This is a genomic window from Candidatus Dedyshia acidiphila (assembly GCF_051025295.1).
GTDB lineage: Bacteria > Acidobacteriota > Terriglobia > Terriglobales > Acidobacteriaceae > KBS-83.
In genome coordinates this window covers 1-49,561 of the sequence record NZ_JBMGJV010000035.1, presented here as the reverse complement: position 1 = coordinate 49,561, position 49,561 = coordinate 1, and the positions used below count along the sequence as shown (strand labels likewise).

Sequence of the window (49,561 nt, the reverse complement as noted above, 5' to 3'; positions counted from 1 at the left end):
AAAAAAAGAAGACCTTCATTCACGATTCGGAGCGCAACCTCGACCTGATCATGCGCCTGTCCGCCTACTCCGGCCTGGACCGGTTGCCGGACTATCAGAATGTGACCGCCTCCCACACTCGATTCGTTCGAGGCACGGGAGGCCTGGCTTACTCGAATCTGCAGAAGTCGCTCGGCGCCATTGAAGACGAAAGCGGCACGGAATGGGGTGTGAACGGGCAGGTGAATGACACGTTTCCCGCCGTCTTTCCGCGCCTGTGGGGCGAATACAACCGCGGCTTCCTGTTGCCGCTCAGGAACTCTTCACTGTGGGTCCGCTCGTCCGCCGGAAGAGCGTTCGGCGATGCGAACGATCCGTTCGCAAACTTCTACTTCGGCGCGTTCGGGAACAACTGGGTGGACAAGGGCAACTTCAGCCGCTATCGCGAGTACGACAGCTTTCCCGGCGTGCACATCGATCAGATCGGCGCGAAGAGCTTCGTGAAATCGCAGGCCGAGTGGGATGTCACCCCGATACACTTCCGCGATCTGGGAAACACAAAGCTCTATTGCAACTGGGCAAGGCTCGCGTTGTTCGCTGGTGGACTAGGCACGAATCCGGCTGGCGATCAGCGCACAGGCTATGGGGACGCAGGCGCGCAGATCGATGTACGGATGGTGCTGTTCTCGCAGGTGAAGTCGACCTTCTCCACCGGATTTGCCGCAGCGCACGACCGCCCCGGGCATACCGGCACCGAGTTCATGGTTTCGCTGAAAATCTACTGAACACCTCACACGCTTCAGTTGCCGAAGGCCGCAGCCCCGGCTCGCGGTCGAGCATGCGCAGGATCAGCGCATCGATCTCCGCCGGCACGCCAACGCGCAGAGTCGACGGTGCGGGCACCACGCGGCATTCGATCGCTTCGAAGACTTCGAGCGGTGTCTCACCCGCAAACGGATGCCGCCCTGCCCACAGCTCATAGAGCAACAAGCCCATCGAATACACGTCCGAGGCGCTGCTCGCCCGTTCGCCACGGAAGATCTCCGGCGACATATACAGCAGCGTGCCGGAGAGTGTGCCCGAGATGGTGCCGGAGGCGCCGATGGCATCGGGCTCAATGCGCGCCGGCCCGGCGAGCCGCGCCAGTCCGAAGTCGAGAATCTTCAGCACGCCATCGCTGCCGAGCATGATGTTTTCCGGCTTGATATCGCGGTGAAGAATGCCGGCCTCATGCGCCGCAGCGAGCGCGCCCGTGGCCTGTCTTCCCCAATCCATCCAATCCGCGCTCCCGACCGCGCGGGTGCTCATCAACTCGCGAAAGGTCGGGCCGTCCACCCACTCCATCGCGATGAACAACCCAGCCGGCGAGTCTCCGGATTCGCACACGGCAATCATGTTCGGATGATGCAACGCTGACGCGGCGCGCGCCTCTGTTTCGAACCGATCGACAGCCTGCGGGCTCAGCACGAGGTGGCGGCGAAGAATCTTCAGCGCAATCGGCAGCCCGGAAGGATCACGCGCCAGGTAGACCTCGCCCATGCCGCCGGTCGTGACCAGCGACTCCACCTTGTACTTGCCCACGTGCTGACCAGCGGTGAGCGCAGCGGGCTGATGATCCAGCAGATCAGCCGCGAGATGTGCCGGCGGCGCTGCGAAGACGCCCTCGTCTTCCGTGGTGAGAAGCGATTCGACCTCCGCCCGAATGGGCGCGCTAGCCGCGGCGAGCAGGGCGCGACGTTCCTCCGCGGGGAGATCGACAGTGGTGTGGAACAGCCGCTCGATCTCTTTCCACTCGGCCTGCGAGTTCATGCGTCGCTGCCGTTCATCTCGCGCATCAGCCAGGTGCGCGCCAGCCGGAAATCGCGGTTGACCGTCACGATCGAGACGCCCAGCGCCTCGGCAGTCTCCTCGATGCTGAGGCCGCCGAAGTAGCGCATCTCGATCACGCGGCTCTTGCGTGCATCGACGACCTGCAATCGTTCGAGCGCTTCGTGCAGCGCGACGACCTCTGCGGCCTCCTGGTGCACAGCGAGCTGGACATCATCGATCGACAGCTTGATCTTTCCGCTGCCGCGTTTTTCGGTCAGCCGGCTCATCGCGTGGTTGACCAGGATCTGCCGCATAGCCGTGCAGGCGACGGCGAAGAAGTGGCAGCGATTCTGGTAGGAGGCGTTCTCTGCGCCGGCCAGCCGCAGGTAGGCCTCGTTGATCAGCGCCGTGGGCTGCAGCGTGTTGCCCGGCTGCTGCCCGCTCCATGCGCGCCGCGCCATGCGATGCAGTTCCTTATAAACGAGTGGCATCAGCTCGTGCAGCGCCGTCTGGTCGCCTTTGCCCCAGGCAGCCAGCAGGCTCGTGACTTCGCCTTGAGTGTTCATCGTCCTGACCCCGCAACCGATGATTCGCCGCTGTCTTACGACTTAGCGGAGCCCCTGGCCCAGGCGATGCATCTCCCACAGATCGCGCGGCGTCTGCGAGAGCAGTGGACGGATGGCCAGCATACCCGTGGCCCCGATACTTTTCTCCAAATACTTCAACTCCGTGAACAGGCTCTCCAGATCGGGATCCGGCTCCACGTCCAGGCCCGCCTCACGCAGCAGCAGATCGCTCTTGGCGCGCATGCTCAACTCCGTCGTCAACTGCAGAAGCGACAGCATGTCACCCCGCAGCGCCGGCGGAAACGCCTCCTGCAGCGACAGGAGATAGGCACCGATGCGCGTGTGCTGAAACTCGTCAGACTCGATCATGCCGAGCATATCGATGTCCTGGTCCAGCTTGCCGCCCATCCAGCGCCGCAGGGACTGTTCGCTGAAGTAGAACACCAGGACAAGGATGAGCGGCACACCCAGCAACGCCATCACCATGGAGAGGACCGGCGATCCGAGGCTCTGATTGAAGGATGCGTGCAGCAGGATCGCGGCAAGCACGCCGGGCGCGAACAGGCGCACTCCGCGCCACTGTCCACTCTCCAGCAGATAGGCGGAGAGCGTTGCGCCGAGCGCCGCGACGCCGCCATGCATCACCGCCGTGCCGAAGCCGCGCAGGATCCAGAGCGCGGGTCCTCTGCCGGCCAGCAGGTGCATGTAGGAGAGATTTTCTACCAGCGCGAAGCCTGCCCCTATGGAGAAGCCGCAGATCGCCGAGTCGGCCATGAACGCGGCCCGCGCCGTCGCGATCAGGAAGATCCAGGGGACAGCCTTGGCGCACTCTTCCACGGCCGGCGCGCCGAACCAGGCGTACTGATCCTGAAATGCCGGGAAGTGCTGAAAGAAGAACGTATTGATCGGGAAGCAAAGCAGCGCTGCCAGTCCGCCCGCGCCCAGCGTGACAAGCACCGTGCGCCACGAAACCAGCTTGTAGCTATCCAGCGCGCGCAGTGCGATCAGGAAGAGCAGCACCGGCGCCAGAGCCAACGCAAGCCGCAGCACATCACCGCTCTGCGCCGACGCGTGCATCACGGCTTCGCCGAAATGCCGAAGCTGAGGCGATTGGCGTCGTGCTCGCGCCGATAACTCAGCGAGCTCGCAAATTTTCGCAACAGGAAGATGCCCAGCCCACCCACGGGCCGGTGCGCCAGGTCGAGCGTGAGGTCAGGCGGGCTGGCCGCCAGCGGATCGAACGCCACGCCCTGATCGCTGAACTCCATCACCAGCTCTCCTGGCCCGCGGACAAGGTAGCTGACCGTGACCTCGCCCGGTGCGCCCGCTGGGTACGCATGACGCGCGACGTTCATCAGAACCTCTTCAACGAGCAGGTCCAGTTGGCGCGCCTGTGTCTCGGGCAGTTGCGCTTCGCCGGCACCTTCGCGGGCGAACGCCGTGACGGGGCCCAGTGATTCAGCCCTCGCCGGGATGGTCATCGTGTTCGAGAGGCTTGGCAAGGCTCAGCCTTCCAGGAGCGCCGATTCGAGTGTGTCGTGCACGGGGAAGACCTGGTTCAGGCGGGTGATTTCGAACAATTGCCGCACCAGGCCAGTCAGACGGCAGACGCGGAGATCGCCGCCTTTGCCACGCAGCTTCTTCGCGATCTTGACGAGAGAGCCGAGCCCCATGCTGCTTACGTAGGTGACATCGCCCAGGTCGATGACGAGGCGGTGGAACCCCTCGGCGATGCAGGCATCGCACTGCTCTTCAAAGCGCGCTGCACTTTCCGCATCCATGCGACCAGTTACACGGAGGACTACCTTCTCGCCGGCCTGGATGCGTTCGATGATCACGATGAGTTAGGGTGCCCTACGCGGCGGGGCGCGTCAATCGTTGTCCTGCAGATGAATGAAGTGGAGTGAGCGCAGGCGTCCGGTCCGAGCGCGGATAATAGCCTCAGCCACCCATGACGGAGAGCTCGACGAAGGACCGGGAAAGCTGTGACGTGCTGGTGCTCGGCGCGGGCGCCGCGGGTCTGATGGCCGCCTTCACGGCGGGGCAGCGCGGCCTCCGTGTCATTGTTCTCGACCACGCGGACCGCGTCGGGCGCAAGATCTTGATCTCCGGCGGCGGCCGCTGCAACTTCACCAACCTGCACTGCACGGCGGAAAACTTCCTCTCCGCCAATCCGCACTTCGCCCGCTCTGCGCTGGCGCGCTACACCCCGCGCGACTTCATTGCGCTGGTAGAGCGGCACTGCATTCCGTACCACGAGAAGACGCTGGGCCAGTTGTTCTGCGACCGCTCCGCGCGCGACATCGTCGCGCTGCTCGAAGCCGAGTGCCGCGATGGCCATGTTCGCATCCTGCTCGAGCAGCGGATCGCCAGCGTCGCCCGCGGCGATCGGTTCGTGGTGCAGACGGAGAGTGCAGCCTACGCGGCCCGCACGTTGATCGTCGCCACCGGCGGACTCTCGATCCCGAAGATCGGCGCGACCGAGCTGGCCTACCGCATCGCGCGGCAGTTCGACATCGCCATCGAGCCCTGCCGTCCTGCCCTCGTGCCGCTCACCTGGGACGCGGAGGACAGCGCGCGCTACGCAGACCTGACCGGACTCTCTACCGAAGTGGTCGTCTCGCGCGGACGAACGCACTTCCGCGAGAAGCTCCTGTTCACGCATCGCGGTCTCAGCGGGCCCGCCGTGCTGCAGATCTCTTCGTATTGGCAGCCAGGAGAGTCGGTGGCGATCGACCTGGCGCCGGGCCACGACTGTACGGCGCCGCTGCGCGCGCGGCCTGCCGGTCGCGACGTGGCTGCATTGCGCACTGCGCTGAAGGCGGCACTGCCGCAGCGGCTGGCAGACCGCTGGGCCGACCTGCATACGCCCGCGGGATGGAGCAACAGCGCGCTTGCCGAGGCCGAAACCGCGCTGCATGCCTGGCACGTGACGCCCGGCGGCACGGAAGGCTACGCTAAGGCGGAGGTGACGGCGGGCGGCATCGCTACGAAAGAGCTGAGTGCGCAGACGCTGGAGAGCCGGCGCGTGCCCGGGCTGTTCTTCGTCGGGGAAGCGGTCGACGTAACAGGCCACCTCGGCGGTCACAATTTCCAGTGGGCCTGGGCTTCGGGCGTTGCCGCAGGCCAAGCGGTTTAAAGAACACTAGCTCGGGTTGAGCCAGCCGCCATCTTTCTCTGTCATCGCGTCGGCCTCGGCCGGTCCCCAGCTGCCGGGCTTGTACGGATGCACCGGCGGCATGTTCTTCAGCAGCGGATCGAGAATGCGCCACGCGTCTTCCACGTAGTCCACACGCGCGAAGCGCTGCTGATTGCCCATGATTGCGTCTGCAAGCAGCTCTTCGTACGGCAGAATGTCTTCCGGGCTGGCATGCTGTGTTGCCAGCATTTCTACCGGCGCGCCACGCGGCACCTCGCCCGGCTGGCGCACGAAGACGCCAAGCCCGATCGCGAGATCCGGGCTCACGCGGAAGCGCACGTAGTTCGGCGGGGGCGTGCCGAAGTTGAAGATCGCCGGCGGCTGGCGCAAGCGCGCCACGACCTCGGTCGCTGTGACGGGCAGTGACTTGCCGGTCCGGATGTAGAACGGCACATCCTTCCATCGCCAGCTGTTGATGCACACCTTAAGCGCGACGTACGTCTCCACGCGCGAGTTGGGCTTTACGCCCGGTTCATCGAGGTAGCCCTCCACCTGCCCGAGCACCACTTCCTTCGGCTCCAGGCACTGCACACCGCGCAGCACCTTGCTGCGCTCATCGCGGATCGCCTCAGCTCCGGTGCCGACTGGCGGCTCCATCGCAACGTTGCTCAGCAACTGCATCAGGTGATTCTGCAGCACGTCGCGGATTGCACCCGTCTCGTCGTAGAACCCGCCGCGCCCCTGGATCCCGAAGCTCTCCGACATCGTGATCTGCACGCTCTCGACATACTGACGATTCCAGATCGGCTCGATGAACGCGTTGGTGAAGCGGAAGAAGATCAGGTTCTGCACGGCATTCTTGCCGAGATAGTGATCGATGCGGAAGACGTCCTTCTCGTCGAACACCTGGTGCACCACGCGGTTCAGTTCCACCGCCGAGTCGAGGTCGTGACCGAACGGCTTCTCAATCACCACGCGCGCGCCATCGGCGCAGCCTGACTGCTTCAACTGCTCGAGCACGCGGGCGAAGAGACTCGGCGGGATCGCAAGGTAATGGATCGGATGCTTTGCCCCGTCCAGTTGCTTGCGCACCTGCTGAAACGTCGCGATGTCGGCGTAGTCGCCGTCCACGTAGCGCAGCAGTCCCATCAGCTTCTCGAAGCCTACAGGGTCGATGCCGCCATGCGTCTCCAGGCTCTTGCGGGCGCGCGCCTTCAGGTCATCGAGCGTCCAGCCGGACTTGGCCACGCCGATCACCGGCCCCTTCAACTTGTCGCGCTTGGCCAGCCGCTGCAGCGAAGGAAAGATCTGCTTATAGGCCAGATCCCCCGTCGCACCAAAAAACACCAGGGCATCGGACATTGGTTGCGCCACGTTCTCTCCTCATCCCGCTCGTTCAATGGGCAGGTTTCGTGCGAGCCTGCCGCTTACCATAATGCCATCGGCGGATCGATGCTCCGATGAACGCGAAGTGCCACGCCGGCAGCCGCGGGTCCAATCCCCGGGTACAATCGTGGGAGCCTCCGCACCGTTTCCACTCATCACACCCCTTCGATGCGCATCCTGCATGTCATCTCTTCGCTGCGCGCCGCTCTCGGCGGTCCCACAGAGGTGGTGCGCACCCTGTCCGCCGTGCTCCTGCGTGACGGACATTCGGTAGAGGCCGTCACCCTCGACGCGCCCACCGATGAAGAGATCCACCGCTTCCCCATCCCTGTGCATGCACTCGGTCCGGCGCGCGGCAGCTATGGCTACACGCCGGCGTTGCTGCCGTGGCTACAGCGTGAGCGCGGCCGCTTCGATGCGGTGCTGGTCCATGGGCTATGGCAATACTCCGGGTTCGCTGCGTGGCGGGCCTTCGCGGGCACCTCGACGCCGTACTACGTCTATCCGCACGGCATGCTGGACCCGTGGTTCAAACGGCGCTTTCCGCTGAAGCACCTGAAGAAATGGCTCTACTGGCCGTGGGGCGAGTACCGCGTGCTGCGCGATGCGCGCGCCGTGCTCTTCACCTGCCAGGAGGAGGCGCGCCTCGCCCCGGAGTCGTTCGCGCTCTATCGCGCACACAGCGTGATCACCGGGCTGGGCACCACCATGCCGCCATCGGGCGATGCGGAAGCCTTCTTCGCGCAGTTCCCCTCGTTGCGCGGACACCGCCTCATGCTCTTCATGGGCCGACTGCACCCGAAGAAGGGCTGCGACCTGCTGCTCGATGCGTATGCGTCCGTGCTGGGCGGCAACCCGGATTGGCGGCTGGTCTTTGCCGGGCCCGACGAAGTCGGCTTTCAGCGCGAGTTGATGGACACGGCGACAGCCCGCGGCATCGCCGATCGTGTGGTCTACACCGGGCTGCTGCGCGACGCGGCAAAGTGGGGCGCCTTTGCGGCAGCCGAAGTCTTTGCGCTGCCCTCGCACCAGGAGAACTTCGGCATCGCTGTCGCGGAGTCGCTGGCCTGTGGCGTGCCGGTGCTGATCTCGAATGCAGTGAATATCTGGCGCGAGGTGGACGCCGCGCACGCCGGCCTCGTCGAGCCTGACACGCGCGAAGGCACCGCACGGCTGCTGCAACGCTGGCTCGCCCTCACGCCGGAAGAGCAGGCCGCCATGCGGCACAATGCGCGCGCCTGCTTCGAAGAGCAGTTCAACATCGAACAGAGCGTGCGCCGGCTGCTTGCCCTGCTCGAAACACCGGCTGCCGTACTCACGACCAGCTAGGCTCCCTCTGCCCTAGCGCAGGCCCGTCTCGTTCCACAGAAACGAAAGAATGTCGGTCTCATCCTGAATCTGCTGCGTTGCAGAGACACCCGCGCTGTGACCACCGATGGTGCTGTAGTGCAGTACGACCGGTCGATCACTGCCCGTGGCCTCCTGCATGCGCGCGGTCATCTTGCGTGCGTGCAGCGGATCGACGCGTGTGTCGCTGTCGCCGGTGAAGAACAGAATGGCGGGGTACTTCGTGCCCGCCTTCACGTTCTGGTACGGCGAGTAGGCACGGATGTACGAGTAGTCCTTCTCGTTCTCCGCCGAGCCGTACTCCGTGGTCCACAGGCGCCCGAACAGGAAGTTCTGGTAGCGCAGCATGTCGAGCAGCGGATACGCGCACACAATCGCGCCGTAGAGTTCCGGATGCTGCGTCATGGCCGCGCCCATCAGCAGGCCACCGTTCGACGCGCCCTCAATTGCGAAGTGCGCCGGGTCGGTATACTTCTGATCGATCAGGTAGTGTGTCGCGGCAAAGAAGTCGTCGAACACGTTCTGCTTGTGCTCGAACATGCCGGCCTTGTGCCAGTCCTCGCCGTACTCGCCGCCGCCGCGCAGATTGGGAACCGCGACCCAGCCGCCCTGCTCGATCCACCACGCGTACACCGGGTTCCATGCAGGCGTGATGGAGACATTGAAGCCGCCGTACGCCGTCATCAGCAGCGGCGTCTTGCCACTGTGCGCCATGCCCCGCTTGCCCGTGATGAACATCGGGACGCGCGTGCCGTCCTTCGACGTGAAGAAGACCTGCGTCACCTCGTAGCGCTCCGGATGGAAGGGCATCTTCGGCTGCGCGAACACGGTGGTGCTGTTCGTGTCCGCCATGTAGCGATAGACCGTTGGCGGCACATTGTAGGACTGGAAGCTATAGAAGCCCTCGTTGTCGAGCGGCCGGCCGTACGGCAGACTGGCGCTGCCAATGCCCGGCAGCCGCACCTCGCCCAGCGGGTGGCCATCGAGCGAATAGTAGCGAATCTGGGTCTTTACATCGGCCAGGCGCTCAACAAACAAGCGGCTGCCAAGCACCGTCGCATTCTGGATCGGCGCCTTGTCTTCCGGAACGACCGTCTGCCACTCCTTCGGAGACGTTTTCGTATCAGCGCGAAGAATGCGTCCGCGCGGCGCATCCATGTCGGTCCGCACCAGGAAGTCGTCCGTGCCCGTGTCGATCAGGCTGAAGCGGTTGTCGATCCCGTAGACCAGCGGCTCCACCGCCGTCTCTGGGCGGCGCAGATCCATCAGCAGGATGTCTTCCCGGCGCGCCGGTACGCCGCGCGAGATGCTGACCATGAGCCAGTGCTGGTTGTCCGAGATCCCCACATCGATCAGGTCGAGTTCACCGAGCTGCTCGCCCTTGTACTGCCTGCCGAAGATCACCTTGTCCGCCGACTGCGGCGTGCCGAACGCGTGATACTCGAGCAGCGTGCCTTCGTGCTGGAAGACCGTGTAGTACAGCCCCTTTTTATCCGGGCTGATCTGCGTGCTCATGTAACGCGCACTGCTCAGCACATCGGGCAGATCGTGCCGTGCGGACACGTCGAGCACGTGAATCGCCTGCTCGTCCGCGCCACCCTGCCGGACCCCGTAGACCAGCAGGCTGCCGTCCTGGCTGATGTCCACGATGTTGACCGACGTATTCGCATCCCCCAGCCGAGCCGCATCCACCAGCCGCTCATCGGCGCCGTTCACGCCCTTGCGCATGTAAAGCGAAGCCTGATTCTCGGCTGCGCCGCGCTTGTGGAAGAAGTACAGATCGCCGCGCTTCGTCGGCGCACCGTAAGTCTCCACCTTGACCAGCTTGGCGAGCTCATCCTGAATCTGAGGACGAACCGTCACCTGGCGCAGGTAGGCGTCGGTGTACTGATTCTGCGAGTCGATCCAGGCGCGCGTCTCTGGAGCCCGCTGCTTTTCGAGCCAGCGGTAGTCATCCGTCACGCTCTCGCCATGCAGAGTCTCCATCACCGGATGCTTCGGCGTATCGGGTGGTGGCGGCAGGTTCACGCCGTTGCCGCCATGCACAGTCGCGGCCGGCGAGTGCTCACCCGGCAGCGGGACGATGTTGTTCGTGCTGTTTCCCACGCCCTGGTTGGCCTCCTCACCGCCGTGACGATTCGCGACCGTACCCAGGTGCGATGGCGTCTGTTGCTGCTGTTGTGGCTGTGGCTGCGGCGACTGCGCGCACGCAACGCCCACGATCCCGGCACAGCACATCCAACCCGCCACACGAGCTCTCCGGCCATACCCCATCGTTGACCCTCCCTCACAGCCACTGTCTCGAACCGAACAGTGGTTATACCTGAAAGTGCGCGCTGTGCAAGCGTGGATGCGTCGAAGCGAACGGGAGGCCTGTCACGCAGCGCGCTGCGACCAGAGTTGCCAGACGATCCGCAGCACCAGCATCGCCCGCGCGGACCATGCCGCGGTGCGGATCCAGTTGGTCGCGACTAGGCGGCGCACGGCTGCAGGGTCATAGCCGGCCTGCAGTTGCTGATGCAGCGGCACCTGGACAAGGAACGTCGACAGCCAAATCACCGCGAGCAGCGCAACACCCCACGCCGCTTCGCCGCGCGTGATGCCCACGGGCCGCAGCCGCGTGCTCAGCAGCAGCACAGCAGTCCCCAGTTCCACGCACATCAGCGGGCCCACGATCCACCCTGTGCGATTCGCATGCTGCGCCTCGTACGCAGCGAAGCCATCCTGCCCCACGGCTGCGAACAGCGGATAGTGCACGACCTGCACGAACCAGATAATGCCCGCCATCGCGAGCGTGGTGGCCACCTGCAGCAACAGGTTGAACGCGGCCGCGGACGGCGTCACGACGGTAAGGCCGAGCTCAGAGGCGAGTGTCTTCATCGAGCGAGACCGGCTCAGCGAAACGCGTCGAGTGGTTCCGTCGCCGCGCGCCGCCAGTACGCCACTGTCTCATCCGCAATGCTGTGCCGGCCAGCGGCGCTTTCCGTCTCGTGAAGTCTGCGGAGCGCCGCCCACAGTGCCTGCGCCTCGGCCTCGCAGCCCAGCACGCGGAGCGAGCGCAGCATGCGCGTCAGCCGCAGATGGTTGTGATCGCCCGGCGTGAGCCAGCGGCTCGCGGTAGTTTGAAACTCCGGCCCGGGCACGACTTCTTCGCCGTCCAGCACGAGGCCGTAGAACGCCAGCATGCGCCGCCACGCAGCATGCAGCCGGGCCTGTGCCTCGGGTGAAGCCCGCAGAGCCGCAATACTCGCCGGCGTCAGCACCGGCGCCCAGGGGTTGGCGCCGCTCCGCTCCGGCAGCGGAAAGAGCCACTGAATGTAATCGTGCACCGCTTCAAGTTGCGCATCGGGCCAGCAAACAATCCCGTCAAGCGTGCGGCCCGCGTCATCCGGCTCCCCAGCGAAGAAGCGCACAAGCTTGTCTCGCGTCGGTTCAGTCACAGCCATAGCCAGCTAGAAGCCTCGCAACGCAGAACCGTTGCCGCGACCCTGCCTCTGCACTCCCGCGCACCCACGCCTGGCCGATAAGCTGAGACGAGCCCATGCCCCCACCCTCTACCCCCGAGAGCGCGCCCGCCCCGAACGCTCCAGCACCGAACATGCCAGCCCCACCGCCGGCGCAACACGGCCGCGCCGCAGCGCTTGCCGTCGCGACCGGCATCCTGCTCTCGAAGCTGATCGGTCTGATCCGCGAGCGCATCTTCGCGCACTACTTCGGCAACTCGATGGCTGCCGACGCGTTCAAGGCAGCCTTCCGCATTCCGAACATGCTGCAGAACCTGTTCGGCGAGGGCGTGCTCTCCGCATCGTTCATCCCGGTGTACGCGCGGCTCGATGCCGAGGGCCGTCACGACGAGGCGACCCGCACCGCGACGGCCATCCTCGGACTGCTCATGCTGGTCGGCTCCGTGCTGGTGCTGGGTGGTGTGCTGCTGGCGCCGCTGCTGATCGACATCATCGTTCCCGGCTTTCACGGCGCGACGCGCCTGCTCGCCATCCAGCTCGTCCGCATCCTGTTTCCCGGTGCCGCGCTGCTGGTGCTCTCCGCGTGGTGCCTGGGCATTCTCAACAGCCATCGCCGCTTCTTCCTCTCCTACGCCGCGCCGGTGATCTGGAACGTCGCGATGATCGCGACGCTCGTCGGCCAGGGACATCGCCTGCTGGCGCGCGGCATCACGGACACGGCGATCGCCGAGCCGCGGCTCGCCATCGCGCTCGGCATCGGTTCGGTGATCGGCTCCGCGCTGCAGTTCCTCATCCAGGTGCCGACGGTGTGGCGCTTGCTGCGACCGGTACGCCTCGCGGCCACCTTCCGCTCCGAACATGTGCGCACCATTGTCCGCAATTTCTTCCCCGTCTTCATCAGCCGTGGCGTGGTGCAGTTGAGCGCGTTCGTCGACCAGATGCTCGCCAGCCTGCTGCCCGTGGGTGCGGTGTCCGCGCTCAGCTACGCGCAGACGATCAATCAGCTTCCCGTGTCGCTGTTCGGCATGGCCGTCTCCGCGGCAGAGCTGCCCGCCATGTCTGCCGCGCTCGGCTCCGCGGAGGAGATCGCGGCCAAGCTGCGCGCGCGGCTGACAGCCGGACTCGCGCAGATCGCGTGGTTCGTCGTGCCCTCGGCTGTGGCATTCGTCATTCTCGGCGACGTGGTCGTTGCGGCCATCTACCGCTCCGGCCACTTCCACGCGAACGACGTTGTGTACGTGTGGAGCGCGCTCGCCGGCTCCGGCATCGGCCTGCTCGCCGGCACGTCGGGCCGGCTTTACTCGTCCACCTTCTACGCCCTGCGCGACACGCGCACACCGCTGCGCTTCGCCGTGATCCGCGTCGCGCTGACGTTGGCGCTCGGCTACCTGTTCTCGTTGCCGCTGCCACGGCTGCTGCATCTCGATCCACGCTGGGGCGTCGCCGGGCTGACGCTCTCCGCAGGCATGGCCGCCTGGGTCGAGTACGCGCTGCTGCGCCGCAGTCTGCATGGGCGCATCGGTGCCGTCGCGTCCAAGGGCAGCCGCGTCCTGCGCCTCTGGCTGGGAGCCATCGCCGCCGCCGCGCTCTGCTGGCTGCTGCACCGCCACCTGCATCTGCACAGCGCTATCCTGACGGCGGCGCTGGTCCTGCTGCCCTACCTGGCGCTCTACGTCGCGTTCACCGTGCTGCTGCGCGTGCCGATCCCCGGCAGCCTGATGCGCCGTCTGCGTCGCGGCTGAGGACGCTCCCGAAGGACACGCGACAAACAGAAGGCCCCGCACCGAGATGCGGGGCCTTTCTGTGTCCTTGACTCGAACTAGACCGTGACTGGCTTCGCGGCCTCGGCGGACTGCTTGTCCTGGCTACCGGGCTTGCGGATGTCGATGCCGCCCTTGAAGAAGGCGCCGTCTTCGATCGAGATGCGCTGCGCGATCACGTCACCGGTCAGCGAACCTTCGCTGCGGATGTCCACGCGGTCGCTTGCGTTGATGTTGCCGCGCACCTTGCCGAGCACCACAACCTCACGGGCGGAGATGTTCGCCGCCACCTGGCCGTTGCGGCCCACGGTGACGCGGTTGCCGGGCAGGTTGATTGCACCTTCCACCTTGCCGTCGATGTAGAGGGACTCGGAACCAGTGACTTCACCCTTCACCACCAGGCTCTTGCCGATGGTCGCCTGGTCGGCCGCAGCCGCCTGGGCAGAGGGTGCAGCAGGGCGCGCCGCCGCGGGCTCAAATCCGCCAGCTGCAGGCGTGGCCGGACGGTTCGGCTCATTGTTGGGGGACTGGGGCGTGCTGCCGGGCTGATTGGGTTTCCACATCGCTTCGGTGTTTCCTTTCAAAAAGACTGCGAAATATGCTGTGCCTGTTGGCCCCGCGGGAGTCTGGCGCCCGCCTCGTGTACTGGCCATCTCCAATTAAGACCGAATGACAGTGTCCGATCACGTACCGGACCGGCTGCGCTCCCCGCGGGAGACGCGAACACCCCGTCCTTCATTGGCCTTTGACTGCATCTTACTCACCTCTCCAGCAAAATTGCATCCCCAGTCAACAAAGATTTCCCGCGTTCTTGCACCTTAGTGGTACCCGCAAGCCCGCTTCGGCAAAGGCTCAACACGTCGCGCGATACCATCGAATCATCATGGTTTCGGACCGCGATCTGCTCGCCCGCATCGGCCGTTCCGCCGGCGGACGAGCCGGGTACAAGCAACTGGTCCACGAGCTCGGCATGGGCGGCGGGCGCGAGCGGCGTTTGCTGTTGGAACAACTAGCCCGCCTGACCGCACGCGGCGCGCTGGTGAAGGCCGACCGCGACCACTGGTCCCTACCCGGCGCGGCAGCCACGCGCAGCAACCTCATCGCCGGCCGGCTCGACCTCCACCGCGATGGCTTCGGCTTCGTCCGCCCGCAGGGTGTCACCTCGAAGGACGACGACATCTTCATCCCGCCGGGCGAGATCGGCAGCGCCATGCAGGGCGATCTCGTCCTCGTCGAACTGCTGCCGCCGCGCACCTTCGGCCCGAACGCAGGCAAGCGCGCCGGCCGCATCGTGCAGATTGCGCACCGCCGCAACCCAACCGTGGTCGGCCGCTTCGAGCGCGCCCGCAGCGATCGCGCCCAGGGCAACTACGTCGTGCCCTTCGACGAGCGCATGACCCAGCCGATCCTGATCCCCTTCGGCGACGAGGTGCCGCTGCTCGACGCGGAAGAGACGCCGCACCGCGTGCTCGGCGACGAAGCACGCAGCGTGCACTCGGTCGAGGACCTCGACGGCCTGGTCGTCGATGTCGAAATCACCGAGTGGCCCACGCTCAACAAGCCGGCGCGCGGCCGCATCCTCGAAGTGCTCGGCGATCCGGATGACTTCGGCGTCGATGTCGAGATCATCATCCGCAAGCACCACATCCCGCACCTCTTTCCCGAGGCGGTGCTCGAGAATGCGCGCGCAGTCGCCCACCTTGAGCCGGCGATCGTTCGTGAGCGGCGCGATTTCCGCGATCTGCCCATCGTCACCATCGACGGCGAGACCGCCCGCGACTTCGACGATGCCGTGCTGGTCAAAGAGCACGCCGACGGCTACGAACTGCAGGTCCACATCGCAGACGTGGCCCAGTACGTCACCCCGGGCTCTCCGCTCGACCTCGAAGCCCGGCTGCGCGGCACCTCCGTCTACTTTCCCGACCGCGCCGTCCCCATGCTGCCTCAGGAGCTCTCGACCGACATCTGCAGCCTGCGCCCCCACGAGGAGCGGCTGGTCCTCTCCTGCATCATGCAGCTTGACCGCAAAGGTGCCGTGCTCAGCTACGAAGTCTGCGAGGGCGTCATCCGCTCCGCCCGGCGCATGACCTACACGCAGGTGCACCAGGTGCTCTCCGGCGATGAGGCCGTCCGCGCAGAGTTTGCGCCGCTCGTGCCGGAGTTCGAGCGCATGCTCACGCTGGCGAAGATCCTGAACCAGAAGCGCGACGAACGCGGCTCCATCGACTTCGACCTGCCCGAGCCCATCATCGACTTCAACGACCAGGGCGAGATGCAGGGCATCCTGCGCTCGGATCGCAACTGGGCGCATCGCCTGATCGAAGAGTTCATGCTCTCGGCTAACGAGTGTGTCGCCGACTGGCACACCCGCGTCACGCCTTCCATCTATCGCATCCACGAGAAGCCAGAAGCGCGCCGCGTCATCGACTTCGAAGAGACCGCCGCGCACTTCGGCTACTCGCTCGGGCTGGGCGCGCTGCCGGTCAAGAAGGTGCAGTTCAAGAGCGAGCGGCGCGAGTTCCGCGCGCAGAACGCGCGCAACCGTGGTCACCAGCAGCACGCGCCAAAGCAGCACGAGGTCGCGCAGGAGATACCGGTCACGCCCAGGATGTACCAGCGGCTGGCACAAAAGATCGCCGGCAAGCCGGAGGAGCGCATCCTGGCGCACCTGATGCTGCGCTCGCTCAAGCAGGCCCGCTACTCGGAGAAGAACGAGGGCCATTTTGCGCTCGCGACGTCGCATTACACGCACTTCACGTCGCCAATCCGGCGCTACCCGGACCTGATCGTGCACCGCATCTCGAAGGCGCTGCTCGCGGCCGGCGTCTCGGGCGACGTTGACCTGACAGCGAAGACGCAGGTCACCGCTCCGGTGGTCTCGCCACCGCTCGCGGAGGACGATCTAGCTGCAATCGCACGCGAATCGAGCGACAACGAGCGCCGCGCCGCCGAGGCCGAACGCGAGCTGGTCGAGTGGAAGAAGGTCAAGTTCATGCAGCACCGCATCGGCGAAGACTTCGACGCGATGGTGATGAACGCGGCCAAGTACGGACTCTTCATCGAGCTGACCAACCTGTTCATCGACGGGCTGGTGCCGATCGACAGCCTGCACGACGACCTCTACACCTATCGCGAGAACACGCGGCAGGTGATCGGCAGCCGCAGCGGGCGGCGCTTCTCGATCGGCGACCGCCTGCGCGTGATCCTCGACCGGGTGGACGAGGTCGAGCGGCGGCTGCAGTTCTCTGTCCTCGAAGCAGCTGATTCGGGGTCCGGACGTCCTGCCCGGAAGGCCAAGCGCAAGCCCGAACCGGCGCGCAACGCCGCAGCGGCGGCAAAGGCAACCAGCCGGAAGGTGCGCGGCAAGAAGCAGGGCCGCAAGGGCAAGCGCCGCTAGCGGTCGCTACGAACTAGCCGCGGGCCCCGTCAGGGGCATTGTCCGGCGCCTGGCGCAGGTTGCCGATCAGCCAGACGATGCTACCCCACGCCAGCACGTTGATCGCGATGATGACCAGCGGAATCAGCAGCTTGTACTCGAAGTTGCGCGCTTCCAGGCCGCCCGTCAGCCAGTGCATCACCTGCCAGCCGGGAAACAGCAGGACCTGCGAGAGCGTGCGCGCCGCCTCGACGTGATAGAGCGGGGGCACCCGCGCGATCAGCTCATAAATCAGGCAGGGCACGCCGAGCCATGCGGCATAGCGGCAGCCCTGTTTGTAGGTCATGGCTGCGGCGTGCTGCCGTTCGTGCGCTCGACCGGGGCGGACTCGCCGCTCTCGGTGGCCTCATCGTCCAGCCCCAGCCGGGTCTCGATCCGGACCGGACCCTTGCCGCGCTCGGCATTGCGACGCTGCTGCCGCATGTTGGCGAAGAACAACGCCGCACGCAGCAGCAGGATGCCGAGCAGGACGGCGACCATCCCCCAGCTACTGCGGCCGCCCCGCGCCAGCAGCCAGAAAACAAACCCCAGCACGACCACGACAAAGAGGCCGAACGTAACGCTGCTGCCCCTGCTTCCCATGCCCAACACTCTAGTCGCCCGGCGACCCCTTTCGCCACCCGGCCCAATCTGACCCAAACGATCACCGCAGCGGTCCATCCAGTCTTTGGCCGGCAGACGGATCCGCGGTATAACGAGGGAATTCTTTCCCGCCGCAGCCCCCGCCGGCCAATTGCTGCACGCCGCTCCACAGCGAGGTCCCCGTTGCGCGTCCGTCGTCTGGGTCTGCTTCTTCTGCTGCCTTTTTTTGTCGCTGCATGCTCCTCCGCTCACGGGGTGACCTGGCAGCAGCCCACCGCGGAAGAGTTGACGATGACCGCTGACTCCTTTGCGCCCAACGCGGATGCGATCTACCTCTACGTCGAGGAGAAGACAGACGCCTCCATGAAGACGCGCTCCGTCTATGTGCGGCTCAAAGTCCTGCGCGAGGCGGGCAAGCGTTACGGCGATGTCGAGCTCGGCACCTTCGGCGAGGACTTCCAGTTCAAGGACGTGCACGGACGCACCATCCATCCGGACGGCACGGTCATCGACTTCAAAGGCAAGCCGTACAAAAAGACGATCATCAAAGCCGGCCGGCTGAAGTATCGGACCATGGTCTTCTCGCTGCCCGATGTCGAGGTCGGCAGCATCCTCGAGTACAGCTACAAGATCTACTCCGAGTTCGATCTCGAGCTTGTGCCGAAGTGGACAGCGCAGGGCCGCGAGTTCATCCGGAGAGAACACTTCGGCTTCCACCCAAGCGACGATCACGACGCCAAATCCCTCGCCTCAACGCAGCGCCTTCCGCCCGGCGCGAAGGTCGAACTGCGGCACGGCTGGTACGAGCTCGACCTGGCGAATGTGCCGGCCATCCCCCGCGAAGATTTCGAACCGCCCCTGGAGTCCCTCGCCTACCTGGTGCGCTTCTACTACAGCTTCAACGCCAACCCGCAGGTCTACTGGGAGGCCTACGGCAAGAGCTGGTCAACGGCGGTCGATGGCTATGTCGCGTCGACGCCTTCGATCGTTGCCACGACCAGTGAATGGACCGGCAGCGCGAAAACCGACCGGCAGAAAGCTGAAGCGCTCTACGCGGCCGTCATGAAGCTGGACAACACCAGCCTTAGCCGGGAGCACTCGGAGAAAGAGAATAAGGCGGAGGGCGTCAAGGAGGTCAGGAACGCGAACGATGTGCTGGCGCTCAGGCGCGGCACTCCGGGGCAGCTCGCCCTGCTCTATCTGGCCCTGCTGCGTGCCGCCGGACTGAAGGCATACGCGATGAGAGTCGTCAGTCGCGACCGGGCCATGTTTCAGCCTGCCTACCCCAGCGCCAGTCAGCTCGACGACACGATTGTCATCCTCTCGCTCGATGGTAAAGACATCTTCAGCGACCCGGGGGAGCGCTACGCCACCTTCGGCCACCTGCACTGGAAGCACGCCGATGTCGGGGGCATCCGTCAGCAGGACGGCGGCACGGCGATCGCGCACACCCCCGCCCAGAACTACCCGGAAAATCTGGCGCAGCGTGCGGCCAGCCTGACCCTGGCGGCAGATGGCTCCGTGACCGGCAGCGTCACCGTTGCGCTGACCGGGACAGAGGCGATGGAGATGCGGCAGAGGGCCATCGAGACCGATGAGCAGGCTCTCAAGAGGGAATGGGATGAGGAGATCAAGCCGGCCCTGCCGTCCGGTCTGATGATGCACACCGACCACTTCGTCGGGCTGGCCGATCCGGGGAGCACGCTGGTGGTCCAGATGGTGGTCGGCGGCTCGCTCGGCACGGCGACCGGCAAGCGCCTGCTGGTGCCGCTCTCCGTGTTCTCCGCCGGCGTTCACAACCCATTCACAAGCTCGCACCGCGAGAGCATCGTCGATCTGCGCTATCCGTACTACGAGAAGGACGAGGTCGAACTGCACCTGCCGGCCGGCATGTCCGTCGAGACATTGCCCGGCCCGGTCGACCTCAAGTTGACCGGGATGGCCGCTTACGTCACGAAGACCACGCAGGAGACCGGGACGATCACCTACCGGCGCGATCTCGCGATGTCCAAGGTGATCTACCGCGCGGCGGAGTACCCGCAGCTGAAGGGCTTCTTCGACGACCTGAGCAACCGGGACCGGGCGGAAGCGGTGCTGCGCACGACGGCAAAGTGACGGCGGCTCTCCCGATCTGACCTAAACGTCACCGCAGCGGTCCAACAAACCGATTGTTCGGGCTCGCAAATAGCGGTATAACGACCAAACTCCCCTTTCAGCCGCGGCCCCGGCCCGGCGAAATGCTGCACGCTGCTCCACAGCGAGGTCCCCGTTGCGCGCCCGTCTCTCTGCTCTGCTCCTGCTGGTCCCTGCCCTGGTCCCGTTCTCCAGCCCGCTCCGGGCTGCCACCTGGCAGCAGCCGACGCCCGACGAGCTGAAGATGACGGCAGACCCGGCCTCGCCCAATGCTCCGGCCATCTACCTGGACCGCGAAGAGAGCACGGACAATCACCTGCACATGCAGTACACGTACGTCCGGGTCAAGATCCTGCGTGACGAAGCCAAGAACATGGGCGACGTCGAGATCCGCGGGTTGACCGGCGACTACCAGATCACCGACGTGCAGGGCCGCACCATCCATGCCGACGGCAAGGTCATTCCTTTTACTGGCAAGCCCTACCAGAAGATGCTGGTCAAAGCGGGCAACGAGCAGTACCGGGCCGTCGTCTTCTCCCTGCCGGATGTGCAGACCGGCAGCATCCTCGAGTACAGCTATAAACTGCGCTACCCCGACAATCGCGTGCTGACCCCGACCTGGGATGTGCAGGACCGGCTCTACACCCGCAAGGCGCACTTCCACTTCCTGCCGACCGACGAGCTGGTCATCTCGGACACGGACAAGGGCGGTGCTACCTCTTCGCTCGCTTACAGCAACTACCTGCCGCCGGGCGCAAAGATCGCCTTCGAGCACGCGGCCTATGACCTGGGCGTGACCAATGTTCCCGGGATTCCGCACGAAGAGTTCGAGCCCCCGATGGACTCACTCGCCTACCGGGTCCGCTTCTACTACACCACCAAGACCAGCGCGGCGCAGTACTGGAACCAGTACGGCAAGGGCTGGTCCAAGCAGGTGGATCGCTTTGCCGCGGGCTCGCCCGAGGTAACGAAGACGGCGGCCGAATGGTCCGCAGGCGCGGCGAGCGAGCCCGAGAAGCTCGAAAAGATCTACGACGCCCTGACGAAGCTCGAGAACACGCGCTACACGCGGGAGCGCTCGAGCGACGAAAACAGGGCCGAGGGCGTCAAGCGGGTGAAGACCGCGGACGATGTGCTCGCGCTGAAGCGTGGCGATCCGGAGCAGATCGCCCTGCTGTTCCTCGCCCTGGCCCGGGCTGCCGGGTTCAAGGCGTACGCCATGCAGGTGGTGAACCGGAACAGTGCCTTCTTCCAGGAGGCCTACCTCAGCCCGAGCCAGTTCGACGACACGGTCATCATCGTGAGCGTGCACGGCAAGGAGATGTATTTCGATCCGGGCGAGCGCTACGCCACCTTCGGCAAGCTGCACTGGAGGCATTCGGATGTCACCGGACTCCGCCAGAATGAGGGCGGCGGCACCGGGATTGCCTCGACGCCCCCGCAGAGCTACCGCGACAACCTGGTGCAGCGCATGGCTGACCTCAAGCTCCAACCCGATGGCTCGGTCGAGGGCTCGGTCACCCTGATTTGTATCGGCACCCGTGCACTTGAGCTGCGGCACCGCGCACTCTCCGGCGACGAGGCACAGCTGAAGCAGGAGCTCGACCACGAAATGGCGAGCGATCTGCCCTCCGGTCTCCTGCTGCACACCGATCACTTCCTCGCGCTCGATACGCAGGGCAGCAACCTGATCGTGCGTATGACCGTCAGCGGCTCGCTCGGCACCGGCACCGGCAAGCGCCTGTTCGTGCCGCTCTCGGTCTTCTCTGCCGGCGGCCACAACCCCTTCACCAGCTCGCACCGCGAGACGGTGATCGACATGCACTACCCGTCCTACGAAAAAGATGAGGTTGTGCTGCACGTGCCGGCCGGGATGACGATCGAGACAGTGCCGGACAAGACGAAGGTCGAGCTCCCCGGCATGGCCGTGTACCTCAGCACCGTGACTCGCGACGGACAGACCATCACCTACAAGCGCGACTTCGCGATGGCGAACGCCATCTACAAGCCCACCGAGTACGACAAGCTGAAAGACTTCCTGAACGAGGTCAGCAACAAGGATCGCGAGCAGGCCGTGCTGCAGGCCGGCGCTCCGGCTGGCCAGTGAACCGGCACCGGAACCTGTTCTCCATAGGGGCCGCGCTGCTGCTCGGCTCCGCTGCCTATGCCGGCACACCCGCGCCGCCGGACTGGGTGCTGACCGCGGCCCATGCCCCTGCCGGCGACTACCCGAAGAACGCGAAGGCGGTGGTGCTGGACAGCGAGGAGACCCTCACCGTCGCCCCGGATGGCAACGCCGTCGAGCGCGTCCGCAAGGTCATCCGCATCCTGCGTCCGCAGGGCCGCGAATACGCCACTGTCGTCGTTCCGATCGATCGCGAGCGCAAGGTTCACTTCCTCCACGTCTGGGGCATCTCCGCGGACGGACGGCCCTACACGCTCTCCGACAAAGAGGTGCTCGAGATCGGCGACGACGAGTACGGCATGCTCTACGTCGACCTGCGGGCGAAGGTAGCCCGTGCCCCGGGAGCCGATCCGGGCGCGGTGGTCGCCTACGAGTACGAGCGCACCACGCGGCCCTACGTGCAGGAGCACTCCTGGGAGTTCCAGGAGGACATCCCCGTCCAGCGCGCCGCCTTTGAGCTGGACCTGCCATCGGACTGGCACGAATCGGTCGCGGCCCGGCGCGACACCGGGATGGTCGCCACGCAGCCCGCCCCCGGCCACTATCGCTGGCAGATCGAGCACGTCCCCGGGATCGATCTCGAAAATGTACCGATGCGGCCAAGCTTTTCCGCGGTCTGCGGACGGCTGGTCGTGCGCTACGGACACGAGGCATTGTCCGCGGGTGACGGCAGCTGGTCCGCCATTGGCGGCTGGTACACCACCCTGGCCAGCCCTCGGGCCGGCGTGACGCCCGGCATCACTGCCAAAGCGCAGGAGTTGGTCGCGGGCAAGACCGACTTCACTGCGAAGCTCGAGGCCATCACCGACTACATGCAGCGCCACATCCGCTATGTCGGCATCGAGATCGGCATCGGCGGACTGCAGCCGCACACGGCCGACGAGATCTTCCGCAACCAGTACGGCGACTGCAAGGACAAGGCCACCCTGCTGCGGGCCATGCTTGAGAGCGTCGGGATCCACTCCGCCTGGGTGCTGGTCGATACGAACCGCGGGTTCGTCGATCCCAAGGTTCCCTCGTCATCCGGCAACCACGCGGTCGCCGCGATCGAGCTGCCGGCGGGCTACAGCAGCCCGCTGTTGCAGTCCATCGTGCAGACGCGGCGGGGCAAGCGCTACCTGATCTTCGACCCCACCAACGAGTGGGTGCCGCTCGGCCAGATCCCGCCCTATGAGCAGGGCGGCTACGGCATCCTGAGCGACGGCGAGGACAGCCAGCTGATCGAGCTGCCGCCCATGAAGCCCGAGGCGGACCGCATCGAGCACATCGTCACGGCAAAGCTGCTTGCGGATGGTTCGCTCGACGCCTCCGTGGTCGAAACGCGCTTCGGCTTCGCCGCCGAACGCTCACGGGTGATGTTCTCCGGCGGCAGCGAGCAGCAGAAGCGCGACTTCATCGAGACGCGCCTGCACAGCGACCTGAACGGCATCGCCATCCACAGCGTCAGTGCCTCGCACACGACGGATCTCGAGACACCGCTCGAACTCGACTACAGCTTTGCCGTGCCCGGCTACGCCCGCACCGCCGGCGACCTGCTGCTGGTGCGTCCCCGCATCTTCGGCAGTGATACCTGGCCGCTGCCGCGCGAGCCGCGCACGTGGCCCATCGACCTCGGCGCAATCCAGAGCCGCAAGGATCGCATCGACATCACACTCCCGCCCGGCTACATGGCCGACGAGCTGCCCGACCCGGTCTCGCTCGACACCGACTTCGCGTCGTACAAGAGCGCGGTCACCGCCGACACCACCGCCCTGCACTACACGCGCGAGTACACCGTGAAGCAGCTCGAGCTGGACCCCTCGCGCTATGACGACGCCCGCAAGTTCTCTGAGCGCATCGCCTACGACGAGGCCCGGAGCGCCGTGCTCAAGAAGAAGTAACCTGCCTCGGCCGCCCGGACGCTGTCCAATTGGCTGCCAGCCGGCGTTCCGGCTGGCTACAATAGCAGAGGGGATCACGTCTAACCGTCATGCTGATGCGCACCCGCTTTGCCCTCGCCTCTCTCGCCCTGGTCGGCCTGCTCGGCGCTTCCGCGCCGCTCGCCCACGCGCAGGAGCAGCAGACCCAGGTCCACAACACGGCCCCGCTGCACCCGCCGGCCGGCGCCCGTGTGGCTATCGTCGAGTTCGGCGACCTGGAGTGCCCGGACTGCGCCCGCGCCAATCCGCTGCTCAAACAGGCGGCCGAGCAGTACAAGATTCCCTGGCTGCGCCACGACTTCCCGCTGCCCCAGCATGACTGGAGCTTCCAGGCGGCTGTGAACGCGCGCTGGTTCGACACGAAAAGCAAGAAGCTGGGTGACGAGTACCGCGACGCCGTGTTCGCGCACCAGAACGACATCACGGTCATCGATAACGGTCAGTACGACGGCAGCAAGGGGCTGCCCAACCTGCACGCCTTTACGGAGAAGTTCGCGGCCGATCACCACCTGGCGCTGCCCTTCGTGATCGACCCGCAGGGCAAGCTCGCCGCGCAGGTCAAGGCAGACTACGCGCTGGGCCAGAGCGTCGGCATCCAGCACACACCGACCATCTGGGTGGTCACGAACCAGACCAAGGGCGCACCATTTGTCGAGGTCCTCGACCGCACCAAGCTCTACTCGATGATCGACGACGCGTTGGCCGAGACCAAGGGCAGCGCCTCGCCCGTCCGCACCGCCTCGGCGAAGCACGGCGGCCGCTAGACGTCCGCAGCTCTCAATGAGAGCTGCTCTCAAGACAAGAGGCGCCCGCTGGGGCGCCTCTTGTTATTTCCGGAACGAAAACTGCCCCGGCTAGCGGACCAGGCCGCGCTCAGGGGTGCGTTCAACCCGCACGGTCAACTCACCGGCATCCGCCGATTCGTTCGTGTAGAGCAGGTCGAAGATGTTGGCAGCCGTCTGTAACCACTTCTGGCGCGCGGCCAGCCCCCACTCGGATTCGGGCGTGGGCAGCTTGCTGAACAGGCCCTCAACCAGCGGGTGAACGGGGACGGGATGAACCGGGCCGGCACTCACCGGCTGCGCGGCAACAGGGGCGCGCTCGGTTTCGTTCCGAAGCTCGACGCGGGCCGCCGCTCGCTCGATGACATCGCGATCGTCGCGGTCGTCGCGCTCCGGCTCCCGGTTGTCACGGCGGTCATCGCGCTCCGGCCGGGCGATGGCCCGGTCGAGATTGCGCTCCAGATTTCGGTCATGATTGCGCGGCGCATTGCGATCGGAGTTCCGGTCGCTATTTCGGTCCGAGTTTCTGTCTGAACTTCTGTCGAGGCGATTCAAATCGTCGTAAGGACTCGGAGCAGAACTATCCAGCTCCGGCGGGGTCCTGAAGGACGGCATCACTGAACGGTCGTTTCCGAAGAGAGCCATAGTCCTGCGATCATGCGCGGATACAACTTCCGGCTCAATGGCACTCTCTGGTGATGGTCGGAACTCCAAAATGGGATGTGCCGCCAACCCTGTGTCGTTTCAGCACTTCTGCTACGCCCCTTTTCACCGGCATGCAGAGAACGTATCTCGTTCATGCACCCATACACTTCCGGGTTGACGGCGGTCGCTCGCGGAGCCTAGATTCGCAAGACTCGGGCCGCATCTCAATAGGAGGGATGACTGCTATGACCAATGTCTTCCTCGTGATCTTCTTCGGAACGGCCCTGGCGATCGGAATTTATTGGACGTGGGTGCTGCTGCGCGTCGAGATGGCAGGCCGTGAAAAGGCCGAACCGGATGCCTACGACTTCGGCTTCGGCAAGGGTCCCAAACCGTAGCGCTCCTCCGCGCCAGACCTCCCGCAACGCTCCGCCAGCCCCCTGTCTTCGTCCTCTGCTCCCACCCTCGGGGAGTTGCCGGCCCGGCCGCGGGCCGCTAGCCTCACCCCACCATGCGTTTCTTCGGGTTCCCCCGTCCGGCTGCCGTCTGGGCCCTTTCTGCCTTCGTTCTCTGCAACCCTGCTGCTCTGCTGGCCGGCGGTCGCGCCAAACCACACACCGTGGGCCTCGGCCTCGGCAAGAAGGTCCCCTACGGGATCGCTGCCGACCCGGCAGGCGCCGCCCCTGATGAAAAGACCCTCCATGTGCGGCCGCTGATCGTTGACGACAAGGTCAAGGAGTGGACCACCGGCGAGGCGCATGACATCACCGACCGCAGCTTCGTTGTGCGCCGCGCCCTGCGCCTCAACGATGCGCTGCCCGGCGACAAGGCCGAGCACTGGATCTGGCAACGCGGCCCCTGGATCATGGTCGACCGCACGACCGGCCACGTCACCGCGATGAAGCTGCCGGACTACGATCCCGCCGTGTCGAACGTGATCTGGTTTCGCGACTATGCGGCCTACTGCGGGCTGAACAGCGGTGGCCACCAGCTCTACGCGGTGGTGGCGCAGGTGGCGGCACGGCGACCCATCCTGGCCAAGAAGATCGGCCCCTGGACGCCGACTCCCTCGACCCCGGAAGCGCCGGCAGCCGCAGCCTGCGGCAGGTCCACCTGGCAACGCGATCCGCTGCGCGTCAGCTTCGCCCCTGCAGGGGTGACGGAGCCGATGAGCTTCAACCTGGTCGGCCTCTCTGCCGTGCTGGTCGAAGACGGCGATACTGACGATTCCGCTACAAGCAACTGACGACCTGAACGGAGACGCAAGAATGACCGACCGAATCGTTCTGCCGCCTAACTGGTACACGTACGTCCGCCACACTGGGGTCGATGAATCGAAGCCCGGCATTTACGAGTGGAAGATCGAAGGCGTCGGCTCTTACATCGGTAAGTACAAGCGGATTTCGCGACCGACAAAGCATTACACCCGAAATGTCGAGAGGAAGCTCAACGGGGAGTACTATCGCCGCGGCAACCCCGACGGCTTTCGATTCATTCACGAGGAACTCGAAAAAGCTCACCTGAATGACCGTCCAATTGAGCTCCACATTCTCGAAAATGTGGAGCTACGAAGCATCAACGCCCGCGAAGCTGAACTGATCAACGAGCGCGGCCTCCTAAACCGCACCGGCCAGTACGTTCCGAAGCCAGCCTAGAAGCGCCGTGCCGCAGTAGCATCGAGGCAGGAGCTCACTGCCTTGGAATCGATCGACACCCTTCTCCAGATGGCCGAGGTGGCGCATGGCCACCTCTGCGCCGGCCAGATCCTTGGCGTTCGCATGGCTCTACTCGGCTGCGAGCGGCTCGGCATCGAGGAGCCGCGCGGCAAGGATCGCAAGCGGCTGGTCACCTACATCGAGATCGATCGCTGCGCCACGGACGCCATCAACGTCGTGACCGGCTGCCGCTTGGGCAAGCGAGCGCTCAAGTTCCGCGACTGGGGCAAGATGGCCGCCACCTTCGTCGACCTCGCGAACGATCGCGCGATCCGCATTGCCGCGCGCGAGTCCTCGAAGGAGCTGGCCCGCACCCTGCACCCCGAGATCGACAACAAAAACCAGCAGCAGATGCTCGCCTATCGCGAGATGGCGGACACCGACCTGTTCACCGAGGAGTGGGTGAGGGTGTCCGTCACACCGGGCGAGATGCCGGGGTACAAGGGCGCGCGCGTCGCCTGCGCTGTGTGCGGCGAGGGCATCAACTACGACCGGTTTGTCGAGCGCGCGGGCCAGCGGCTCTGCCTCGGCTGCGCCGACCCGGAAGAGCGCTACTACCAGCCGCTCGCGTGATTTATCGCTGATTCGGCGGGCGCAGGACTAAACTCGGGCAGTCGATCTGGAGGCTGGCCCGATCCGCGCCTCTGGAGGAACTGGAGACCTGCCCATGCGATCGTTGCGCGCCTTCGCCCTTCTGCTGCTGTTCGCCACACCAGTGTTCGCCGCTGCACCAGCCGCGCCGCCGGCGACGCTGCGTTCCGTCCTGCTCGCACAGCTCCGCAGCACGCATAGCCAGAGCGAATGGTTCGTCTGCGCGAACGTGGCGGTCGCGAACCTGACGCCGCAACAGGCGTCGTGGACCGACGGCAAAGGCAACCACTCGGTGGGCCAGCTCGCGAATCACCTTGTGTTCTGGAACAGCCGTACGTTGGCGAAGCTGCGCGGGGAACCGGAGCCGAAGTGGAGTGGCAACAACGATGAGACCTTCAACGAGTTCGACGCCGCACGTTGGGCGGAGACGACGGGCCGCCTGGACAAGGTGATGACCGAGTACGAGACGCTGGTCGCGCAGGCACCGGACGCGAAGCTGGCCGAGTGGGCACCCACGCTCGCAAATGTCGCCGCGCACAACGCGTATCACATTGGCCAGATCGTCTTCGTGCGCAAGGAGCAGGGCGCCTGGGACGCCGCCAAGGGCGTGAAGTAAGCAGCGCCTACTTCGGCTGGGCGCGTTCGATGGCGCGCGCCACGCGCAGGGCCATCGCCTCGCCGAAGTGCGGGCCAAGCACCTGGGCCCCGATGGGCAGGCCTTCGCTCGAACTGCCGCACGGGACAGACACACCGCAGATGCCCGCCAGGCTGGCGGTGACGGTGTAGATGTCTGCGAGATACATCGAGAGCGGGTCGTCTGCCTTTTCACCCAGCCGGAAGGCCGGGGTGGGGGCGGTGGGCGTGACCAGCACGTCCACGTCCGCAAACGCCTTCAGGAAGTCGTCTGTCAGCACGCGGCGGACCTGCTGCGCCTTCCGGTAGTAGGCGTCGTAATAGCCCGCGCTGAGGACGTAGGTGCCGAGCAGGATGCGGCGCTTCACCTCGCGGCCAAAGCCCTGGTCGCGCGACTGCCGGTACATCGAGGACAGCGTCTGCGCCTCCGCGGCGCGGTAGCCATAGCGCACGCCGTCGAAGCGCTCGAGGTTGGCGCTCGCCTCGGCCGTGGCGAGCACGTAGTAGGTCGGGACCGCGTAGCGGGTGTGCGGGAGCGAGATGCGCTGGATCACCGCGCCCTCGGCCCGGAGTGCGTCGATGGCGCGCTCGACGGCTGCCCGCACCTCGGGGTCCAGGCCTTCGCCGAAGTACTCCTCGGGAATCCCGACCTTCAGGCCAGCGACCGGCTGATCGAGACCGGCAGCATAGTCCGGGACCTGCAACTCGGAGGAGGTGGCGTCGAGCGGGTCGCGGCCGGCGATCACCGACATCACGGTGGCGGCGTCTTGCACGTTCCGCGTCACTGGCCCCACACGATCGAGCGACGAGGCAAAGGCGATCAGGCCATAGCGGGAGACGCGGCCGTAGGTGGGCAGCACGCCGACCACGCCACAGAACGACGCCGGCTGACGCACGGAGCCGCCCGTGTCTGTGCCAAGCGTGGCAGCAGCCATGCCCGCAGCCACGGCGGCAGCAGAGCCGCCGCTCGATCCGCCAGGCACGCGGTCGAGCGCCACGGGGTTGCGCACCGGCCCGTAGGCAGAGTTTTCGTTCGAGGAGCCCATCGCGAACTCGTCGCAGTTGAGCTTGCCGAGCACGACGGCACCGGCGGCCTTGAGCCGGCGTACCGACGTGGCTGTGTAGGGTGCGGTGTAGCCCTCGAGGATGCGTGAGCCTGCCGTCGCGGGCAGCCCCTCAATAGCGAGTACGTCCTTGATGCCGACCGGCACACCCGCCAGCGGACCCAGCGGGTCGCCGCGCCGTGCGGCTGCATCGATGTCCTCGGCGGTGCGTCGTGCGCCCCCTTCGTCGGTCGAGAGATACGCGTTGATCTCCGGATTGCGCGCCGTGATCGTCTGGAAGCACTGGTCCACCAGGTCGGCGGCGCGTACGCGTCCGGCAATGACCTCGCGGCCGAGGTCGCGCAAGGTGAGTCCCGCGGTGGCCTGGGTAGCGGCTGGATTGTTAATGGCAGAGCTCATCGTTCGATCACCCGGGGCACTTTGAAGAAGGCGCCGTCTGTCTCCGGAGCGGCGGCCATCACTGGCTCCCGCGGCAGGCTCGGTACCGGCACGTCGTCGCGCAGGTTGCTGGCGTATCCGTGAGCAGACGAGGCAGGTTCGCCGAGCACCTTAGCATCCAACACTCCCGAATCCAGCACTTCGGACACCTGCGCCATCGGGGAGACGTCCTTGACGTCGAGTTCGCTCAACTGCGCGATGTAGCCGAGCACGGCGTTCAGGTCGTGGGCCATCGCGGGGAGCTCGTCTTCCGTCAGTTCGAGGTTGGCGAGCGCTGCAACCTGGCGGACCTGCGCGTCGCTCACGCTCTGGTTCGTGGCAGATGCGGAGGGGGTGTGGCTGGGCTCGGCCGATGCAGGCGCGGTCTTGAGAGGCTCGGTCATGGATGGTTGGGGCCGTCGCGAGAGCGGCTTGCCTGTGGCGAGTATATCGTCCACGGCGTGAGCGATCCGCTGTGGCAGAAACAGTTCGGGGCGCGCCCATGGCGCGCCCCGAAGCACATCAGCCCTGACTCGCGGATCGACGACCTAGAGAATCGACGACGGCTGCGGCGGCACAGCCTTGCCGCGCATCAGGCAGACCTGGGCGGTGCGAAGCATGAGCGCAACGTCGCTGCCGAAGGTGGCGCGCTCAGCGTACGCGTAGTCGAGGTTCGTCTTGTACGGCGTGAGCTTGTACTTGCAGAAGGCTTCGAGCTGCTCTTCCGGAACCTGTCGCAGCATCTCTTCTTCGCAACGGAAGACCAGGGTGGCAGCGCCAGTAATGCCGGGCCGAAAAGGCATGTACTGCGCCTGCCGGTGCTGGTGATCGGGCAGCTTGGGACGCGGACCCACCAGGCTCATATCACCCATCAGCACATTGACCAGCTGCGGCAGTTCGTCGAGCTTGTAGCGGCGCAGGAAGCGGCCCAGGCTGGTAATCCGGCGATCGCCATGCCGCGTGACAGAGAGGCCCTTCTGATGCGGTGCTGTTTCCATCGTGCGGAACTTGTAGATGGTGAAGAGCTCGCCCATGCGGCCGACGCGCTGCTGACGGAAGATGATCGGGCCGGGCGAGCTGAAATGCACGGCTACGGCGAGTACTGCAATCAACGGGGCGAAGAACAGCAGAGCCAGAACCGAGATGACCATGTCCATAGCGCGACGAGCGCCGGAGAGCGACCAGTCGCTGCCCTCGACAACTGATTCGTAGCGGTCATATTCGTGAGCGACAGCAGCGTTCAGACCTCCTCTCGGGCGCTCCTCGCGATGGGCAGTATGTGTCGTGCCCTTGCGCGAGTAGTCATTCCAGATTGTCGGAACGGAAACACTCTGCGACGCGTCAAATGAACTCATCTGGGTCCTTGGTGTACTTCTCCACTGGCTTCTGGCACGGGTGACTTTCCTTTCTGTCACTCTGGCGAATTCGGTTCGTGAGCCAGTCCCTGCTCTTGGCAGACATGGCAAGTGCCTTCGGGTGCATTACGTCGGTATCTGCTGATATCAGTCTAACCTTCGCGCTCGTGCGGGGATCATGTCACTAAAGGTACATAGAATCTGACCCGTTTCCGTGCCGCTCGACGTGAACGGGTTATGAAAAGAACAATTTACTGTTGCACTTCCGTACTGAGGAGGCAACCCTTTTTCCTGCGCACGCGTCAGCCGCGACCCGTCGGGCAAAACAAACAAACGTCACCCAGGGTTATCTTCGTGCTGCCGATTTCCGGCGCTCCAGGCCGTCGAAGACACTCGATAGGGTAGACGGCATAGGTGGAGGGCGGGTTGCTGCTGCAGGAAATACACAACTGGGCAACTGCTTACTATACCGTTAAGTGCCATTCTATGTGCTTCTTGCGGGCGAGATCCGTCCACTGCGGGCCGCGCCGCTACCCGCTCTATCGGCAGGGTAGCCTGCGGACTTTACCTAGGTCTCTGCCGCTGTGCATCAATCCGGCGGTTCAGCCGAAGGCGCTCCGAATCGTGCATCCAGCCCCACTTCGAGAAATACCGCACGGCCGAGAGCACGTGATACCGCGCGAGCCGCGCACTGCGATACGAGCCCTTCTGATACTCGTGCACCACCGCGACCTCCGGGTCGTACAGAGCACGGGAGATTGTCCAGATCCGACGCACGAGATCGAAATCCTCCATATAGAGGAAGAAGCGCACATCGAATAAACCGACGCGCTCGATCACCGCATTGCGCAGCAGCAGGCAGCAGCCGGAGAGCGTGGGCGGCTCCATCGGCCGGTCGTAGTCGTGGTCGCGCAATTCGTAGCGTTCCGTGGCACGTTCCAGGAAGCGGCGCGCCCCGGGTGGCGCGAAGCGCCGCATCAGCAGATCCCAGGGCGTGGGCAGGCGCTTGCACAGGTACTGGGTGCTGCCGTCCGCATACAGGATTTTGGGCATAACGACGCCAACGTCGGGCTCGGCCCGCAGTCGCGCCAGCAGTGCAGGCAGCACCTCCGGGCCGAAGTGCACATCGGGGTTCAGCAGGAGGTGGAAGGGCGCGCGTGTGCGGAGGTGCTCGTACGCCAGGTTGTGACCTCGACCGAAGCCCAGGTTCTCTGGCGCCCGCAGGTAGCGGACGCCCAACTCCGCAGCCAGCGCGGCGACGCCCTTATCCCCGGCGTTATCGACCAGCATCAGTTCCACGCGCAGCGGCGACCCGAGCACGCTCTCTACCGCACTGCGAATGGCTGGCAGCGGGTTGCGGTACGTGACGATGCTCGCCGTCAGGTCGAGAACGGAGCTATCGGCAGCGGGGATGTCAGAGCTGGGAACGGGTGTAGGAAGAGGGCTCAACGCGCGGCAAAGGGCAGACGCGAGCGCGCTGCTATCCTTGCCTCAAGATACTGGATTGCCGCCACTTCGGACAAATCGCCGCTACGCCGCAGCATCCGGCTTCCCCTACGCATGGCAGAACGGAACCGCGTGCGCGTCCTGATTGATCTGACCCAGGTGCCGGTCGGACGCATGGGCGTTGGCAGCTACGCAGAAAACCTGGTCCGGCAGTTCGAGACCGTAGCACCCGACCTCTCGATCACGGCGATCCTGCAATCCGATGACCTGGCCCTGCGTGAGGCGCTGCCCCGCCGCGTGGAGCGCATCGTACTTCCGGCCCGGGTCTTCCGCGCCTTACCGCTGCGCCTGCTGCTTGAGCAGATCGGGCTGCCCTGGATCGCCCGACGGCGACGCGTGGACGTGCTGCACTCACTGCACTACTCGCTCCCCCTGCTGCCGATGCGTGCCCGACGTGTGGTGACCATGCACGACATGACCGGCTTCCTGCTGCCCGCCATGCACACACGTGCCAAGGGCGCGTACATGCGCTTCTTCATTCGACAGGCGGTGCGGCGCGCGGATTGGCTGATCTTCGTCTCGGCCTCGGCGCTGGACGACTGCCGCCGCTGGTTCCACCTGCCGCTGGCGAACGCAACAGTGGTGCACCACGGCAAGAGCGAGCAGTTCGCGCCGGCCAGTCGTGAGGTGAATGGCGAGGCGGCAATCGCGACCGTACGCGCGAAGTACAGCCTGCCCAACCAGTACCTCCTCTACCTGGGCACGCTGGAGCCGCGCAAGAATGTGTCTCTGCTGCTGCGTGCGTTCGCGCCTCTGGCAGAGCAGCACCCCGAGGCGCGGCTGGTGATTGCGGGCAAGAAGGGCTGGCACTTCGAGGAGATCTTCGCGACCGCCGCCGAACTCCGGCTGGAGCAGCGTGTCCTCTTCACCGGCTACATCGACGAGGTGGACAAGCCGGCGCTGATCCGCGGCGCGCTGCTGTTCGTCTATCCCTCGGTGCACGAAGGCTTCGGGGTTCCCGTGCTGGAGGCGATGGCCAGCGGCGTTCCGACGATTGCCGGGAACCGGACATCCATCCCCGAGATCGCCGGCGATGGCGCACTGCTGGTCGATCCCACATCGCTGCCCGCGCTGACTGCTGCGCTCGAGCACTTGTATGTCGATGAGGGCGCGCGTGCCACGCTCGCGGCGCGAGGACTGGCGCAGGCAGCCAGGTTTTCCTGGCGCAAGACGGCCGAGGAGACCGCAGCGGTCTACCGCGCGGTCGGCGGCGGCTGACCGCTATCCGCGTTCATGCCAGGTATTTAAGCGCGCTCCGCAAGACGAGCGCCGCGGCGTCGCCGGATGCGCCGCGATAGCTCCTCCCGGCTCATGCGGGAGAAGATCGGGTCCGTCAATCGGCGCTGCCGGCGCACGCGCACCGCGAGCCGCAGCAGATGCAGTGCACGCTCGAGCGGGCCGCGGTAGAGATCGATGAAGTCGCTCTCCGCCGCCAGATACGTGGCGTAGCGACCGGCGGTCATGCGCGTGTTGTAGTCGAGCATCGCAATCTCGTGCTGCAGCTCGAGGTTCGACGCGATGCGCACCGCATATCCGCGCCGGTGCAGACGCGCGAACAGCTCGATATCTGAATAGTCCAGCCAGAAACGAGAACTGTAACCGCCAACGGCACGTAGTGCCGCGACACGCAGCAACGTGCCGCTGTTGGCAGCGAAGATCGCGCGGCGCTCCGTATATGGCGCCGTCGCGCGCGGCAGGGGTACATGCCGCGCGAAGCGCCACAGTTGCGGCGAAAGGACGTCGCTGCCGGCGAGCAGCCATGGCGCGACCGCCGCGATCGCAGCATCGGCCTCGGCTGTGCGTGCATGCTCGCGCATGCCCAGCAGGAACTCCGGCGTGACGGAGGTATCGTCGTCAAGCAGCAGCAGCCATGGGAGGCCTGTGTGCGCCGCGATCTCGGCGGCTGCGTTGTAGGCGCCGGCTACGCCAAGGTTCTGTGGCGCATGCTCATAGCGCATGCGAAACGACACGCGCGGGTTCACCAGGGCCTGCGGACTGTTGTCCCAGAGCAGCAGCTCGTAAGTGTCCGCGAGCTCCGGGTGTCCGGCAAAGGCGCGCTCGAGGCCCGCGATGGTTTGCAACTGATGCAGGTCGGATGCGCTCGACGACGATGCACGATAGAGCACGACGACAACGAGAATGCGCGGGCCGGCGGTCACGGCTGCTCGCGCTGTTCTGTGCAGCCAGCCTGCGTGCGCCACTGCTCCAGACGGGCGGCGCGGCGCGATCGCAGGCGCATGGCGATGGCCTCGCGCGTGAGGCGACGAATCTCCGGCAACTCACGGCGACGATATTGATTCAGCAGCCGTATCGAGAGCTGGGCGGCGTAGGCAGCGCGCGTCCAGGGCGGCGCAGAGAGGTCGTGGAATGCGCCCTCGGCGGAGAGGAAGTTGCCGTAATGCGCGGCCGAGAGCCGCTCGCGATAGTTCAGGATCGAAAGCTGATGCTGGATGTGCAGGTCGCCCGCGACATACATCTGCCAGCCCTGGCGATAGAGTTCGTGGTGCAGCCAGTTGTCGAGGTAGTCGAGCCAGAAGCAGGGGTGGAACCCGCCGATCTGTTCAAGTGCGGCGACGCGCAGCAGTGCCGCTGAGTTGAAGGCACGTGCCTCGCGGGGCGGGATGCCGCTGAAGCCGCGCGGCAACGGACGTGCGCGGCCAATCCCGGCATACGCCGGCGAGAGTGCCCTGTTGCCTTCTTCGAGGTGCGGCACAATGGCCGCGATACGCGGATGCGCCGCCGCGGCAGCGAGGGGACGCTGCAGAGCCTGGAAGAGATGCCGAGGCAGCGCCGTATCCTGATCGAGCGTGAGCAGCCATTCGCAGCGCTCGTCCTGCGCCAGGCGAAGCGCCGCCGCATACCCACCCAGCAGCCCGCGATTCTGCGCAGCGCGCTGATAGCGAAAGCCATCGGGCAGACCTGCAGCGTTGGTATGGATGTCCGTCCCGGGCGCCACGGGCGTGTTGTCATAGACGAGGACACTGCAGTCGACATCCCGGGCTGCCGAGAGCGCCTCGTGCAGCGTCTGCACGGTCGCGGACTGTGCTGCAGTCTGCTGATAGAGAACAACGACAGCGACAATTTTCACCCGGTCCGAACCTCTCTCACCGGTGAGCGGCTCACGATCTACGTGCGCGGGCGCAATGCCTGCTTCAGTGCGTGGAAGCGCGGGCTGAGCCGGGGATCGGCGTCCGCGTAGTCGTAGACCCAGACGACGACGACGCGGATGCAGCCCAGGACGAAGCCGAGAACGAGGCCGATGCCGAGGAACAGGCTGGGCTTCGGCCAGGAGCGGATCCGGGGAATGAGCGGCGGATCGAGCACCTGGACGGAGGGCGACGCCTTGGCCTCATCGATGCGCGCCGCTTCGAGCTGCCGCGCCAGCACGTCGTACAGCGTCTGGTGATAGGCAACGTCGCGCTGCCTGCGCACGTACTCGAGACCGATCTCCGGGAACTGCTTCTGGCTCAACATCTCGGTCGAGTTTCCTCTACGCAACTGCGACAGTTGCTCACGCAGCCCCTGCAGCTCCGTGCGCAGCCGGATCACCTCCGGGTTCTGCGCTGTAGACCCCGACTGCATCGCGGCGAGCTGCACTTCATGCCCGGTGATGTTGGCTTCGATGTCCGCTTCCTGGCGGATCAGGTTCTCTGCCTGGCCGCCCAGTTGCAATACGCCGGTGGTCTGCTGCGTGCTTTTGAGAGCGACCTCGGCATCGGCGAGGTGATTCTTCTCTTCCGCAAGCTGCTGCTGGAAGAAGAGCCGGCGTCGCGCGGCAGCGCCGATGGCCAGGCGATTGTTCTGCTGAAACAGCTCGTCGCTGTAGGCGGTCGCCAGGGTGGCGGCGCGCTTCGGGTCCTTGTCCTCCACCTGGATGATGATCAGGCCTTCCTTGGTAGCGGAGAGCTTGCTGCGTGCCCGCAGGATGCCGCTCGCGGCCTCGCGATCGGGGATGCCGTAGGCCTGCATCAGGTGATAGCGGTCCACCATGTCGAGCAGCACGGTGTTGGTCGCCAGGATCGAGAGGAAGAGGTCAGCCGGCGAACGGAATCCGAAGTTGCCGGCGAACGCGGAGAGCGCACCAACCTGTCCGACGAGGGCAGCGCTCGACTGCTCCTGCTCGGGCGCCATGATGATGGTGGTCGCCTGGTAGAGCGTGGGCGCGCGCAGCAGCAGAACGAAGGCCACCAGCACGCCGGCCAGGGTCCAGCTCAGGATGATCCACTTGCGCCGGGCAAAGACCATCAGGACATCCAACACGTCCAGCTGTCGCGCCGGGGCAGGTCGCTGGACCGGCTGCTCGATGTAGGGCTCGCTCAATTCGTGATCACCGCGAGAGAAGCCGCGCCCAGGGCGAGGGTGGAGAAGAGCTGCGAGAACTCGAGCACGCTGCGCAGGCTGTTGCCGCGGTAGATCTTTTCCGGCACCACGATGGTGTCTCCGGGGTGCACGTGCGCCTGGTCGAATTCATTGCCCCAGAAGGTCTTCGCGGCCTCGCGGCTGAGAACCGAGCCGTCGGCGCGGATGACGAAAGCGTGGGTCGGATCGGCGGCCCGGTTGGCGCCGCCCGCCTGCTTCAGGTAGCCGTAGACGCGCCGGTGTGAGTCGAACAGGAACGAGCTCTGCTCGTAGACCGCGCCGACCACGTTGACGCTCGAGGGCCGCGCCGGGACAAAGAACCGGTCTCCATCTTCGAGCGGCAGCTCGGGAAGAGCGCCCGTGTTTTGTGCGTCCGCTGTCAGGGCGAGAACGACGCGGCCACTGGCGCGCAGTTCGCGCAGCCGCGTGACCAGCACCTGGGTGGAGCCGAGCGAGGCCGTCGCGGCAGCCTGGTCCTGCGGGGAGATGGCGCTGGCCGCGGCCGCGGCGGCCGCGCGGTCGATGCCGAGCTCCAGTTGCGTGACGTACTGATCCAGCTGTTGCTGCTGGACGATGCGGGCCGACTCGCGCGTCAACTGCGCGCCGAACAGGTACGCATTGGGGGTCAGGCCTCCGGCGCGATCCACCACCTGGCGCAATGTTTCGCCGGGCTCGGCGCTGTACACGCCGGCATGGGCGACCTCACCCTCGATGCGGATGAGCTTGGTCTGCTGCTGCTGTGGAACGCGAATGTCGGCCTGAGAAAAGATGGTGATGACGTCGTGCGGCTCGAGCGCGAGGTCCTGGGACGCATCGTGCTGCTGGACCAGCTTGCCGAGGTCGAAGGGGAGCAGCCGGGTCTTGAGCGTGACCGGGTCCATGCGCTCGATCACTGCATATGACCAGTCGATCTCGGGCGCGGGCAGCGACACGTCGATCAGGTTGCGCGCGGCCGCCGTGTTCTCCGTGCGGGTGATGCGCTGCTGATCGGCGAGCGAGCCGCCGCTCACCGTATTGTCGTGCGGCACATTGTTGTTCGCGCTCTGCGTCTGGGCCGGGATGGTGCCGGGCTGATGATCGTCCGGCAGATTGGCCGGCCCGGTCGAATTGTTGTAGCCCAGGTCAGTGCTCTCCTGCGATTCCAGGTCCAGGTCCTGCGAAGGCGGCTGCAGCGGCGTCGCCCCTGCGGGCTGGGCTGCCGTGTTCTGCGTCTGCTGCTCGTAGAGCCGGCGCTCCTGCTCGCGCCGCAGGTAGCTCTGGTATTCACGCTGGTTGGCGGCAGCGGCGCGGCGGTACGCGGTGAAGCGCTGGGCGTAGTCGGGCTGGAAGACGGGCGAGGGCAGGCCGAGCTGGTTGCGCCGCTGCCAGTAGTCGCGGGTCACCAGTGACTGGCTGTCCGGCAACAGCTCGCTCAGCTTCATGCCGGCGTGCCACTGGAAGCGGCCGGGGTCGGCTACGTTGCCGCGCACGGTCACGGTCTGCTCAAAGCTGGGGGAGACCGGCAGCACGCGGAGAATGTCGCCATCGTGCAGCGAGGTCGCCTTGCCGGCCGCGTTCAGCGGGATGTCCATGGCGCGGCGGCGCTGCTGCTCGTCGATGCTCTCGAGCGAGGCCCGCGCCAGCGAGGCCAGGCTGGTGAGGCCGCCCGCGTCGGTCAGGATCGCTCCGACGGTGCCCCTACCTGCCGCGTCGGGGGTCAGGCTGGCTGGCCGGGGCGCGGCCAGGCTGTCCACCAGGTCGCCGGTCTTCGGCGCGCCGTCCTTCAACTCGTAGATCCCGGGGGATTTCACGCTGCCGTAGACCGCCACCTGCGGGCCCACCGGTGGGATGTAGAGCACATCACCGGGCAGCAGCGGCACGTCATGCGACTTGTCGCCGTTCACCAGGAGGTCGTACAGATCGAAGTCGGCAACGGTTGCGCCGTTGCGGCGCAGCAGGATGTGGCGCAGCGAACCCTCGGGCGCCGGGCCACCGGTGACGAACAGAGCGCTGACCAGCGTGCTCAGCGAGCTGACGGTGTAGCTGCCCGGGTAGCGCGCCTGGCCGGTGACGAAGATGTGGATGGGGTGCAGCTGCCCCATGTTTACGGACACGTCGAAGTTCTTGTAAATGCGGCCGACGCTGGTGCGGATGTGGTCCCGGAGCTGGCCGTAGGAGAGGCCGCCCACCTGGATCGCGCCCACCTGCGGAATGTAGATCTCGCCATTGCGATCGACGGTCAGATCCGCATTGAAGTTGATCTGTCCCCAGAGGCGGATCAGCAACTGATCGCCGGGGCCAATGACATAGCTGTCCGTGACAGGCACCTGATCGACGGGAGAGAAGGTGCTGGGGCTCTGCAGAAACAGTTTGGCGCCAAAGATGGGCAGCATCTGGCCAACCGATGCGTACACCAGGTGCTGAAATTCGGTCGGCTGATCGGGAGCGAAGAAGCGCTGGTAGTAAAGCGGGTACTGACGCGCGGTGCCGTTGCTGAGCTCGCGGCCGCCATTGGTGGTGTCGGTGTAGGTGGGCACCTGCTGCAGGTCGAGCGACGTCGTCAGCCCGCCCAGGGAGCGTCCGCCGCCGTAACTGCCACTGTTGCCAAAGGGCGCACCGTTCTCACTGCTGCTGCCAGCGGTCGGCAGTTGATTGAGAAGCGATTGGCCGGAGGTCGAACTGCCCGTTGTGCCGCCGCAGAAAGAGGTATTCGGATCGCAACCGGCCTGACCCAGAGCCGCCTGGCCACCCGCCGCCAATACCAGCAAGCCCGCCAGGAGAAGTCCCACACGCTGATTCATACGCTCTGCTCGCGTGGGTCGCATGACGAACCACGGCGCCGCATTTGCTCCTTGTTCGAACGATTGCACTTCGCGCAGTGCCGTAGCAGTGCCGTGCGTCACGACCACGCTGTCCGCCCACGCTGGAGCGGTCTGTGTTGCCACTTGAAACTACCTCAAGTGTAGAGCCTCTGCCAGCTTCCGCGGTACAGGCGAACCCGATACATGCGGGTCCCCCTGCGCGGGGCGGCCGCAGGAGCAAGGGAGTTCCCCGGGAGGCCAAGATTGGGGAGCCAGACTGGGGGGAGCCGCGGCTTAGAACGACGCTGGCGGATTCCAGGCGAGATGCGGGGCAGGGTCGCGGCCATCCGGCGGCACGGGCCGGCCGCGCTGGTGGGGCATGAACCCGGTAGCGCGAGCCTTGGCGACCCCCAGCAGCTCGCTGCGCGTGCTCACCATCAGGCAGAGCACGACCAGCGAAAAGCTGCTGCCGAAGCTGAACAGGTACCGGGTGGAGACGTTGTTGAGGAAGTAGATGATCATCATGCACCACAGCACGGTGTAGTAGCGCTTCCATGCTGCGTTGCGAGCGTTGCCGGCCGCACGCCACGTGACGAACAGCACGCGCACCATGGAGCCGAGAATGATCGACCCGGCGATCACACCGCTCTCAAACAGCAACTGCACGTAGCCGTTATCGATGGTCCCGACCAGGCGGTCGCCGGCACGGTAGCCGAAGCCCGACAGCCAGCGATTGTAGGTCCGCATGATCAGGATGGCGATCTGCCAGATGCCGGTCCGCCCGGACAGACCCGACTTGACGCCTCGCCCCGAGGAGTTAAGTTCCAGAGAGTCGACGATGTACGCGATGAAATTGGCTCCGCGGCCATGCTGCACCAGCCAGAAGCCGAGCAGCGGCAGGGCGATCAGGAAGCCGATGACGACAGCGTGGCTGACCCGCACGCGGGCAAGAAGCCTCTCGAGCACGACGGCGCGCGTCAGCAGCAGCACGGCCGTGGTCGTCACGGCTGCCAGTGAGCCGCGCGAACCGGTCATGAAAATGATCACAAACGTCATGATCGCGATGAAGATCGCGACCCGCTTGCGCGTTTTGTCCTGAAACTCGATCGCCCGCCAAATGATGACGGGAAGGAAGCCGGCGAAGAGGAACCCGACCAGGTCAGGATGCACGCCCGTGCTGCCACTGAAGCGGACCGCTGTGCCCGCGAGGACCTTGCGGATATCGAAAGTGAGCGTGATGCCGAGGGTGATCAGGGCCGCCTGGGAGTAGGCGCGCAACACGCCGGGGGCGCCGATCTCCTGCACGATCAGCCGCGCCGAGCAGAGGACGGCAATGAACACCAGACCGTAATAGATCGAGTAGCTGTCGTGCGCGATGTAGGAGATGGCCTCCCCGAACAGAACCGCAGCGAAGATGGGAACACCGCTGCCGAACAGGTGCTGGAGACGCTCGGCTCGGCGTCGGCCACAGAGCACGAGCAGCCCGGCAACGACAAACAGAATGATGTGAAGGGTCAACGCGAGTGCAATGTGAAGGCCAAACTCGAACAGCGCCATGACCAGGCTGGCCGTGAGACAGCTCCGCACGACCCAGCGCAGCGTGACCTTGCTCGCGAGCGATGAGGCTGGCGCCATGGCGGTGCGCTCCATGCCTCGGATCATCGCGTTGGTCCTCCTGCTGGCATTGGCAACGGCAGCGCTCGCGACTGTCAGTGTATCTGGCCCGCCGTCTCTCTGGGTCCCGTCTCTCTGGCCGCCTGGGCGGCGGCGGCGCATCGGGAGAGGCTCACCCCGGGGCGGATGGTAACGTGGCTCCTATGTTGAATGCGCTGCGGCATGTGTGGCGCCATCCCCTGAACGCCCGGTCACCGCTGACCGGAATCGTGCGATTCGCCCGCTGGCAGATCGCCACACGGCTGCTGCCCGGCACGGCTGTCGCGGTCCCTTTCACGGATCGCGCGCGCCTGCTGATCGGCCGCGGCATGTACGGGGCGACACAGAACGTTTACTGCGGGTTGAATGACTTCCCCGAGATGAGCCTCCTGCTCCACTACCTCCGCCCCGGCGATTTCTTTGTGGACGTGGGAGCAAATGTCGGGGCGTACACCGTGCTCGGAGCAGCGGCTGCCGGAGCCACCACCTATGCCTTCGAACCCAGCCCCCATGCACTCGAGCACCTGCGGGCCAACGTGGAGCTGAACCGGATCGGCGGCCTGGTTCACATCGAGCCCTATGCCGTGGGCCGCGAGCCCGGCACCGTGCGGATCGAGACGGAAGGGGCGTCCGCCATGCACCGCGTCGCTTCGGAACAAGAGCAACCGGAACAGGCTGGACATGCGATGACACCGGGCATCGAGATGCGGACGCTCGACAGCTATGGCCTGCGGCCGGCCATTCTAAAGATCGATGTCGAGGGCTACGAAGCCGAGGTGCTGGCGGGAGCCGCCGCGACACTCGCCTCGCCGGAGCTGGTGGCCGTCATCACTGAAAACAGCGATGACAGTGACCGGTACGGGGCCGGATTGGCAACCGTGCAGACGCAGATGCAGCAGCACGGGTTTGCGCCCTTCCGCTACGAGCCGCGGCAGCGTGCCCTGACCCCTGACCAGGGCAGAGGCGACAACACGCTCTACCTGCGCCACCTGGAGCGGATCGCGGAGCGGGTCAGGACCGCTGCTCCCTTCCATGTCTTCGGCGAGGCCATCTAGCGCAGTGGCGAAGCGCTACTCGACGGTCAGACTGAGGGTCACGCTGTGCGTGACGCCTGGGGCCGTGCCACCGACGGTCAGCGTGTAGACGCCCTGCGTCGCTCCGCCGCCGGGCGTCGCTGCTGCTCTGCCGCCGTTGATGGACAGCCCACAGCCGGAGAGCCCGAGGCACACGCCCCCGACGATCAGCAGCGCACCGTACCGAGCCCACGCGGCCGCGGCAAGACGGAGGCGACGCCCCCGCCAGAGGAACAGGGCAGCGAGGGCCAGAACGCCGGCGACTGGCCGTCCGGGAAGTGAATGGGGCTGCGTGCTGGCGGCGGTTGTCGCCTTGGTGGTGACAGATACCTGGACCGTCGCACTGGCGCCGGTGCCGCTCAACGTAACCGAGCCGGGATTGAAGCTGCACGTGCTGCCCTCGGGCGCGCCGGTGCAGGCCAGTTGCACCACTCCGGCGGACCCGCCCAGCGGCGTCAGGGCCAGTTGGTAGGTCGCCGTGGTGCCGCCGGTCACGATGGAAGTAGATGCTCCCTGCACGGTCAGTTCGAAGTCCAGCCCGGAGCCGGTGAGCGTTACCAGCAGCGGGTTCGAGAGCTCATGCGCGCTCACGTTGAGCGTTCCGCCCAACGGGCCGACTGACTGCGGCGCAAAGGCGACGCCGACCAGGCAGCTCGCGCCCGGGCCGAGCGTGCCCCCGCAGCCGTTCGTGGCGACCTGATAGCCGGTGCTGGCGACGACGGTCACGCCTGTCAGCGTGACGCTGCCGTTGTTGATGATGCTGACCTGCTGTGCGGCGGAGCTGGTCGCGATGCCTTCCGCACCGAAGTTGACGTTGAGCGGCGAGGCGGTGAGCGACGGACCGCCGCTACCGACCGGAACAGTCCCAGTGCCGTTGAGCGTCACCGTCTGCGTTTGCAACGCGTCCTGCACGGTCAGCGTGCCGGACTGAGCGCCCGCGCTCTGGGGCGCGAAGGTCACCAGCAGGCTGCAGGTGCTGTGCGCGGGCACCGAGCCGCCGCATCGGTTCGTGACGAGAAATCCTGCCGTGGTCGCGGCAACGACGCCGCTGAGCGCCTGGTCGCCGTTGTTGGTCAGCGTGACCTGCTGCGCCGGGCTGACCGTGCCCTCTGTCTGCGCAGCAAACGTGAGGCTGAGCGGGGTCAGGATGTCGGTCGCGGCTGCCTGGCCGGTGCCGCTGAGGAACGCGGTTTGCGTGCCGGCAGTGTCGCTCGCGACCAGCGTGCCGGACGCGGCACCCGCCGCCGTGGGCGTGAAGCGAATACCGATGGTGCAGCTCGTGTTCACGGCCAGCGTCGCGCCGCATGTGTTTGCAGTGATCGCGAACGGGCCGCTGATGACCTCCGACTGCAAGGTGGCCGGGGAGGTGCCAAGGTTCGCAATCGTCAGATACTGCACGGCGCTCGTCTGCCCGATGACGAGCGAGCCGAAGTCCATGCGCGGCGGCGTGAGCACGATGCTCGCGCCATTGGCGCCGGTGCCGGTGAGCGACGCCGTTAACGAGCCGCTCGCGGTGTTGGCCGGCACGCTCAGGTTCGCGCTGCGCGTGCCGGTCGCGGTGGGGGCGAAGACCACGCCGATCGTGCAGGACGCTCCGGCCGCCAGGGTCGCGGGGCACTGCGAGGAGGGCACGAAGTCTATATTCGTGACCGACACGGTGCCAAGCGTCAGGTCCACCGTCCCGGTGTTCTGAATCGTGAGCGTCTGGCTGCCGCTGACCGTGCCCAGCGCCTGGCTGCCAAAGGTAAGCGAGCCGGGAGTCAGGCTCGCGGTGGCAGCGACCGCCTGGACCGCGGTGCTGGCCAGCTGCGTCTCCCAGATGCCGCGCCCCTGGGTGCCCGCACGCAGCAGCGCCAGGCCATTGCTGGTCACGGTGGATAGCGTCGTGATCCTGACAGGGGGCAGGTTCACTCCGTACGGCGACCAGCAGGCCTGCGTCGGGCATTGCGTCACCGAGGCAGTGACATACACGCCGCCATCTGTGGCGGCATACATGATGACGGGGTCGGATGGATCGATGGCCAGCGCGTTCACCGGAACGTTGGGCAGGTTGCTGGTGAGGTTGGTCCAGTGCTGGCCGCCATCGGTGCTGCCGTAGACCAGCGGCGCATTCGCGATCTCGGCGAAGCCGCTGCCTCCGAAGCCTGCAATGCCTACGTAAACCGTCTTGCCGGAGAGATCGGTCGGGTCGAGCACCACGCTGGAGACCGTCATGTGGCCCGGGTTGAAGATCTGGCGGTCGTTCGGGTCGTTCACCACCGGGCTGCCGCTCAGATCGCTCCACGGGGTGGACCCGCCGGCGGAGGACGGCGTCACGACAGCACTCAGCAGATGGCCGGGCCGGTGCGTGTACCCCGCGGGGAGACCGGCCATCCCGGCGTAGAGCCGCTCTGCGTTGGGGGTGCCCTGCCCCGGGATGGTGCCGCTGGCCGCGAGCACCTGGATGGGTGTGTCGCTGGAGGTGCAGGTCGTCTCGATCACGCCATCGAGCGGTGTGCTGAGCGCGTTCGCCGCGCTCCAGGCGCGACCGCTGGCCAGCCCCCGCCACACCCGGCAGGTCCCGACCAGGATGCGTGTGGGATCCTGCGGGTCCAGTGACCAGATCGCCGGACGAGAGAGCGCCGCTCCGTCGCCACCCACCTGGGCGTTGCCGATGACCGGGGTGGTTCCGAACAGCCCCGGGCCGCAGGAGGAGCCCGACGTGCACTGGCTGATCGACACGCCGGGGCCCGAGGTCGCAAACCAGGAGCCGGCCGTCGCTCCCCAGCCTTCCCCGACGGAGCCACCATCGCTTGAGAAGACTGCCTGCCATGTGCCGCTGCCTCCGCCGGCGGTTCCCTGCCGGCCGAGACCGGCCATCAACTCCGTCGCGTCCGAGGGATCCTGCGCCAGCGATGTGATCTCTGCGAGCGGTCCCAGCCCGAGGTTCAGGTTGTCGAAGGCCGCGACGTCAGTGAACGAGCAGGACGCACCCGCCTGGCTGACCTGGTTGGTACTCCGCCACAGGCCGCGATCGTTGCCGAAGAACAGCGTGCTGGTCCCGGGATCCCAGGCGACGCTGTGCTGCGCAGGACCCACGCGGGCCGCGGCGCATCCGGAGGCATTGGTCGTGTTGCGCCATGTGCAGCCCCCGGCCAGGCTGCAGCGGAAGATGTCCGTGGCCCCGGCAAGAAGCAGCGTGTCCGAGCCGGAGGGAACGGCGGCCAGCCACAATGCGCGGCTCGCTCCGGCGATGGTGCCGTAGGGGGTGCCGCTGGTGCTCTCGAGCGTGGTCACCGGCAGCGGCTGGCTGAAGGTCGGCAGCGGACTCAGGCAGCTTCCGCGATTCGCCGCGCAGACATCCTGCCAGATGCCGCTGTCCTGCTCGGCCTGGTTCACCGCGACAGCGAACATGTCGCCCGTAGCCGACTGCACGGCCAGTCCCGCGTTGTAGATCGGGCAATTCGCCGAACCGCCGCCACCCTGCACAAACGGGCACGACAGATGACTGAGCGCCGTGCCCGGCTGCTGGGCTAGGCGCGTCCAGGTCACGCCATTGGGCGACGAGTAGAAGCCGTGAAAGCGCAGTGCGGCGACGAAGATCTGCCTCACCGGGTTCCACACCACGGCCAGCACGGGCACGCCGCCGCCCTGTTGCCCGGCCTGCTGCAGCACCTGCCCCGGCCCATCCGTAATCGTCGCCATCTGCCAACTCTGGCCGGCGTCCTGCGAGTAGTAGAGGCCCGCTGTGCTGTTGTTGACGTAGCCGGCGTTGACGGCCGCCGCGCCCACCGCCGGGCTCAGTCCGGCAACGACGAAGTCACGCGATGCCGTTCCCCACGCGAACGCAGAGAAGGCCTCGCCGAAGAAGCTGGCCTGCGAGAGTCCGGTGAAGGCGGAGCGCGCATCCGTGATGACCGACCAGGTGACGCCACTGTCCGTCGAGCGCAGCAGCCCGGTTCCGTAGATTGCGTCAGAGATGTTGGTGGGGTCGCCTGTGCCGGCCAGCACCACGCCCGTGCCGCCCGGCTGCACCGTGACGGCGCCAATGCTGGTGACGGTGAGTTGCTGTCGGCTCACTGCGGGGAGGCTATCGGTCAGTGGCTGAAAGGTGACACTGCTGGTCAGCGCCTGAGCGTTGCTGGACTTCCAGACACCGCCGGTAGTCCCGAGGTAGACCGTGTTGCCGCTAGTGTCTGCCGGATCGACCGCGACGCTGAGCACACGTCCGCTGGTGTAGCCGGTCGCGGGATTGCTGAGCGAGACGGGCGCCAGCGGCTGCCAGGGAACATTGAGCTGTGCCGGGTTGGCGAGCGGCTGCGCGATCGGGGGGCCTGGCCGGCCCTGGCCCGGCAGCAGGGCCGGACACAGCAGGGCAGGACCGAAGAGGCCCAGCAGCAGCCGATGCAGCATGGCCCTTCGCAACATGATCCCGGGCGTATCCTTCCGCACCCGCCATGGTTACGACAGGCAGGTATACGCCGATTATCTGGTGGAAAACGTGGCCGATCGTCTCTGTCGCATAGACCGTTACGTTACGAAGCGGGTACGGCTGCTCCCACTTGCTGGCCAAAGGTCTGGCGATACCAGGCCACTGTCCGCTCGAGTCCCGTTTCGAAACTCACCTTCGGCTCGTACCCGAAGGCCTCACGAGCAGCGGAGATGTCCGCCTCGGAATCGGTGATGTCGCCCAGCCGCGGTGGCCCGTAGTTCGCTGGGTGCGGGAAGTCGAGCAGCCGCGCCAGGATGCCGTACGTCTCGTTCAATGTGTGCCGGCCGCCGCACGCGATATTGAAGGTGCGGCCGCCGATCTTCTCTGCTGGTGCGGCCGCGGCCAGCAGGTTGGCGGAGACGGCGTTCGCGATGAAGGTGAAGTCGCGGCCCTGCTCGCCAGTGCCGAAGATGGTCGGCTGTTCGCCACGCATCATCTGCAGGATGAACTTCGCCATCACGCCGCTGTAGGGTGAGTTGGGGTCCTGCCGCGGGCCGAAGATGTTGAAGTACCGCAGGCACGCCGTCTCCATGCCGTACACCTGCCAGTAGCTCTTCATGTAAAGCTCGCCGGTGAGCTTCTGCACGGCGTACGGCGCGATCGGTGAGGGCGTCATGCTCTCCCGCCGGGGCATGCCGGGCTGGTTGCCGTATGCGGACGATGACGCGGCATAGATGATGCGGCGCACGCCGGCAGCCCGTGCTGCTTCGAGCAGCGTGAAGGTGCCGTTCACATTGCAGTCGTGGCTGGGTGCGGGGTCCTTGACCGAGCGCGGCACCGAAGGGAGCGCGCCCTCGTGGAAGATGATCTCGACGCCCTCGCAGGCCGCGCGCATCGCGCCGAGATCGCGTAGATCGGCCTCCCGGAAGTCGATGTGGGGCAACAGTGGCGCAAGATTCTCGCGCCGCCCGGTGAGGAAATTGTCGACGGCGCGGACGTCATCCCCACGCGCGACCAGCGCTTCAACGATGGATGAGCCGATGAAGCCTGCCGCCCCAGTTACCAGATAGCGAGCTACTGCCACGCGAGTGTCCCCATGCCTTCATGATAGCGAGGCATGCGTCGAGAGCCCGCCGGCCGCATGACCGCTCCGCGTTACACTTGCGCAGCTCACCATGCTGCGCATCCTGCTCCTTGCGGCTTTGCTCGCCGTGCCCGCGTCCTTGCCGGCGCAGTCCAGTACGCCGGACTGGTGCCGGGGCCTGCCGCGGCCCGCGTATCGCACCCTGCAGCGGGTCGGGAGCGGCGACGCCTGGTTCGAGGTCTATCGCGTCGCGCCGAGGACATTCGCCATCTACGAGCCCCACCAGTCCGAGGAGACGATCAGCTACCTGATCCTGGGCCAGAGCCGGGCGTTGCTGTTCGACACCGGGATGGGGATCGGTGACCTGCGGAAGGTAGTCACTGGGCTCACCAGCCTTCCCGTGACGGTTCTGAACTCGCATACCCACAACGACCACGTCGGCGATAACTGGCAGTTCACCAGCATTCTCGGCATGGGGACCACGTTTACGCGCAGCAACGCACGCGGCAGTCGCGAGGATGCGCAGGAGGAGATCGCACCTGGCGAGCTCTGTGGCGACCTGCCGGCCGGCTTCGATCCGAGGCAGTACCGGACTCGGCCTTGGACCATCACGCGCACCATCCAGGATGGCGACGCGATCGACCTCGGCGGACGGACACTGACCGTGCTCGCAACGCCGGGGCACACGCCCGACGCGATCAGCCTGTTTGACCGAAGCGGTGGGCTGCTCTTCACCGGAGACACCTACTACCCCGGGCCGATCTGGCTCTATCGTCCGGAGACGAACCTGAACGAGTACGCACATTCCATTCGCCGGCTTGCCGCCCTCGAGCCGCAGGTGCGAATGGTGCTGGGCGCGCACAATGAACCCGTAGCGCCGCCGACTGTGCTTCCGCGGCTGGTCAAAGCGTTCAATGCCGTGCAGTCAGGCCGGGTCCCAGCAAAGCCGATTGCAGCGGGGCAGGTGCTCTACGCCGTGGATGGCTTCTCGTTCCGCATGCGTCCGGTGCGCTAAGCAGGCCGGTTGGACGCCGGTTCTCGCTCGCACAGAACACAATTCAACTCGGCGCCGAGATGTTCGCGCCGGCCCTGCTCGGTCGTCACCCAGGGGCGCAGCTGCCACGGCGGGCGATGCCGCACGTGCTGCGTGTGGCCGCAGGCCAGGTCTGCAACCCAGTCGCCGTGATCGTCCTGATGAAAGCTCACGATGGGTTGCAGGGGCATGAGGGCTGCTCTCAGGAAGGGACGCGCGTCAGGAGGGCACGCGTGTGGCGGCCGCGTACAGCTCGTCCGTCGCCTTCGGCGGATCGCCGATCAGCGCCATGTATCGGGCCGAGTCGAACTTGCGACCCGTGGAGGCGCCGGACATGTAGCGGAGCTTGCCGAAGATCTCGCGCTCGCCCCAAGCGCGATCGAACTTGCCCGCGATCGCCCACGCGATGCCGGAGTAGGAGTTGGGGTCGCGCCCGTCGAGCTCATAGCTGTCGTTCATAATGACGGCCCACTCGTAAGCCTTGGCATTGTTCGGCGCCCACTCAAGCAGCTTCTTCGCCCAGTACATCCGCAGCATGTTGTGCATCCAGCCGTAGCGCACCATCTGTAACTGTGCTGCGTTCCACAGCGGGTCGCCAGTCTCGCCGCGCTCGAGTTGTTCGTAGGTATAGAGGACATCGCGGCGATCGCGCGCATGCTCGGCGATGGTCTTCTGCGCCCATGGCTCGGCGCAACCGATGTTGTCGTAGGTGTCGTTCTCGTAGCGGACGAAGTTGATCGACAGCTCGCGCCAGC

General features: G+C 65.9%; 43 protein-coding genes. 17 read left to right on the top strand and 26 right to left on the bottom strand.

The features are described from left to right. Window positions 1–764 (top strand): hypothetical protein (locus AC5IJH_RS14060; protein ID WP_491903454.1); only part of this gene is annotated, 764 nt, incomplete at its 5' end. Here the strand turns inward: AC5IJH_RS14060 and AC5IJH_RS14055 are convergent. Genes AC5IJH_RS14055 through AC5IJH_RS14035 form a run of 5 tightly spaced genes read right to left on the bottom strand, consistent with a single transcriptional unit; the run spans window position 739 to window position 4,192 of the window. Continuing rightward, window positions 739–1,788 (bottom strand): serine/threonine-protein kinase, encoded by a 1,050-nt coding sequence (locus AC5IJH_RS14055; RefSeq protein ID WP_491903453.1) that lies wholly within the window; start codon window positions 1,786–1,788, stop codon window positions 739–741. The genes AC5IJH_RS14060 and AC5IJH_RS14055 overlap by 26 nt on opposite strands. Next, window positions 1,785–2,354: a sigma-70 family RNA polymerase sigma factor gene (locus AC5IJH_RS14050; RefSeq protein WP_491903452.1), complete on the bottom strand. Its 570-nt coding sequence runs from the start codon at window positions 2,352–2,354 to the stop codon at window positions 1,785–1,787. The genes AC5IJH_RS14055 and AC5IJH_RS14050 overlap by 4 nt, the downstream gene beginning before the upstream one ends. Window positions 2,355–2,396: 42 nt before the next feature. Continuing rightward, complete coding sequence (locus AC5IJH_RS14045; RefSeq protein ID WP_491903456.1) at window positions 2,397–3,431, bottom strand: PrsW family glutamic-type intramembrane protease; 1,035 nt, start codon at window positions 3,429–3,431, stop codon at window positions 2,397–2,399. Beyond that, complete coding sequence (locus tag AC5IJH_RS14040; RefSeq protein ID WP_491903451.1) at window positions 3,431–3,856, bottom strand: ATP-binding protein; 426 nt, start codon at window positions 3,854–3,856, stop codon at window positions 3,431–3,433. The genes AC5IJH_RS14045 and AC5IJH_RS14040 overlap by 1 nt, the downstream gene beginning before the upstream one ends. A gap of 3 nt (window positions 3,857–3,859) precedes the next feature. Continuing rightward, window positions 3,860–4,192 (bottom strand): STAS domain-containing protein, encoded by a 333-nt coding sequence (locus tag AC5IJH_RS14035; RefSeq protein WP_491903450.1) that lies wholly within the window; start codon window positions 4,190–4,192, stop codon window positions 3,860–3,862. A 113-nt stretch (window positions 4,193–4,305) separates the two neighbouring features. Here AC5IJH_RS14035 and AC5IJH_RS14030 point away from each other — a divergent pair, with 113 nt between their 5' ends. Beyond that, window positions 4,306–5,493, top strand: coding sequence for a BaiN/RdsA family NAD(P)/FAD-dependent oxidoreductase (locus AC5IJH_RS14030; protein ID WP_491903449.1), 1,188 nt, complete (start codon window positions 4,306–4,308; stop codon window positions 5,491–5,493). 6 nt (window positions 5,494–5,499) lie between these two features. On the opposite strand, the gene zwf is transcribed toward AC5IJH_RS14030, so the two are convergent. Next, window positions 5,500–6,867: a glucose-6-phosphate dehydrogenase gene (gene zwf, locus AC5IJH_RS14025; RefSeq protein WP_491903448.1), complete on the bottom strand. Its 1,368-nt coding sequence runs from the start codon at window positions 6,865–6,867 to the stop codon at window positions 5,500–5,502. Between the two features lie 180 nt (window positions 6,868–7,047). Here zwf and AC5IJH_RS14020 point away from each other — a divergent pair, with 180 nt between their 5' ends. After that, a complete protein-coding gene (locus AC5IJH_RS14020; protein ID WP_491903447.1) occupies window positions 7,048–8,208 on the top strand; it encodes a glycosyltransferase in 1,161 nt (386 codons plus the stop codon). A gap of 12 nt (window positions 8,209–8,220) precedes the next feature. Here AC5IJH_RS14020 and AC5IJH_RS14015 read toward each other — a convergent pair whose 3' ends face one another. The 3 genes from AC5IJH_RS14015 to AC5IJH_RS14005 all read right to left on the bottom strand — a co-directional run bounded on the left by AC5IJH_RS14015 (window position 8,221) and on the right by AC5IJH_RS14005 (window position 11,672). After that, window positions 8,221–10,476 carry a prolyl oligopeptidase family serine peptidase gene (locus AC5IJH_RS14015; protein WP_491903446.1) on the bottom strand — a complete coding sequence of 752 codons (2,256 nt, stop codon included), beginning with the start codon at window positions 10,474–10,476 and terminating at the stop codon, window positions 8,221–8,223. A gap of 126 nt (window positions 10,477–10,602) precedes the next feature. Next, window positions 10,603–11,106 (bottom strand): hypothetical protein, encoded by a 504-nt coding sequence (locus AC5IJH_RS14010; RefSeq protein ID WP_491903445.1) that lies wholly within the window; start codon window positions 11,104–11,106, stop codon window positions 10,603–10,605. Window positions 11,107–11,120: 14 nt separating this feature from the next. Then, entirely contained in the window at window positions 11,121–11,672 is a 552-nt protein-coding gene (locus AC5IJH_RS14005; RefSeq protein WP_491903444.1) for an opioid growth factor receptor-related protein, read from the bottom strand. Between the two features lie 152 nt (window positions 11,673–11,824). On the opposite strand from AC5IJH_RS14005, the gene murJ reads away from it, so the two are divergent. Next, window positions 11,825–13,432 (top strand): murein biosynthesis integral membrane protein MurJ, encoded by a 1,608-nt coding sequence (murJ, locus tag AC5IJH_RS14000; RefSeq protein WP_491903443.1) that lies wholly within the window; start codon window positions 11,825–11,827, stop codon window positions 13,430–13,432. Between the two features lie 77 nt (window positions 13,433–13,509). Here the strand turns inward: murJ and AC5IJH_RS13995 are convergent, their stop codons facing one another. After that, the gene (locus AC5IJH_RS13995; protein WP_491903442.1) at window positions 13,510–14,013 is read right to left on the bottom strand and encodes a bactofilin family protein; all 504 of its coding nucleotides are present in this window, start codon (window positions 14,011–14,013) and stop codon (window positions 13,510–13,512) included. 320 nt (window positions 14,014–14,333) lie between these two features. On the opposite strand from AC5IJH_RS13995, the gene AC5IJH_RS13990 reads away from it, so the two are divergent. Beyond that, window positions 14,334–16,847 carry a ribonuclease R family protein gene (locus AC5IJH_RS13990; protein ID WP_491903441.1) on the top strand — a complete coding sequence of 838 codons (2,514 nt, stop codon included), beginning with the start codon at window positions 14,334–14,336 and terminating at the stop codon, window positions 16,845–16,847. A gap of 13 nt (window positions 16,848–16,860) precedes the next feature. Here the strand turns inward: AC5IJH_RS13990 and AC5IJH_RS13985 are convergent, their stop codons facing one another. Together AC5IJH_RS13985 and AC5IJH_RS13980 are read right to left on the bottom strand one after the other, a co-directional pair. Next, complete coding sequence (locus AC5IJH_RS13985) at window positions 16,861–17,172, bottom strand: hypothetical protein (protein WP_491903440.1); 312 nt, start codon at window positions 17,170–17,172, stop codon at window positions 16,861–16,863. Then, a complete protein-coding gene (locus AC5IJH_RS13980) occupies window positions 17,169–17,468 on the bottom strand; it encodes a hypothetical protein (protein WP_491903439.1) in 300 nt (99 codons plus the stop codon). The genes AC5IJH_RS13985 and AC5IJH_RS13980 overlap by 4 nt, the downstream gene beginning before the upstream one ends. A 255-nt stretch (window positions 17,469–17,723) precedes the next feature. Here AC5IJH_RS13980 and AC5IJH_RS13975 point away from each other — a divergent pair, with 255 nt between their 5' ends. The 4 genes from AC5IJH_RS13975 (at window position 17,724) to AC5IJH_RS13960 (ending at window position 24,469) form a co-directional block, all read left to right on the top strand. After that, a complete protein-coding gene (locus AC5IJH_RS13975) occupies window positions 17,724–19,583 on the top strand; it encodes a DUF3857 domain-containing protein (RefSeq protein ID WP_491903438.1) in 1,860 nt (619 codons plus the stop codon). Between the two features lie 154 nt (window positions 19,584–19,737). Then, window positions 19,738–21,708 (top strand): DUF3858 domain-containing protein, encoded by a 1,971-nt coding sequence (locus tag AC5IJH_RS13970; RefSeq protein WP_491903437.1) that lies wholly within the window; start codon window positions 19,738–19,740, stop codon window positions 21,706–21,708. Next, complete coding sequence (locus AC5IJH_RS13965) at window positions 21,705–23,666, top strand: DUF3857 domain-containing transglutaminase family protein (protein WP_491903436.1); 1,962 nt, start codon at window positions 21,705–21,707, stop codon at window positions 23,664–23,666. The genes AC5IJH_RS13970 and AC5IJH_RS13965 overlap by 4 nt, the downstream gene beginning before the upstream one ends. 95 nt (window positions 23,667–23,761) lie before the next feature. Further along, window positions 23,762–24,469: a DsbA family protein gene (locus AC5IJH_RS13960; RefSeq protein WP_491903435.1), complete on the top strand. Its 708-nt coding sequence runs from the start codon at window positions 23,762–23,764 to the stop codon at window positions 24,467–24,469. Between the two features lie 90 nt (window positions 24,470–24,559). Here the strand turns inward: AC5IJH_RS13960 and AC5IJH_RS13955 are convergent, their stop codons facing one another. Further along, window positions 24,560–25,102 carry a hypothetical protein gene (locus AC5IJH_RS13955; protein WP_491903434.1) on the bottom strand — a complete coding sequence of 181 codons (543 nt, stop codon included), beginning with the start codon at window positions 25,100–25,102 and terminating at the stop codon, window positions 24,560–24,562. A gap of 266 nt (window positions 25,103–25,368) precedes the next feature. Here AC5IJH_RS13955 and AC5IJH_RS13950 point away from each other — a divergent pair, with 266 nt between their 5' ends. From AC5IJH_RS13950 to AC5IJH_RS13930, 5 genes are all read left to right on the top strand, one after another. Continuing rightward, a complete protein-coding gene (locus AC5IJH_RS13950) occupies window positions 25,369–25,530 on the top strand; it encodes a hypothetical protein (RefSeq protein ID WP_491903433.1) in 162 nt (53 codons plus the stop codon). A 113-nt stretch (window positions 25,531–25,643) separates the two neighbouring features. Continuing rightward, complete coding sequence (locus AC5IJH_RS13945) at window positions 25,644–26,378, top strand: hypothetical protein (RefSeq protein WP_491903432.1); 735 nt, start codon at window positions 25,644–25,646, stop codon at window positions 26,376–26,378. A 22-nt stretch (window positions 26,379–26,400) separates the two neighbouring features. Beyond that, complete coding sequence (locus tag AC5IJH_RS13940) at window positions 26,401–26,787, top strand: hypothetical protein (RefSeq protein WP_491903431.1); 387 nt, start codon at window positions 26,401–26,403, stop codon at window positions 26,785–26,787. Window positions 26,788–26,829: 42 nt separating this feature from the next. Beyond that, window positions 26,830–27,420, top strand: a complete 591-nt coding sequence (locus AC5IJH_RS13935) for an FmdE family protein (RefSeq protein ID WP_491903430.1) — start codon at window positions 26,830–26,832, stop codon at window positions 27,418–27,420. A gap of 94 nt (window positions 27,421–27,514) precedes the next feature. Then, entirely contained in the window at window positions 27,515–28,054 is a 540-nt protein-coding gene (locus AC5IJH_RS13930; RefSeq protein WP_491903429.1) for a DinB family protein, read from the top strand. Window positions 28,055–28,061: 7 nt separating this feature from the next. Here the strand turns inward: AC5IJH_RS13930 and gatA are convergent, their stop codons facing one another. The 4 genes from gatA to AC5IJH_RS13910 form a co-directional block, all read right to left on the bottom strand. Further along, window positions 28,062–29,534, bottom strand: a complete 1,473-nt coding sequence (gene gatA / locus AC5IJH_RS13925; RefSeq protein ID WP_491903428.1) for an Asp-tRNA(Asn)/Glu-tRNA(Gln) amidotransferase subunit GatA — start codon at window positions 29,532–29,534, stop codon at window positions 28,062–28,064. Then, window positions 29,531–29,956: an Asp-tRNA(Asn)/Glu-tRNA(Gln) amidotransferase subunit GatC gene (gatC, locus tag AC5IJH_RS13920; RefSeq protein ID WP_491903427.1), complete on the bottom strand. Its 426-nt coding sequence runs from the start codon at window positions 29,954–29,956 to the stop codon at window positions 29,531–29,533. The genes gatA and gatC overlap by 4 nt, the downstream gene beginning before the upstream one ends. 144 nt (window positions 29,957–30,100) lie before the next feature. After that, window positions 30,101–30,907 carry a sugar transferase gene (locus AC5IJH_RS13915; RefSeq protein ID WP_491903426.1) on the bottom strand — a complete coding sequence of 269 codons (807 nt, stop codon included), beginning with the start codon at window positions 30,905–30,907 and terminating at the stop codon, window positions 30,101–30,103. Window positions 30,908–31,471: 564 nt separating this feature from the next. After that, on the bottom strand, window positions 31,472–32,356 hold the full coding sequence (locus AC5IJH_RS13910; protein ID WP_491903425.1) for a glycosyltransferase family 2 protein: 885 nt from the start codon (window positions 32,354–32,356) through the stop codon (window positions 31,472–31,474). A gap of 111 nt (window positions 32,357–32,467) precedes the next feature. Here AC5IJH_RS13910 and AC5IJH_RS13905 point away from each other — a divergent pair, with 111 nt between their 5' ends. After that, window positions 32,468–33,631 carry a glycosyltransferase family 4 protein gene (locus AC5IJH_RS13905; RefSeq protein ID WP_491903424.1) on the top strand — a complete coding sequence of 388 codons (1,164 nt, stop codon included), beginning with the start codon at window positions 32,468–32,470 and terminating at the stop codon, window positions 33,629–33,631. A gap of 26 nt (window positions 33,632–33,657) precedes the next feature. On the opposite strand, the gene AC5IJH_RS13900 is transcribed toward AC5IJH_RS13905, so the two are convergent. The 5 genes from AC5IJH_RS13900 to AC5IJH_RS13880 form a co-directional block, all read right to left on the bottom strand. After that, on the bottom strand, window positions 33,658–34,614 hold the full coding sequence (locus AC5IJH_RS13900) for a glycosyltransferase (RefSeq protein WP_491903423.1): 957 nt from the start codon (window positions 34,612–34,614) through the stop codon (window positions 33,658–33,660). Beyond that, entirely contained in the window at window positions 34,569–35,501 is a 933-nt protein-coding gene (locus AC5IJH_RS13895) for a glycosyltransferase (protein WP_491903422.1), read from the bottom strand. Before AC5IJH_RS13895 ends, AC5IJH_RS13900 begins: the two co-directional genes overlap by 46 nt. A gap of 38 nt (window positions 35,502–35,539) precedes the next feature. Then, entirely contained in the window at window positions 35,540–36,733 is a 1,194-nt protein-coding gene (locus AC5IJH_RS13890; protein WP_491903421.1) for a GumC family protein, read from the bottom strand. Then, window positions 36,730–39,696 (bottom strand): polysaccharide biosynthesis/export family protein, encoded by a 2,967-nt coding sequence (locus tag AC5IJH_RS13885; RefSeq protein ID WP_491903420.1) that lies wholly within the window; start codon window positions 39,694–39,696, stop codon window positions 36,730–36,732. Before AC5IJH_RS13885 ends, AC5IJH_RS13890 begins: the two co-directional genes overlap by 4 nt. A 150-nt stretch (window positions 39,697–39,846) precedes the next feature. After that, the gene (locus AC5IJH_RS13880; RefSeq protein WP_491903419.1) at window positions 39,847–41,214 is read right to left on the bottom strand and encodes an O-antigen ligase family protein; all 1,368 of its coding nucleotides are present in this window, start codon (window positions 41,212–41,214) and stop codon (window positions 39,847–39,849) included. Window positions 41,215–41,369: 155 nt separating this feature from the next. Between AC5IJH_RS13880 and AC5IJH_RS13875 the strand changes: the two genes are divergently transcribed. Further along, window positions 41,370–42,260 carry an FkbM family methyltransferase gene (locus AC5IJH_RS13875; RefSeq protein WP_491903455.1) on the top strand — a complete coding sequence of 297 codons (891 nt, stop codon included), beginning with the start codon at window positions 41,370–41,372 and terminating at the stop codon, window positions 42,258–42,260. 15 nt (window positions 42,261–42,275) lie between these two features. Here the strand turns inward: AC5IJH_RS13875 and AC5IJH_RS13870 are convergent, their stop codons facing one another. Beyond that, a complete protein-coding gene (locus AC5IJH_RS13870) occupies window positions 42,276–46,685 on the bottom strand; it encodes a choice-of-anchor D domain-containing protein (RefSeq protein WP_491903418.1) in 4,410 nt (1,469 codons plus the stop codon). Between the two features lie 107 nt (window positions 46,686–46,792). Beyond that, window positions 46,793–47,773: an NAD-dependent epimerase/dehydratase family protein gene (locus AC5IJH_RS13865; RefSeq protein WP_491903417.1), complete on the bottom strand. Its 981-nt coding sequence runs from the start codon at window positions 47,771–47,773 to the stop codon at window positions 46,793–46,795. Window positions 47,774–47,864: 91 nt separating this feature from the next. Here AC5IJH_RS13865 and AC5IJH_RS13860 point away from each other — a divergent pair, with 91 nt between their 5' ends. Then, window positions 47,865–48,788: an MBL fold metallo-hydrolase gene (locus AC5IJH_RS13860; protein ID WP_491903416.1), complete on the top strand. Its 924-nt coding sequence runs from the start codon at window positions 47,865–47,867 to the stop codon at window positions 48,786–48,788. On the opposite strand, the gene AC5IJH_RS13855 is transcribed toward AC5IJH_RS13860, so the two are convergent. Both AC5IJH_RS13855 and AC5IJH_RS13850 read right to left on the bottom strand, forming a co-directional pair. Then, the gene (locus AC5IJH_RS13855) at window positions 48,785–48,997 is read right to left on the bottom strand and encodes a DUF3565 domain-containing protein (RefSeq protein WP_491903415.1); all 213 of its coding nucleotides are present in this window, start codon (window positions 48,995–48,997) and stop codon (window positions 48,785–48,787) included. The two genes, AC5IJH_RS13860 and AC5IJH_RS13855, sit on opposite strands and share 4 nt — an antisense overlap. A gap of 28 nt (window positions 48,998–49,025) precedes the next feature. Beyond that, the coding region (locus AC5IJH_RS13850; RefSeq protein WP_491903414.1) for an FAD-binding domain-containing protein at window positions 49,026–49,561 on the bottom strand (536 nt) is incomplete at its 5' end.

Coding starts and splice junctions, on each gene's coding strand:
- AC5IJH_RS14055 (WP_491903453.1), bottom strand. CDS start 1,788: ATGAACTCGCAGGCCGAGTGGAAAGAGATCGAGCGGCTGTTCCACACC.
- AC5IJH_RS14050 (WP_491903452.1), bottom strand. CDS start 2,354: ATGAACACTCAAGGCGAAGTCACGAGCCTGCTGGCTGCCTGGGGCAAA.
- AC5IJH_RS14045 (WP_491903456.1), bottom strand. CDS start 3,431: ATGCACGCGTCGGCGCAGAGCGGTGATGTGCTGCGGCTTGCGTTGGCT.
- AC5IJH_RS14030 (WP_491903449.1), top strand. CDS start 4,306: ATGACGGAGAGCTCGACGAAGGACCGGGAAAGCTGTGACGTGCTGGTG.
- AC5IJH_RS14020 (WP_491903447.1), top strand. CDS start 7,048: ATGCGCATCCTGCATGTCATCTCTTCGCTGCGCGCCGCTCTCGGCGGT.
- AC5IJH_RS14010 (WP_491903445.1), bottom strand. CDS start 11,106: ATGAAGACACTCGCCTCTGAGCTCGGCCTTACCGTCGTGACGCCGTCC.
- AC5IJH_RS14005 (WP_491903444.1), bottom strand. CDS start 11,672: ATGGCTGTGACTGAACCGACGCGAGACAAGCTTGTGCGCTTCTTCGCT.
- murJ (WP_491903443.1), top strand. CDS start 11,825: ATGCCAGCCCCACCGCCGGCGCAACACGGCCGCGCCGCAGCGCTTGCC.
- AC5IJH_RS13995 (WP_491903442.1), bottom strand. CDS start 14,013: ATGTGGAAACCCAATCAGCCCGGCAGCACGCCCCAGTCCCCCAACAAT.
- AC5IJH_RS13990 (WP_491903441.1), top strand. CDS start 14,334: ATGGTTTCGGACCGCGATCTGCTCGCCCGCATCGGCCGTTCCGCCGGC.
- AC5IJH_RS13985 (WP_491903440.1), bottom strand. CDS start 17,172: ATGACCTACAAACAGGGCTGCCGCTATGCCGCATGGCTCGGCGTGCCC.
- AC5IJH_RS13980 (WP_491903439.1), bottom strand. CDS start 17,468: ATGGGAAGCAGGGGCAGCAGCGTTACGTTCGGCCTCTTTGTCGTGGTC.
- AC5IJH_RS13960 (WP_491903435.1), top strand. CDS start 23,762: ATGCGCACCCGCTTTGCCCTCGCCTCTCTCGCCCTGGTCGGCCTGCTC.
- AC5IJH_RS13955 (WP_491903434.1), bottom strand. CDS start 25,102: ATGCCGTCCTTCAGGACCCCGCCGGAGCTGGATAGTTCTGCTCCGAGT.
- AC5IJH_RS13950 (WP_491903433.1), top strand. CDS start 25,369: ATGACTGCTATGACCAATGTCTTCCTCGTGATCTTCTTCGGAACGGCC.
- AC5IJH_RS13945 (WP_491903432.1), top strand. CDS start 25,644: ATGCGTTTCTTCGGGTTCCCCCGTCCGGCTGCCGTCTGGGCCCTTTCT.
- AC5IJH_RS13940 (WP_491903431.1), top strand. CDS start 26,401: ATGACCGACCGAATCGTTCTGCCGCCTAACTGGTACACGTACGTCCGC.
- AC5IJH_RS13930 (WP_491903429.1), top strand. CDS start 27,515: ATGCGATCGTTGCGCGCCTTCGCCCTTCTGCTGCTGTTCGCCACACCA.
- gatA (WP_491903428.1), bottom strand. CDS start 29,534: ATGAGCTCTGCCATTAACAATCCAGCCGCTACCCAGGCCACCGCGGGA.
- gatC (WP_491903427.1), bottom strand. CDS start 29,956: ATGACCGAGCCTCTCAAGACCGCGCCTGCATCGGCCGAGCCCAGCCAC.
- AC5IJH_RS13915 (WP_491903426.1), bottom strand. CDS start 30,907: ATGAGTTCATTTGACGCGTCGCAGAGTGTTTCCGTTCCGACAATCTGG.
- AC5IJH_RS13905 (WP_491903424.1), top strand. CDS start 32,468: ATGGCAGAACGGAACCGCGTGCGCGTCCTGATTGATCTGACCCAGGTG.
- AC5IJH_RS13880 (WP_491903419.1), bottom strand. CDS start 41,214: ATGATCCGAGGCATGGAGCGCACCGCCATGGCGCCAGCCTCATCGCTC.
- AC5IJH_RS13875 (WP_491903455.1), top strand. CDS start 41,370: ATGTTGAATGCGCTGCGGCATGTGTGGCGCCATCCCCTGAACGCCCGG.
- AC5IJH_RS13870 (WP_491903418.1), bottom strand. CDS start 46,685: ATGTTGCGAAGGGCCATGCTGCATCGGCTGCTGCTGGGCCTCTTCGGT.
- AC5IJH_RS13860 (WP_491903416.1), top strand. CDS start 47,865: ATGCTGCGCATCCTGCTCCTTGCGGCTTTGCTCGCCGTGCCCGCGTCC.
- AC5IJH_RS13855 (WP_491903415.1), bottom strand. CDS start 48,997: ATGCCCCTGCAACCCATCGTGAGCTTTCATCAGGACGATCACGGCGAC.